The sequence below is a fragment of the Pseudomonas sp. GW821-FHT10C09 genome, assembly GCF_059415465.1.
Genome location: NZ_JBWKNG010000004.1, coordinates 113915 through 171585, shown reverse-complemented (window position 1 = coordinate 171585; position 57671 = coordinate 113915). Strand labels below are relative to the sequence as shown.

Genomic DNA, 57671 nt, shown 5'->3' with positions numbered 1-57671 from the left:
CATCAGTAACCATATCTACACCATGAGGGAGCGCGACGAAATGCTGAAGGAGTGTCATCTGGCGCTGCTCAAAACCCAGGCACACCCCACGCTGGTGCCTGATTTCGTCTACAACGACCTGCATGCCTATATCGTCAAATACGTGAACCGATAAGGCGCACCCATTCGGCGGCAAAGCGATGGCAGTCTCCCGGCCAGCGTGCGGTCAGTAGCTGGCCATCGCGCACGGCAAAGCCTCGTTGTGGCTGGTCCGCCGAATCACGTACGGCGAGCAAGGGGCCCCGCAGGAAATCTGCGGGGCTGGAAAGCGCCGCGGTGACTTCTGCCTCGACCGTCTGCGGGTAGGTTCGGTAGTAACGCCCAAGCCAGGGCGCGGTGATTGCCCAGGCAGGCAGTTCCATGGTGTTGGCCACCAGCGCGGTGACCTTGCGACCCCGTAATACGGAAAACCCGGTATCGGGGTTGACGGTACGGGCCAGCAATAGAACGCCGTGACACACCGCCGCCACCGGTTTGTCTGCGTTAAAAAAGTGCAGGGCGATCCGCTGTGCCTCAGCAGATTCCAGCAAGTTGCGCATGCCTTTGGCATGGCCGCCTGGAATCAACAATCCATCGAACTCGCTCGGGTCGACAGCGTCATAGGACGAGGGTTGGCGAAATGAGGCGTCTTCCGTCATCTGTCTGTAGCTGGCCAGGTCGGGCTTGCGTGTCATCAGCAGCGAGTTGAGCGGACCAAAGCCAATGTCCACCAGACGCGAATCGGCGTAGGCGGGCAAACCCTGTGGTGTGGCAAAACGCACTTCGATGCCGGCACTGCGCATCGCTTGCCAGGGCACGCTGCTCTCGGTCGGGTCGTAGTCGCAGGTCGGCAATAGCATCAGAATCATGGAAGCGCCTTTTATCTGCCGGAAATGGCAGTTGGCGTCGAGCATAGGTGGTCTGTTGCCTGGACTCCACTGAACAAGCGAGTTGCGGCTTTCCAAACCCACGGTTTGCCTCATACTCCATAAAAATGAAAGTCGCGGGTGTGATTGATGAGTGATGTGCCGTCCAAAACCAATTCCATCGAGGAGATGCGCTTTCGCCTGCTGATTGATGCTGTGGTGGACTACGCGATCTACATGATCGATCCCGACGGCATCATCACCAGCTGGAACTCCGGCGCCCGGCGTTTCAAAGGCTACGAGGAAGCGGAGATTCTCGGCCAGCATTTCTCGCGGTTCTATACAGAAGAAGATCGACGTGCCGGTTTGCCCCAGCGCGCACTGGACACGGCTATTAATGAAGGTCGTTTCGAAGGCGAAGGCTGGCGTGTGCGCAAGGACGGCACGCATTTTTGGTCGCACGTGGTGATCGACCCGATTATCGATCCGACCGGCAAGTTGCTGGGGTTCGCCAAAATTACCCGGGATCTCACCGACCGTAAAATGGCCGAGGAAACCCTCAAGCAAAGCGAGCAGCAGTTCCGGTTACTGGTGCAAAGCGTCACGGATTACGCCATCTACATGCTGGCCCCGGACGGGCGTTTGACCAACTGGAATCCGGGCGCCCAGCGCATCAAGGGCTATAGGCCGGAAGAAGTCATCGGTCAGCATTTTTCTATTTTCTACACCCCTGAAGACCGGGCCGCCGGTGAACCCCAACGGGCATTGGAGACCGCCACACGAGAGGGACGCTTCGAGAACAAGGCTTGGCGCGTGCGCAAGGACGGAACACGGTTTTTTGCCCACGTCGTGGTGGACCCGATCTGGGGCGAAACCGGCACGCTATTGGGATTTGCCAAGATTACCCGTGACATCACCGAGGCGACCCTCGCCCAACAAGACCTTGAGCGAACCCGCGAGGCGTTGTTCCAGGCGCAGAAAATGCAGGCCATCGGCCAACTCAGCGGCGGGATAGCCCACGACTTCAACAACCTGTTGACGGTGATCCTCGGCAACCTCGAAATCGTGCGCAAGCGCGTCGCGAATGATCCGAAGGTCATGCGGCTGATCGACAACGCCACTCAAGGGGCCTTGCGCGGTGTGTCGTTGACCCAGCGGATGCTGGCGTTTGCCAGACGCCAGGAGCTCAAATCCGAATCCGTGGAAATTCCCGGATTGATTGAAGGCATCAGCGGTTTGTTGCGCAGTTCTTTAGGGCCGTCGGTACAACTCGAAACCCGTTTTTCGCCGGGACTGGTGCCGGTCATGGCGGACAATAACCAGCTCGAACTGGCTGTTCTAAACCTTGCCACCAACGCCCGCGATGCCATGCCCCATGGCGGCAAAATCGTGATCAGCGCCCAGACGGAAGAGGTTCACGATCATTCGGCGTTGTCCCTGGCGCCGGGCCAATATGTTTGCATGAGCGTCTCCGATACCGGCGAAGGCATGGATGCAATCACCCTGGCGTCAGCGATGGACCCGTTCTTCACCACCAAAGGCGTCGGCAAAGGCACCGGCCTGGGGTTGTCGATGGTTCATGGATTTATCGAACAACTGGGCGGCCGGTTCATCCTCAAGAGCCAGGCGGGCAGTGGCACCCGGGCCGAACTGTGGATACCCGCTGCCACGATGGCTTCGGTCATTCCCAAAGTTGCCGAAGACGAGGCAGTGGCCCCCGAGTACAGGTTGTGCGTCCTGGTCGTGGACGACGACAGCCTGGTGCTGACGAGCACCGGCCTGTTGCTCGAAGACCTCGGCCACCGGGTGATCAGTGCGACATCCGGTGCCCAGGCGTTGGAGCTGTTCGCGAGCACGCCGGGTATCGATCTGGTCATTACCGACATGGCCATGCCTCAAATGAATGGCGCACAACTGGCACACGCGATCCGGATCATGCAGCCGGACCAGCCGATTGTCCTTGCCACGGGGTATGCAGAGCGTCTGGAGGGGTTTGCGGTCGAACTGCCGCGGTTGTCCAAACCGTTCACTCAGCTCAACCTGGTTGAAATCATTGCCCAGGCGATGAAATGACAAAGGTTAACGTGTGGCGAGGGAGCTTGCTCCCTCGCCACAGATACAGCGTCAAGTTTAAGTGAATGTTCAAGCAGCGAGATTGCCGTCACTCAGTTCTTTTTTGTACTGAGCCTTCAGCGTCTCCATTTGCGCGCCCAACTCTTCCAGCGTCGCTTTGCCTAGCAGCTTTTTCGCCTGCGGGAACATCTCGGTTTCTTCCTCTTCGATGTGGTGTTCCAACAGCTCCTTGACCACTTTGACCCGACCGGCAAACTCCGGAGTGGACGGGTCGGTGACTTTCAGATCCGGCAGCACCAGCGAGTCCACGGTGCGGTGCTCTTCCTTGGCTTCGTAATACATCACGTCCTGCTCCTTGCCGCCGGCCTTTTTATACGCCGGGTACAGGACTTCCTCCTCAAGTCGCGTATGAATGCTGATTTCCATTTCCAGCTTGGCCAGCAACTCTGTGCGCTTTTTAACGCCGCGTTCAGTGGATTCGCTCAATTGGCTCAGGATGCCTTTCACACGTTCATGGTCAGCTTTCAACAGATCGATGGCGTTCATGGTCAAGTCTCTCAAGTCGTCACGGGAATGAGCGCGCACGGTCTCAATGGCCGATAGTCGCTTGAGGGGATAGAGCAGGAGTCGTGCCGATTTTTGACTGGGCTATATCACTCGTAATATCAAATAGTTACATGCCTTGATGGCTAACTGCGCTCATGCAGGCTGCATGAGTCCGTCATTTGGCTCATGCAGTTCGCAGTGCCACGCCAGCAACTTTGTGAACGCGACACCACAGCGTTTTACCGTCGATCAGATTCGCCACTCATGCAACTGAACTCGCCTCTGAAGCCGGCTCCCTTAATACAGACAGCCGAGACTTTTCAATCACCCGCGAGGATGTAGCCATGCGAGCAATGACGTACCACGGTGCCCACGACGTCAAGGTAGAAACCGTTCCAGATCCCGTCATCGAAGCCGCTGACGACATCATCTTGCGGGTGACCGCCACAGCCATCTGTGGATCGGATCTGCACCTGTATCGCGGCAAGATTCCGACCGTGGAGCATGGCGATATCTTCGGCCACGAATTCATGGGCATCGTCGAGGAAACCGGCTCCGCCGTCACGGCCGTACAGCGTGGCGATCGGGTAGTTATCCCGTTCGTGATCGCCTGCGGTGACTGCTTCTTCTGCCAGATGGAGTTGTACGCCAGCTGCGAAACCACCAATGCGGGCAGAGGCGCAATCATCAATAAAAAGGCAATCCCTCCAGCGGCGGCGTTGTTTGGCTTCAGTCGTTTGTACGGTGGGATTCCCGGTGGCCAGGCTGAACTGGTCCGGGTACCTAAAGCCAATGTCGGGCCGTTCAAAGTGCCGGGAACACTGGCGGACGAGAAGGTGCTGTTTCTTTCGGACATTCTGCCCACGGCGTGGCAGGCCGTGCTCAATGCCGGTATTGGGCCCGGTTCGAGCCTTGCGATTTATGGCGCAGGCCCCGTGGGGTTATTGAGCGCGGCGTGCGCCAAAATGCTCGGCGCCGAGCAGATTTTCATGGTCGATCACCATGACTATCGATTGGTGTATGCGCAGCGCACTTACGGCGTGATTCCGATCAATTTTGATGACGATGATGACCCGGCCGATACGATCATTCGGCAAACAGCGGGCAGTCGCGGGGTGGATGCGGTGATCGATGCGGTGGGGTTTGAAGCCAAGGGCAGTACCACCGAAACCGTGCTCGCCACCCTGAAACTCGAGGGCAGTAGCGGCAAGGCGTTACGCCAGTGCATTGCCGCGGTACGGCGCGGAGGTGTGGTCAGCGTTCCGGGTGTTTATTCAGGGTTTATCCATGGATTTCTGTTCGGTGACGCCTTCGACAAGGGCCTGACGTTCAAGATGGGCCAGACTCACGTGCAGCGCTACTTGCCGGAATTGCTCGGGCACATTGAGACCGGACGCTTGCAACCGGAGGCGATCATCACCCATCGGATGTCCCTGGAGCAGGCGGCGGAGGGCTACAAGCTGTTCGACAAGAAACAGGAACAGTGCCGCAAGGTGATTCTGACGCCAGGGTCCAGCGATGTCCCGTTGACCGAAAATCTTGAAAGCGAGGCGGTGCCGGTGATGTAGCGGCGGCCAGCAGGCAAAAAGAAACCCGGCAATCGCCGGGCTTCTTTTTTACGCTCAGGCTCTGTGTTCAAGCTGCTGGCGTAGATGATGAGAGTTGCTGACGGACAGTGGAATCGGTGGGAAATCCTCGTTGAGCAAGCGCAGATGCTCGATCGCTTCCTGAAACTTCAGATCAGCTTTGCGGCGCAATGCGCGATAGCGATCAAACAGCTCCACATCCAGATCGCCGCCATCAAGCATTTCAAAAGCACATCGACTCAGGTCCTGAGCCTCTTCGAACATCTGACGGTTACGTTCCAGGGCAAATGCCCGGCAGGCTTTGATTTCATCAGGGGAGGAACATTCGATCATGACCGGCACCTTTTTCTTTTCCAGGGTTCCTTTGAATAGGCGTCGTTGCCACAGTGGAACCGAACCTGTCGGATCCCGCGACACAAACACAGCGGGATTGAATATGTGACTGCCGGGAGAAAAAGGGATTTCAATTTTTTGCAGGCGAAAATTCGATAAATCCATTGATGAGATGCAGAGAAAAAATCAAATAATCTGTTTTTTCAGTCGTTCGTAACGGGCGAGGGTCGGCTGGGTGGTGATCCCGTGAATCAGGATACTCAACGCCACCACCGACAAGGTCAGATCAGTGCACAGCGACGCAACCGACTGACCGAGCCCGTGGTTCAACGCATAAAACAGGTAATAAAGGCTGCCGATACCGCGAATGCCAAACCAACCAATCAAGGCTCGCTGCCGCCAGTCAAGCAAACGGCCCCAAGGCATGGCGGCTACACTCAGCGGCCGGATCAGGCAAAACAGAACGCCGCCGATGGGCAGGGCACGCCAATCCCAATGGGCAATCAGCACCACGCCCAGCAGCGTCACCAGAAACACTTCCATGGCCCGCTCCACGAGGCTACCGAAGGCGAGCATGTCACTCATCATGATGCCCGCCGCAACCTGGCCGTCTTCCAGGTGCTCAGTGTTGCCACGCATCGCATGTTGCGGCTCGACATTCTGATGACCCACTACGGGCTGCACCAGATGCTCGGCGGGCTCTTGCGATTCGCCGGTGGTGCTGACTTCAGCCTGACGCAAGCCGAGACCGGCGGCGAACACCGAGAGAAAACCATAGGCATGAATAGCTTCGGCCCCGACATAGGCCAGGGCAATCAAGGCAAGGGCGAGGTAATCATTCGGGGACAGCGTGCTGTCATCATTCTGGATTCGCAGCGTCAGCGTCACACGCCCGATGCCGCGTCCCATCCAGTAACCCGTGAGCAAACCGGCGGGGACGGCCCAGAGCAGGCTTTTCAGCGCCCAGTGACCCAGCCAGCCGGGATCGCCGTCGTGTTGCAACAACAGCAATCCAAGGATCACGAACGGAAACGCGATGCCATCGTTGAGCCCTGCCTCACCCGACAGGCCGAAGCGCACCCGGTCGTCATCACGTGCGTCGTTGACCTGTACCAGGGCAGCCAGCACCGGGTCGGTCGGTGCCAGAATCGAGCCAATCAGGACCGAGGCGCCCCACGACACGCCGAAGCCGTAGTGCAACAGCAAGCACACGCCGCCAATGGTCAAGACCATGACCGGCCCGGCCAGCCCGAAAGCGATTCGCCAGGTCTTGTCCTTGAGCGGCAGGCGCAGTTTCAGACCGCAGACAAACAACGAAAAAAGCACCGCGACTTCCGTCAGGTGCTCCATCCAGTCAGCGGCGTCATTGGTGTTGAGCTTCAACAAACCCAGTGCGCCCGGGCCGATGGCCGCGCCCAGCACCAGGCAAACCGCCGATGTGGTCACCGGCATCCAGCGCAGGTACGACGACGTCAGCGCCAGTGTCAGCAGCACGGCACCCAGCACCGCCACCCATAGAATGAAGCTCATGTCTTAACCCGCAGGGAAGGAAGTGCGATGCCGGGGCTGATGCAATCAACCAACCGTTGCGCGCAGTATTCAGGCGACAGCAGGTTGAACCACACCAGAATCATTTCCACCAGAATAGTCACTAAAACCAGCAAGCCCACACCCCGCCGATCCATGTAGCAGCCGTCGAAGGCTGCTGCTACAGGTTCACAGGATCGGCTTGCCGCCCGTGATGCCATAGCGTTGGCCGGTGATGTAACTGGCCTCGTCCGACGCCAGCAACACGTAAATCGGCGCGACTTCAACCGGTTGCCCTGGCCGCCCCAATGGGGTCTCTGAACCAAAGTTCTGCACTTCGTCATCGGGCATGGTCGAGACAATCAGCGGCGTCCAGATCGGCCCCGGTGCCACGCTGTTCACCCGGATGTTTTTCGGCCCGAGCATCTGCGCCAGTCCACCGGTGAAATTGGCAATTGCGCCTTTGGTGGTGGCGTAAGCGAGGAGGGTCGGTTTGGGCAGGTCTGAGTTGACCGAACTGGTGTTGATGATCGAACTGCCGGCCTTCATGTGCTTCAACGCCGCCTTGCAGATCCTGAACATGGCGGTGATGTTCACATCGAAAGTCATCACCCATTCTTCGTCCGTGATGTCCTCGATGCTGTCGTGGCTCATCTGGAACGCAGCGTTGTTGACCAGAATATCGATGCGCCCGAAGCGCTCGACGGTCTTGTCGACCAAGGCCTGGCATTCGGTTTTGTGCGCGATGTCGCCGGGCAGCAGCAGGGTTTGCCGACCAGCCTGTTCCACCCAGTTGGCAGTTTCCTGAGCGTCTTCGTGTTCATTCAGGTAGGCAATGGCGACATCCGCGCCTTCACGGGCGCAGGCAATGGCCACCGCGCGACCGATGCCGCTGTCGGCGCCAGTGATCAAGGCGATCTTGCCCTGCAACCGGCCCGAGCCTTTATAGGACTGCTCGCCACAGTCAGGGACGGGGTCCATTTTGCGCTGGGAACCTGGGACGGCTTGGGCTTGTTTGGGGAAGGGTGGTTTTGGATAGTCAGTCATCTTCAATCTCCGGGTTCAAGGCAATCGGGTCAAAGGGTTGACCGTTGGGTTTTGTCTTGAGTTCGGTTGGATTTCAGGTACCGATAATTCCAAATGCCCCACAAATCCCTGTGGGAGCGAGCCTGCTCGCGAAGACGGTATGTCAGCCAACATCAATGTCGACTGGAATGACGCTTTCGCGAGCAGGCTCGCTCCCACAGGGGGATGTGGTGAAGTTGAGAGAGGATCAGGCCTTGCGATTGCGCAAGCTGCGCTCCATCCGCGCAATGCCTTCTTCGAGCAACGCCCGTGGGCAGCCGAAGTTCAGACGTACGAACTGCCCGGCGTCATCACCGAAATCCAGGCCAGGGCTCAAACCGACTTTGGCTTCCTCGAGGAAGAACTGCTGCGGGTTGTCCAGTCCCAGCGTCGAGCAATCGAGCCACGCCAGATAGGTGCTTTGCGGCACGTTCATGGTGACGCCAGGCAGGCGCGTGCGAACGGCGTCGACCAGGTAATCGCGGTTGCTTTGCAGGTACGCGCTCAGCTCCGCCAGCCACGGCCCGGCCTCGCTGTAGGCGACGCGGGTGGCTTCCAGGCCCAGCGGGTTGACGCTGTCGACCATGCCGCAACGGGCGTGGTTGACCTTCTCGCGCAGGGCACGGTCCTGAATGATCATGAACGAGGTTTTCAGGCCGGCGATGTTGTAGGCCTTGCTCGCCGACATCAGTGTGATCGTGCGCCGGGCGATGTCCGCGCTCAGGGTCGCCATCGGTACATGCTTGCGCCCGTCGAAGCACAGCTCGGCGTGGATTTCATCCGAGATGATCCAGGCACCCTGTTCCAGGCAGATGTCGGCAATCGCTTGCAGCTCTTCGCGCGGGAAGGCTTTGCCCAGCGGGTTGTGCGGGTTGCTCAGCAGCAGCGCGCCGCCACCTTGCAGAGACTGGCTGAGGGTGGCGAGCGGTGTGGTGTAAGTGCCGTCAGCCTGCTCATCGAAATTCAGCTCGACCTTGTTCAGGCCCCAATGACCCGGCGCGTGGCGCAGTGGCGGATAGTTGGGCACCTGCACCACGACGTTCTGTGGCGGCTGGACCAGCGCTTTCAGGGCCATGTTGAAACCCGATTCAACCCCCGGCAGAAAGATCAGCTCTTGCGGCTCGACGCGCCAGGCGTATTTGTTCCAGAGGTCGGCGACGATGGCGTCGCGCAGGTCATCCGGGGCCACGCTGTAGCCGACCATCGGGTGTTCCAGGCGTTTTTGCAGGGCCCGGATGATCATCGGCGGCGCGGCAAAATCCATGTCGGCCACCCACATCGGCAGCACGTCGGCCGGGTAGCGGCTCCATTTGGTGCTACCGGTGTTATGGCGGTCGAACACCTGATCAAAATCGAAAGTCATGCGCGGTCTCGTGAAAGCAGGATTGGAATGGCGACCATGATAATCGCCAAGCCCTGTGGGAGCGAGCCTGCTCGCGAAAGCGCCGTGTCAGGCACCTACGATGTCGACTGATACGTCGTCTTCGCGAGCAGGCTCGCTCCCACAGGTTTTGTGGTTTGGCTGATATCCCCGGCGTGCCCGACGGTCGGTTTTCACACCGGGCGCGTCTGGGTTGTCTAGAGTTTCAAGTGTCGGCAGCCCGGCTGCCGCCACCGTGATTGATTGAAAAGTCCGGCAAAGTCCCGGATTTCCACCTGATCAGGAGTGCACGATGGACCTCAGCCGTCGTCAGTTCTTCAAGGTCGCTGGTATCGGCCTTGCGGGCTCGAGCCTGGGCGCGTTGGGCATGGCTCCCACGCTGGCCTTTGCCGAGCAGGTGCGCCACTTCAAGCTTGCCGCCACTCATGAAACCCGCAACACCTGCCCGTATTGCTCGGTCGGTTGCGGCTTGATCATGTACAGCCAGGGCGATACAGCCAAGAATGTCGCGCAAAGCATCATCCACATCGAAGGTGACGCCGACCACCCGGTCAACCGCGGCACCCTTTGCCCCAAAGGCGCGGGCCTGCTGGACTTCATTCACAGCCCCGGCCGCCTGCAATACCCGCAGGTACGCAAGCCCGGCAGCAGCGAGTGGACGCGCATCTCCTGGGATGAAGCGCTGGATCGTGTCGCCGACCTGATGAAGGCCGACCGCGATGCCAACTTCATCGAGAAGAACGCGCAAGGCCAAACGGTGAATCGCTGGCTGACCACCGGTTTCCTCGCCGCCTCGGCAGCGTCCAACGAAGCGGGCTACATCACCCACAAGGTCATTCGCAGTCTCGGCATGCTGGGGTTTGATAACCAGGCGCGTGTCTGACACGGCCCGACGGTGGCAAGTCTTGCCCCGACGTACGGCCGTGGTGCCATGACCAATACCTGGACCGATATCGCTAACGCGAATCTGGTTCTGGTGATGGGCGGCAACGCAGCAGAAGCGCACCCGTGCGGTTTCAAATGGGTGACGGAAGCCAAGGCGCACAACAAGGCGCGGCTGATCGTGGTCGACCCGCGATTCACCCGCACAGCCTCGGTGGCCGACTATTACGCGCCGATTCGCACCGGCACCGACATCGCCTTCATGGGCGGGCTGATCAACTACCTGCTGACCGAGGACAAGATCCAGCACGAATACGTGCGCAACTACACCGACGTGTCGTTCATCGTCAAAGCCGGTTATGGCTTCGAGGACGGGATTTTCAGCGGTTACGACGTGGCCAAGCGCAGCTACACCGATAAATCCGGCTGGGGTTATGAACTCGGTGAAGACGGCTTCGTCAAGGTCGACCCGACCCTGCAAGATCCGCGCTGCGTCTATCAACTGATGAAGCAGCATTACAGCCGCTATAACATCGACCTAGCGAGCCAGATTTGCGGGATGCCGGTCGATGCCATGCAGAAGATCTGGGATGAGATCGCGACCTGCTCGGTGCCGGGCAAGACCATGACCATCCTCTATGCATTGGGCTGGACCCAGCACTCGATCGGCTCGCAGATCATCCGCAGCGCGGCAATGGTGCAACTGCTGCTGGGCAACGTCGGCATGCCCGGCGGGGGCGTGAACGCCTTGCGCGGGCACTCCAACATTCAGGGCCTGACCGACCTTGGGTTGCTGTCCAACTCGCTGCCGGGTTACCTCACCTTGCCGACCGACGCCGAGCAGGACTACGCCGCCTACATCACTAAACGCACGCAAAAACCGTTGCGTCCGGGGCAGTTGTCCTACTGGCAGAACTACAGCAAGTTCCACGTCAGCCTGATGAAAGCCTGGTACGGCGGTAACGCCACGGTCGAGAACAATTGGGCGTACGACTACCTGCCGAAACTGGACATTCCCAACTACGACATCCTCAAAGTGTTCGACTTGATGGGCCAGGGCAAGGTCAATGGCTATATGTGCCAGGGCTTCAACCCCATCGCGGCGTTGCCTGACAAGAATCGGGTGATGGCGGCGCTGGCCAAGTTGAAATGGCTGGTGGTGATGGACCCGCTGTCCACCGAGACCTCGGAATTCTGGCGCAATGTCGGGCCGTACAACGATGTGAAAAGTGCCGACATCCAGACCGAAGTGATCCGCCTGCCCACCACCTGTTTTGCCGAGGAAGACGGCTCGCTGGTCAACAGCAGCCGCTGGCTGCAATGGCACTGGAAGGGTGCGGACGGGCCGGGCGAAGCGCAAACCGACATTCGGATCATGGCCGAACTGTTCCTGCGCCTGCGTCAGCGCTATGAAGCGAAGGGTGGCGCCTATCCCGATCCGATCCTCAAATTGTCGTGGCAGTACAAGATTCCCGACGAGCCCTCGCCGGAGGAACTGGCCAAGGAAATAAACGGCTACGCCACCACCGACTTCACCGACGCCACGGGCGCAGCGATCAAGGGCAATGCGCAACTGGCCGCGTTCAGTCAGCTCAAGGACGACGGCAGCACCGCGTCCGGCTGCTGGATTTTCTGTGGCAGCTGGACCGAAACCGGCAACCAGATGGCCCGGCGCGACAACAGCGATCCGTATGGCATGCACCAGCACCAAGGCTGGGCCTGGGCGTGGCCGGCGAACCGGCGGATTCTCTACAACCGCGCCTCGGCCGATCCGCAAGGCAAGCCGTGGGACCCGAAAAAACGCCTGGTGTGGTGGAACGGCAAGGCCTGGGGCGGCACCGATGTGCCCGACTACAAGGCCGACGTGCCACCGGAAGCGGGGATGAATCCGTTCATCATGAACCCCGAAGGCGTGGCGCGGTTCTTCGCCGTCGACAAGATGAACGAAGGCCCGTTCCCCGAGCACTACGAGCCGTTCGAAACGCCGATCGGTATCAACCCGCTGCACCCGACCAACAAACAAGCCACCAGCAACCCGGCGGCGCGGATCTTCGATTCGGTGTGGGATTCCCTCGGTGTGGCCAAGGACTACCCGTACGCGGCCACCAGTTACCGCTTGACCGAGCATTTCCACTTCTGGAGCAAGCACTGCAAGCTCAACGCGATTGCCCAACCGGAGCAGTTCGTCGAAATCGGCGAAGTGCTGGCCAAGGAAAAAGGCATCGTCGCCGGCGACCGTGTGCGGGTCAGCAGCAAGCGCGGGCACATCGAAGCGGTGGCGGTGGTGACCAAGCGGATACGTCCGTTGCAGGTCAACAATCAAGTGGTGCACCAGATCGGCATCCCGCTGCACTGGGGTTTTACCGGACTTACGCGTCACGGATACCTGACCAACACCCTGGTGCCGTTCCTCGGCGATGGCAACACACAGACCCCGGAATCCAAGTCATTCCTGGTCAACGTGGAGAAAGTCTAAATGGCCAGCCAAGACATCATTGCCCGTTCGGCCACCACGACTGTCCCGCCTTCGGTGCGCAATCAGGAGGAAGTGGCCAAGCTGATCGACACCACCAAGTGCATCGGCTGCAAGGCGTGTCAGGTGGCTTGTTCGGAATGGAACGAGCTGCGCGACGACGTCGGTCACAACCTCGGCACCTACGACAACCCGCAGGACCTCAGCGCAGAAACCTGGACCCTGATGCGCTTCACCGAGCACGAAACCGACGCCGGCAATCTCGAATGGCTGATCCGCAAGGACGGCTGCATGCACTGCGCCGAACCCGGTTGCCTGGCGGCATGCCCCAGCCCCGGCGCGATCATCAAGCACGCCAACGGCATTGTCGATTTCAACCAGGACCATTGCATCGGCTGCGGTTATTGCATCACCGGTTGCCCGTTCAACATTCCACGGATCTCGCAAAAGGATCACAAGGCGTACAAATGCACCTTGTGTTCGGACCGGGTTGAAGTCGGACTGGAACCGGCCTGCGTGAAAACCTGCCCAACGGGCGCCATCGTCTTCGGCACCAAGGAAGACATGAAGGAACACGCGGCCGAACGGATCGTCGATCTGAAAAGCCGTGGCTTCGAAAACGCCGGCCTGTACGACCCGGCCGGTGTTGGCGGCACCCACGTGATGTACGTGCTGCACCACGCCGACACGCCGCAGCTGTACGCCGGGCTGGCGAAAGACCCGGAGATCAGCCCATTGGTGGGCTTGTGGAAAGGCATGAGCAAACCCTTGGGCTTGCTCGCGATGGGCCTGGCGGTGCTGGCCGGGTTCTTCCACTACGTGCGCATCGGCCCGCAGGTGGTGGAAGAGGATGAGTTGCCGCCGCTCAAGGACAACGCGGTGCACGAAGTCGACCCATCGGTGCATACCTTTGATCCGCGCGGGGAGGACAGACCATGATCCGCAAACAGATCCTGCGCTACACCGCTGGCCAGCGCACCAATCACTGGCTGGTGGCGATCCTGTTTTTCATGGCGGCACTGTCCGGGCTGGCGTTGTTTCATCCGGCGCTGTTCTGGCTCAGCAATCTGTTTGGCGGTGGCCCGTGGACGCGAATCCTGCATCCGTTTATGGGCGTGGTGATGTTCGTGCTGTTCCTCGGGCTGGTGTTTCGCTTCTGGCGGGCCAACTTTTTCATCCGCAATGACGGCTTGTGGCTCAAGCGGATCGACAGGGTGATTCAAAACGGGGAGGAGGGCGTGCCGCCCATTGGCAAATACAACCCCGGACAGAAGCTGCTGTTCTGGACCTTGTTGGCCTGCATGCTTGCGCTGTTGTTGACCGGGCTGGTGATCTGGCGCGCGTATTTCAGCGTTTATTTCGGCATCACGGCGATTCGCTGGGCCATGCTGCTGCATGCGTTGGCCGGATTTGTACTGGTGCTCAGTATCATCATCCACATCTACGCCGGTATCTGGATCAAGGGCTCGGTCAGCGCCATGGTGCATGGCTGGGTCAGCCGCGCCTGGGCGAAAAAACACCATGAACTCTGGTACCGCGAAGTGACCCGCGACGAACATCCCGACCCGCCGATCAGCAAAAAAGGATAAGCACTTGGCGACGATTCTTGAACCTGGAGAGATTGAAGCGGCGGCGAGTTCACCGCCGTTTCTGTACCTGCCGCCGCACAACCTGTTCACCTTGCGCGCCTTACGGCTGGAGCATTTGGCCGAGGGCCATCCGCTGGCCGATTACCTGCGCCTGATCGCCGGTTTGTGTCATGTGCAGCAGCGTTTGATCGACGATCCGCCGGTGACCACCTTGCCTGATCCCGAACGAATCAAAGTCTGCCAGGCGCACGGGCTGCCACCGTTGGCCGCCGATACGCTGGTGCGCGAAGGTCATTGGTTGCCGTACCTCGACGCCTTGTTGCAGCACTACCCGCCAGCGCCGCAACCGGCGGTAGCAAAAGCCCTGGCGACGTTGCGCAGTACCGACGCCGGACAACGCAAAGCCTGGGCGGTGGCGTTGGTCAGCGGTCAGTTCACGCTGCTGCCCGCCGCGCTGGTGCCGTTTCTCGGTGCCGCGTTGCAAGCAGCCTGGAGTCACTGGCTGCTGAGCACCCCGGACCTCGCGCTGAAACCCGGCGACAGCCTCAATCAATGCCCGGCCTGCGGTTCGCCGGCGATGGCCGGGGTGATTCGCCACCGTGGCAAGCACAACGGGTTGCGTTATTTGGTCTGTTCCCTGTGTGCCTGCGAATGGCATGTGGTGCGGGTCAAATGCGTGTATTGCGAACAGAGCAAAGGCCTGGAATACGTCAGCCTCGATGACGATCGCTACGCCGCCAATCAGGCGCCGCTACGCGCCGAGACCTGTCCGGGTTGTCGCAGTTACCTCAAACAGCTGTACCTGGAAAACGACGCCGAGGCCGAAGCGCTGTCGGCGGACTTGAGCAGCCTGATGCTCGACATGCGCCTGGAACAGGAGGGCTACCTGCGTCCGGCGCCGAATCTGCTGCTGGCACCCGGCGGCGACTAAACACTCAACGGCTACACTCAGGCGCGACGGTCAATCGTTTCCAGGAGCGCCTGATGCCTTCACCTTCCGCCGGTCAAACCTTGCGGCTGCCTTCCATCGACAGTCTGCTGCGCCATCCCGCCTGCCAGCCGTTGGCCGAACGCTATGGACGGGACGCGCTGCTGGCGAGCTTGCGGCAATTGCTCGATGACTTGCGCGAACCGGTCCTGAACGGGCAACTCGATGCCGTGGAAATCAGCCCGCAGGTTTTGGCAGGGCGAGCGGGTGAGCGTCTGGCCCGGCAGCACCAAAGCCATGTGCGCCGGGTGTTCAACCTCACTGGCACGGTGCTGCACACCAACCTCGGCCGGGCGTTGCTCCCGGAAGTCGCCATCGAAGCCGTACAAATGGCCGCGCGTTATCCGCTCAATCTTGAATTTGACCTGCACAGCGGCATGCGGGGTGACCGTGATGACCTGATCGAAGGCCTGATCCGCGAACTCACCGGCGCCGAAGCGGTGACCGTGGTCAACAACAACGCGGCGGCCGTATTGCTGACGCTCAACAGTCTGGGCGCGCGCAAGGAAGGGATCATTTCCCGGGGCGAGCTGATTGAAATCGGCGGCGCGTTCCGCATTCCCGACATCATGGCGCGGGCCGGGGTGCGGCTGCATGAAGTCGGCACCACCAACCGCACCCATGCCCGTGATTACGAGGCAGCCATCGGCCCGCGCAGTGGCCTGGTGATGCGCGTGCATGCGAGCAATTACGCCATCGAAGGATTCACCGCACGGGTGCCGACCGCCGAGCTCGCGCAATTGGCGCACAACCATGGTTTGCCGCTGCTCGAAGACCTCGGCAGCGGCAGTCTTCTGGACCTGACTCGCTGGGGCCTGCCCGCCGAGCCGACGGTGCGCCAGGCGCTGCTCGATGGCGCGGACATCGTCACCTTCAGTGGCGACAAATTGTTGGGTGGCCCGCAGGCGGGGTTGATTGTCGGGCGCAAGGACTTGATTGCGAAGATCAAGAAAAACCCACTCAAGCGTGCGCTGCGGGTCGACAAACTGACCCTGGCCGCGCTCGAAGCGGTGCTGGGTTTGTACCGCGATCCAGATCGTCTGGCCGAACGTCTGCCGAGCCTGCGTCTGCTGACTCGCCCGCAAGCCGATATCCTCGCCCAGGCCGAACGGTTGCAACCTTCGCTGGCCCACGCCGTAGGTGACGGCTGGAGCGTCAGTGCGCTGCCGGCGCTGGGCATGATCGGCAGCGGCAGCCAACCGGTGGCGCGCTTGCCGAGCGCTGCGTTATGCCTGCGGCCTAACGTCTCCAAACGTCTGCGCGGTCGGCAACTGCTGGGGCTGGAAGCCGCGTTCCGTCAGTTGGCCATTCCGGTGTTGGGCCGTCTCGATGACGACGCGCTGTGGCTGGATCTGCGCCAACTTGACGACGAAACCGCATGGCTGCAACAACTCGATCAGTTGGCCGTCGAGGGGCGGGCAGGGTGATCGTCGGCACCGCAGGGCACATCGATCACGGCAAGACCGCGCTGTTGCAGGCGTTGACCGGGCAGGCCGGTGACCGTCGCCGGGAAGAGCGCGAACGCGGCATGACCATCGACCTCGGCTACCTGTATGCCGCGCTGGAACCGGGCGCCGAATTGACCGGGTTCATCGACGTGCCCGGCCACGAACGTTTCACCCACAACATGCTGGCCGGGGCGCAGGGCATTGATCTGGTGTTGCTGGTGGTCGCGGCGGATGACGGCGTCATGCCGCAGACCCGCGAACACCTGGCGATTGTTGAACTGCTGGGCATTCCCCGGGCGCTGGTGGCGATCACCAAGTGCGACCGGGTCGAGCCGGACAGGGTGCATGCCGTCCATGAACAAATGACCACGTTGCTGGCGCCCGGACCTTTTGCCGATGCGCCGCAACTCGCGCTGTCGAGTGTGACCGGGGAGGGTGTCGAGACACTGCGCCAGGCATTGCTCGACGCACAGCGTGACGTGCATCAACGCAGTACCGACGGTGGTTTTCGACTGGCGATTGATCGCGCCTTCAGCGTCGCCGGTGCCGGTATCGTGGTGACGGGTACGGCGCTGTCCGGGCAAGTAACGGTGGGCGACACGCTGGAGTTGAGCCCATTGGGCAAACCTGTGCGCGTGCGCGGTTTGCACGCGCAAAACCAGGCGGCGGACACGGCGTTTGCCGGCCAACGCGTCGCACTGAACCTGAGTGCCGAACGCTTGGCTCTGGAGCACATCCACCGTGGTCAATGGTTGCTCGCCGAGTGGCTGTATGCCCCGACCCAACGACTGGACATCGATTTGCAGTTGCTTCCCAGCGAAGCCAAATCCTTCGAACATTTTCAGCCGGTGCATGTTCACCTCGGCACTCAGGACGTGACGGGGCGAGTGGCGTTGTTGGAAGGTACGAGCCTGGCACCGGGCGGGCGGATGTTCGCGCAGATCCTGCTGAATGCCCCAGTCCATGCGGTGAAGGACGATCCGTTGATCCTGCGGGATCAGAGCGCACAACGCACCCTTGGCGGCGGTCGGGTGCTTGATCCGTTTGCCCCGACCCGACACCGTCGCAGCCCCGAACGACTGGCGCAGCTTCAGGCGCTCGCCACCCGCCATTCGCTGGAAGAACTCCTGCCGGCCTTGTTGGCCAACAGCGACAGCGGCCTCGATCCACGGCAACTGGAGCGTCAGTTCAACCGTCCGCGCGCGACCTGGGTTTTGCCCGATGACGTGCGTTTGATCGAGACCCGCCAGGGGCCACTGCTGTTTAGTTCGGCCCGTTGGGAAGCCCTGAAGGTCCCGTTGCTGGAGCACCTCGCACGCTTTCACGCACTCGAGCCGGATCAAATGGGCCCGGACCGTGATCGCCTGCGTCGTTTCACCGCCACCACGCTGGAGCGCCCGACCTTCATCCGCCTGCTCGACGATTTACTCGCCAGCGGCGCCATCGCCACCAGCGGGCCCTGGCTGTATTTACCCGGTCATCAAGTACGCTTGAGCGAAGAGGACGAAGCCCAGTGGCAGCGCTTGCAACCGCTATTCGAACAGGCCGGTTTCGATCCGCCATGGGTGCGAAAACTGGGCGGTGACGAGGCAAGCGTGCGCCTGCTGCTGCGCAAAATGGCGCGGCTGGGGTTGCTGCATCAAGTGGTCCGGGACCTGTTCTACACCGACGCGATGATCCGGCGATTGGCGGCTATGCTGTTGCAGTTGGCCGAGCACGACCCGGTGATTCAAGTCGCGGCGTTTCGCGATGCGGTCGGCCTGGGCCGCAAGCGCAGCATTCAGATCCTGGAGTACTTTGACCGCATCGGCCTGACCCGACGCATGGGCGACAAACGCCAGATCCGTCTCGACAGTGCCTTGGCCCAGACAGACAACCACTGAGTTCAAGGAAGGCAATCGCGCCCGGTGGCGCGGCCGGGCTTCAAACCCGGTTGGGGACGGCATCCGTTCCCGGGCAGGTTCGACTCCGGCTGCCTTCCGCCAATTTCCCGATCAGAAAGGCCCGAAGTTCAATGGGTACTGGATCACCACATACACCCGGTCAATGTCATCGCCGGCCTGCGCCGCGTTGGCGCGGTGCGATACATGGGACAGTTGCAGCGACAAGTCCTTGGCCGCCCCCGATTGCACGATGTAGCGCAAATCGATGTCGCGCTCCCAATGCCGTCCGCCGTCGCCTTGTTGCGGTACGAAAGTACCGGTCGCCTCATCGAACGGGTTGTAGGCGCCGCCCTGGGGCGCATGGGTGCCGTCGATCTGTGTGCCTTTGACGTAACGCGTCATGAAGGCCAGGCCGGGGACGCCGAAGGGACCCAGGTCAAGGTCGTAGCGGGCTTGCCAGGATTGTTCGTGGGCGCCGTTGAAGTCGGCGTACTTGATCGAGTTGGCCAGGTAGATAGAGTCGCCACCGACGAAATCGAACGGGGTGTCACCGTTGACTTTCTGATAGGCCAGGGTAAAGCCGTGGGCATCGACGGTGTATTTGCCTGAGAGGCTGAACGCGGTGTTGTCGATGGCGCCAGCCAATGCCTCTCCCGTGTCCCGCGTGTGGTAGAGGTTGGCGTCGACGAACACGCCCGGCTGCTTGAAGTGAAGATTGCCGTAGTACTGGTGCCAGGTATCGGTCAGCGTTGAGGCATAGACTGCGCCGCCGACAGGGCTTTGGGTGAACAGGTCGGCGCCGACAAACGAAATGCCGCCTGCGTCGGTGTTGGCGCCGTAACCGGAAAAATTGCCTTTGCTTGATGAACTGTCCTGATTCTTGAACGCCGTGAAGTGACCGGCCTGCACATTCATGCCATCGATTTCGCGGCTGTTCAGCAGAAAACCGGTGGCGTATTCCGGTTGCAGGCGTTTGTCGGCGGTGTCGAACACCGGTGTTTCAACCATCATTTCACCGTAGGCCACGGTGGTTTTGGAGGCCTTGATTTTCAGCGCACCGCCAGCGCTGGAATAGTCGTCCTCACTGCGGCCATCACTGTCCACCGGCAGCAACCCGGTGCCGGAGCGGCCCTTGCCACTGTCGAGCTTCACACCCAAAAAGGCGTGGCTGTCGAGGCCGAATCCCAGGATGCCGGGGGTAAATCCAGACTCGAAAGCGCCAATGAACCCTTGCGCCCATTCCGCCTTGTAGCTTTTGCCGGACGGCGAAGGGGAGCGGTAATCACTGTTGAGGTAGAAGTTGCGGTTGAGCACATTCAGCGTCGCACCGTCGAGGAAACCTTGCCCGGTTTGCGCCGTGTCATCCGCCTGCGCCGTTGCGGTCGTGCCGGCGACTATCACCGATAACCAGAAAGGCAGGCCGGGTTTGCGCTTGGAAAACGTCATCGATCAATCACCACCGGGCAGCGACTCCGCGAGGACGGAGTCGCTGATTTTAGCTTAGTGAGCTTCCGAGGCACCGAACATGCTCTTGGCATAGATCAGGCCCAGACCGTAGGCACCGCCGTTGGCGATCGAGGTTTTTACGGTTTCGTCATAAGTTTCGCTGCGCGCCCAGTCACGCTGCAATTCGAGCAGGTATTGCAGAGAGGTCATGGGGCGAGCGCCGATCTGGATCATGCGTTGCATGGCCATTTCGTGGGCTTCGGTGGTGACGTCGCCGCAGGCATCGGCGATCACGTACACCTCGAAACCCTGGTCGATGGCCGACAGCGCCGGGCCGACGATGCACACGGACGTCCAGAGGCCGGCCAGGACGATTTTCTGCTTGCCGAATTTGTTGACTTCAACGGCGATGCGCTCGTCTTCCCAGGTGTTCATGCTGGTACGGTCGATCACGTTGTGTTCCGGGAACACCGATTTGATTTCGTCGAAGATCGGCCCGGAAAAGCTCTTCTCGGCCACGGTGGTGAGAATGGTCGAGACCTTGAACCCACGGGCCGCCTTGGCCACGAGCGCGGCGTTGTTGCGCAGGGTCACGGCGTCGATCGACTTGGTCGCAAAGGACATCTGCGATTGGTGGTCAATCATGATCAGCGTGTGGTCGGTCGGGGTCAGCAGGGTTTTGCCGGGGACTGCTTTTGCAATGGCCATGATGAGGTCCTTACGGGGTGAGTGAGGAGACCATGGTTACGTGGATTGAGCAGCGAATATTGAGTCCATGTGCTGTTTTTGCGGTTTTTTTTGCAGCACAGCGATACAGAGCACAATGTGGATGTCGCACTGTGAAATCACCGTCTATGCTGCCCTAACCGCTCCCCAACCGTTCTTTGTAGCTATCAGCAAGGAGGCATCCATGGTGCCCACACCTCTGTCCGAGAAATCGTTGACCCGCAGCATGCTCGATGTCCTGATTCGTGCCGGGTTGATTGTCGTTCTGGTGCTGTTCTGCTTCGAGATTTTCCGACCGTTTCGCGACCTGATGCTGTGGTCGGTCATCCTCGCGATCACCCTCTATCCATTGCAACTGCGACTCATGGGGTCGATGGGGCGTAGCGAAGGACGCGCTGCAACCGTACTGGTGGTGATTGCCATCGCGATTCTGGTGGTGCCGGTCTATCTGTTGGGCACCTCGATTGCAGAGTCGGTGGCCAAGGTCGTCGATCTGGTGAAGGAGGGCAGCTTCCAGATCCCGCCTCCGCCCGATACGGTCGCCGGTTGGCCGCTGGTGGGTAAATCCATCTCGGCGGTATGGCTGCAGGCCTCGACCGATCTGCCCGACCTCATGGTGAAATACCTGCCGCAAATAAAAGGCGTCACGCTGGGCTTGTTGGCCAAAATCGCTGGCGTCGGGGCAGGTTTGCTGATGTTCATCGTCGCCTTGATCATCGCCGGTATTTTCATGGCTCATGGTGAAGCCGGCGGCCGTTGCGCAGTGGATATCGCGTCGCGTGTTAGCGGTCCGGACAAGGGGGCGCAGATTGCCGAGTTGTGCACGGCGACCATTCGCGCCGTTGCGCTCGGGGTGGTCGGTATCGCGTTCATCCAGATGCTGCTGGTGGGTATCGGCTTCGTACTCAAAGGCATCCCCGGCGCCGGTCTGCTGGCCATCGGCGTGTTGCTGCTGGGCATCATGCAGTTACCGGCCACGCTGATTACGCTGCCGGTGATCGTCTATGTCATGGCCACCGAAGGACCCAACACGCGGACCATTATCTTCTCGGTCTTTGTGTTCGTGGCGGGCCTGGTGGACAACGTCCTCAAACCGCTGTTACTGGGACGGGGGGTGGATGTGCCGATGCCGGTCGTGTTGATTGGCGCATTGGGCGGCATGGTCACCAGCGGCATCCTCGGGCTGTTCATCGGGCCGGTCGTGCTGGCGGTGGGTTACCAATTATTCTGGCAGTGGGTTCAGGATCGACCGGAGGGTGTCTGACGTCCTCAGGTCATGAGGAGGCGTGTTGAAACCATTCCAGCCCGGACCAGGTGCTTCAACGTGGAACATGCTGCGCCAGGCGTGTCTGCAACGCCGGGATGCCGTGCCGCCGAGCTTGACGGAACTGGCGGTCGTCCCCGGCATTCCCGAGGCACGTTACTGGCTGGACCGGGACCTCGCGCCGCTGATTCGGGATGTGCACCGGTCCAATCTGCGAGAGGCCGAAGCGCTGGCCAGGGCAGGGGAGCCGAATGACACCCTGCCACTGGCCAACATGCTGGCGATTTCCGGGGGTGGGGACGCCGGCACTTTTGCGGCGGGGATCATCGCGGGATGGACGTTGCACGGTTCGCGTCCCTCTTTCAAAGTCGTCACGGGCATCAGCGCCGGGGCCTTGGTGGCCCCGTTCGCGTACCTGGGGCCTCAGTACGACGACATCATCCTGCGCATTTGCAGCGCCATCGGACCCAAGGACGTTTTCCATTCACGCAGTGTGCTGACCCGGCTTGCCAGCGACGGCATTGCGGACAGCAAGCCATTGGCGCGGCTGGTCGCGCAGTGCATTTCTGCGGACATACTGGCGGCGATTGCCGCGCAATACGCCAACGGGCGGCTGCTGATGATCGGCACTACCGATCTCGATGCGGGCCGGCCCGTGACCTGGAACATGGGCGCCATTGCCGCCAGCGGCGCACCGGGAGCGCTCGACCTGTTCCGGCGGATCCTGATCGCGTCGATGAGCATTCCGGGGGCCGTTTCTCCCGTCATGATCGACGTGGAGGTAAACGGCCAACCGTTCCAGGAAATGCACGTCGATGGCGGCGTCATCACACAGGTATTCCTTTATCCCCCGGGCACCGTCATGGCACTGAACAGTGTGACCGGTGCGCGTTTGCGCCGCGATCGGCATTTCTACGTGATTCGCAACGGCAAAATGGAGCCGCAGTGGTCGGGGACCAAACGCCGCACGTTGAGCATTGGCGGTCGCGCCATCAGCGCGTTGATCCAGATGCAAGGCATCAGCGACCTGGAGCGGATTTACCGAATCGCCCAGCAGGACGGGGCGGATTTCAATCTGGCGTACATCGGGGTGGATTTTCTTCACCTGCGCAATCGTCAGTTCGATGGCGAGTACATGAAGCGGTTGTTTGATTACGCGTTTGAGCTCAGTGCCAAGGGGTATCCGTGGCATAAGTCGCCCGATACCTGAGGATTTCTGTTGGTCTGGAATGGCCCCTTCGCGAGCAGGCTCGCTCCCACAGGTGATCTGTGTCATCCACAAAATAGGCGACTAAAGGAAATCCAATGTGGGAGCGAGCCTGCTCGCGAAGGGGTCAGCCAAGGCACTGAAAGACTTGCTGGTTGCCCATATGAAATTAATCCTGTAGTTTTTCATGAAATTATAAAAACATAATTTCATGAGGGCTTGTATGTTCCAGCAGTCCACGCAGCATGTCGCCAGCTACTACGCCCACAGTTGCGCTGATCGCCTGACCACCCGGCCCGCACTTTCCGGTGAACACGATACCGACATCCTGATCATCGGCGCCGGGTTCAGTGGGCTGCACACGGCGTTGCGCCTGGCGCTGGCCGGCAAACGCGTGACACTGCTGGAAGCCAGTCGCGTGGCGTGGGCCGCCTCGGGGCGCAATGGTGGTCAGGCCATTCTCGGTTGGTCGTGTGACATGCCGCCCCTGGAAGCCGCGCTGGGTTATGAGCGCGCACGGCGGTTGTGGGACGGCATGCGCTGGGCGGCGCAGGAACTGCGTGAATTACCCGCTCGCCACGGCTTCGATTGTGATTATCGCGCCGGCCATTTGTGGACCTCGGTCATGCCACGACGTGTCGGCCTGCTGACCGAGTGGCAGCGCGAGGCCAGTCACAAGTGGGGCCACCACGGTTTGCAGCTCATCAGCCGTGAACAGTTACCGGAATGGATCGCCAGCGAGCGCTATCAGGCAGGGTTGTACGACCCTGAAGGCGCTCATTTGAACCCGCTGAAACTGGCCATCGGCCTGGCCGCCGCCATCGAACGTGCGGGCGGGCGCATTCATGAACAAAGCAAAGCATTGAGTTATCGAGAGGAGGCTGGCCGTTTCGTGGTGAACACTGAGCGCGGGTCGATTCGCGCCGATGTGCTGGTGCTGGCCTGTAACGCCTATCTGGACCGGCTCGACCCGCAACTGGCCAGTTGCGTGTTGCCCGTCGGGACGTATCAAGTGGCGACCGCGCCCCTGACGCCCGAGCAAGCCACTGCGCTGCTGCCGAGCAATGTCTGCGTTACCGACAATCAGTTTGTCCTCGACTATTTCCGTCGCACCCCCGACAACCGCCTGCTGTTCGGCGGTGGCTGCACCTATCTGGGTGGCATGCCCAAGGACATTGCCGGGGCCACACGACCGTACCTGGAACGGGTGTTTCCGCAACTCAAAGGCGTGGAACTGGAGTTCGCCTGGGGCGGACACATCGACCTGACTCTTAAACGAACGCCCGACGTTGGCCGGTCGGGTGATCGCTACTGGCTGCAAGGCTATTCCGGGCATGGCGTGCTGCCGACACTGGCCGCCGCCCGTGCGGTGTCCGACGCCATTCTGGGCAAGGACGATGAATTGTCCTTGTATCAAGGTCTGGACAACGGCAGTTTTCCCGGCGGCAAATACCTCGCGGCACCGCTGGAAGCCATCGGCAAAGCCTGGTATCGACTGCGCGACAGTATCTGATGAGTCATCTAGCGGAATCCCAGGCATGAACAAGCAAGAAGAAATCGCTGCGTTGGCGATCCTGATTCACGATTTGCGCAAGCACAAGAAATACACCTTGAAGGAACTGGCCGACAAAATCGGCCGGTCCGTCGGTTTTCTTTCGCAGGTCGAACGCGGCCTGTCACGGCCCACCGTGGCTGACTTGACGGCGATCAGCGAAACCCTGGGCGTACCGACCACGTACTTCTACAGCCTGCCGAAACCCAAGGAGTTGCCCTGGGTCACGCGGCCTGACGAACGTCGCACGCTGTACTACGCCAACGGCATTACCGACATTCTGGTTTCGCCAAAGATGCGCGCGTCATTCTCGATGCTCGAAAGTCATCTGGAAGCCGGTGCCAGCAGCGGCGACCGGCACATGAGTGACAGCTCGGAGCAGGGCGGCTACGTGCTCGAAGGCGAGCTGACGCTGTGGCTGGGCGACGACGAAGAACCTGTGACTTTGGTGGCTGGCGACAGTTTTCAGTTCGACAGCCATACCCGTTGCCGCTACGGCAACCTCACCGGGCAACTCACGCGAGTGCTCTGGGTTTACACCTGATAACAAGCAAAGGACCCACAATGATGGATGCTACCTGCTCTGACCTGCTGGCCGAGGTGCGTGCCTTTCGCCAACGCTACCCTGAGGTGCGTTATGTCGACCTGATTTCCCTCGATATTCCCGGGCATTTCTACGGCAAGCGCTACCCGGTGGACATGCTGGAAAAGGTCGCGGCCGGCACGGCGCTGAAACTGCCGCAGAATTGCGTGCTGCTGGGCGTGCAAGGCGGATTGTTCAAGATTGGTGATTACTGCTTCAACGATGGTGACCCGGACGCCGTGCGTCGGCTGGTGCCGGGCACGCTCAAGCCCGTGACCTGGGAAGCGCAACCGCTGGGGCAAATGCTGATCACCTCGGACGGCACAGCAAAGCCCATCGTGTTCGAACCGCGCCAGGTGCTCGCGCAGGTCCTCGACAGGCTCGCCGGCAAAGGCATCCATCCGGTGGTGGCATTCGAACTGGAGTTCTACCTGTTCGATAAAAAGCTGCGCGACGGGCTGCCGCAGTTTCCCCGAGATGACCTGACCGACGACGCCGACGACCAGCCCAACATGCACATCGAACGATTGTCACGCTTTGCGCCGGTACTCGACGACATGGTCGAAGCCTCGCGCGCTCAAGGCATCGACAGCACGGTGATCACGGCCGAACTCGGGCCGGGTCAGTTCGAAATCAATTTCGGTCACCTCGACGACGGCTTGCGCGCTGCAGATTGGGCGGCGCTGTTCTGTCGCAGCAGCCGTGGCGTGGCGCTCAAGCATGGTTATCGAGCGAGTTTCATGGCCAAGCCTTACTTGCAGCATCCGGGCAGCGGCATGCATGTGCATGTCAGCCTTTACGATGCGGCCGGCAACAACATTCTGGCAGCCAACCAGCAGCAATCATTGCGTCACGCTGTGGCCGGCTGCCTGGAACTGTTGCCTCATTGCATGCCGGTTTTCGCCCCGAACCAGAACGCCTATCGACGTTTGGGTGGTACGACCAACATCGCCACCCAAGCGAGCTGGGGGTTTGAAGACCGCGATGCGTGTCTGCGCATTCCGGAATCGGACTCGAAGAACTTGCGCATCGAACATCGCCTGGCCGGTGCCGATGCCAATCCGTATCTGGTGTTGGCGGCGATTCTGGTCGGATTGGAACATGGGCTGGAGTCCGGCAAGGAACCGATTCTGCCGCTGAACGAAGACCGCAACAGTGGCGTCGACTTTCCTAAGGAAATGCTCGAAGCCGTGCGCGCGATGCAGCATCAACCGCAACTGCGTGAAGGCTTGGGCGCGGAGTTTGTGGACGTGTATTGCGAGAACAAACGTCAGGACCACCTGGCGTTCATGCAGGAAATCAGCGCGCGGGAATATCGCTGGTATCTGTAAACCGGGGATCGCGGGCAATCACAGCGATTGCCCGTGAATCTAACGGGCAGAGCGTCGGCTACCCAAACGATTGAACGCGAGCAGACATCCGCTAACTAACAGCGCCGCACCGATGACCAACAGCGGCGAAGGTCTGACTGGCCTGACGGTTGCCAACGGGTACGTGTTCAGAATGTCATCGGTCATTTCGGTGGGCAGGTATCTGGGGGCGTCGTACGCCATCTCGCTCAGTTTCAGGCGTGCGCCATCGCCGAGGATCAATGTCAGGTCTTCAATGATGCCGGCGACACGCCCGGGATACACCGGTTCGCCCGTCGGATCGAGTTGGTCATACAGAAATTGCTGCCCTTCAAGCCAGCCGACCGCCGTCTGCAACTCAGGCCCGAGGTAATACTTTCCATCGAGAAAGAAGCCGGGGAAATGCGGTGTGCGCTCGAGGCTCTCGACGTTGTAACGCTCGCCTGGCCTCATGCCGGTTAATGGGTCGATCATGGTGACTTCTCCTTCTGCTGGTCCTGCGATAGAGAACGGGCCGAATCCTTAGGTTCCATCGGATTGATCGAAAGGCGCGCTGCGCTGCTCATCGGCCATTCGCAAAACAATTCGAACTCTACAAACCCGAGCATTTCAACTCTGGACAAGACCGCCGCATGGGCGATTTTCCGGGCGTGGAGACTGATCAAATGAGCCAGCAATATTGAACAGCCAGAGGATTTTCATCGGGTGTGCAGGTTGGAATCTGGGGCGCGAGTATGTGTCGACATTCCCGGTTGAGGGCACGCACCTGCAACGCTATGCCTCGAGACTGAACAGTGTCGAGATCAATAGCTCGTTTTATCGTCCGCACCGCCGGGAAACCTACGCTCGTTGGGCTGACTCAGTGCCCGAAGGCTTTCGTTTCTGCGTCAAGGTGCCCAGGCGGATCACCCACGAACGGCGCTTGCAGGATTGTGGGTGGGAGCTCGATGAGTTTATCTCGCAGTGTTCAGGCTTGAATGATCGATTGGGCTGCTTGCTGGTGCAGTTGCCGCCCTCATTGGCGTTTGATCGTTCAGTGGCTGAGAGTTTTTTCATTGAACTCAGGCGTCAGTATGCCGGCCACGTGGTGCTGGAGCCTCGGCATGAATCCTGGCTCGATGCCGAGCCGCTGTTGATCCACCACCGAATTGCCCGGGCGGCAGTTGATCCATCGCGCATCAGCCATGACGCGCTGCCGGGGGGCTGGCCGGGATTGAAGTATTGGCGACTGCACGGGTCGCCCCGAACTTACTTCAGCCCCTACGAATTGCCCACGCTGCAGAGCCTGGCACTCAATCTTCAGACAGCCACTACCGACAGCGAAGCGACGTGGTGCATGTTCGACAACACCGCCAGTGGTGCTGCATTGGGCAACGCGCTGACACTCTCGGCGTTGCTGCGCTGAGCGGGCAGCACCGTTCGTCGGCCACGCTGAACACCTTTCAGCGCGCGCGGCTCTCTACTTTTCATTGGGTGGAGACCGACTATGTCTTGTTTGATCTGTGAAAATCCTTGTGCACGAACACTTTGCGCAGGCGTCGGGCAGGAGTTTCATTGTCCTGAATGCGGCCAGGGACGTGTTTCCCAAGAGTTGCTGAGCCTGATGATGTTGTTGAGTCTGCAGCTGGATATTGGACGCAGCCGCCAATGGCTTCAAGAACGTCGGCAGAAAGACCCGCTGCCGATCATGCGCGTATCCGACATCTTGCTGTGCTGCGCCGCTAATGAAGCAACCGATCGGGCCACTGGCGCCGAGGGCTAGCCGCTCGTCTGTTCGAACGCACGCTGCAACGCGGTCCACTTCCAATCTTTACGGCCCGGAGATTCCGGACCCTGAGCGGCGAGGTGGGTATGTCCGACGATTCGACTTTCCAAAAACAAGACCAGAACCCGGTGCAGGACGCGGTTCCATCCAGGCCGGAGCCAGGCACCGACGACCCGATGGCCAACCCTGCCGATCCGGGTCGATACGATCCGCTGACAAGCCCCGACGACCAGCGTCCCGATGATTGGGAAGACCCGGACAGGGACATGCCGGAGGCGGACGAGCCGACTCCGCTGTCTGACGACAGACGTTGAGTGGCGAAGCGCATAAAAAAACAGGGGCAGACTTTTCAGTGAAGGAGGGTGACCGCCCACGACACCAAATGTCTGCCCCTACGGCCCTGATGATCGAGGAAATAGAGGGCGAAGAGAAGCAGCCGGGCCGGTTGCTGGTACACCGGCCTGACTGTGCCGATTATGGACAATCCGCACGACATAAGACCCCACCCTTAACGGGTAGAAATGGGCGGTCCCTTTTAATTACCGTCCGCCACCGTGCGTTCTATTTCCGCGATTTTATCCCTGAGCTTTTCAGCGTCCTGCTCCTTGGCGCGGGTGGAAGAGGGTGTAATGGCTTCATCAATGCCCTCGGTTTCACTTGAGGTGTCGTGCAGGTCCCTTTCGACCACGTTGACGGGTTTGCCCGACACATCAGTGGGAGGGGCGTTGGATGCTTTGTTCACATCGTCATCGTTGTGCATGTCGTGTACCTCCGTTGACTGCGTTCACTCGGTTTTTTCGTCGCCCTTCGAACCGCTCGACGTAGCGGCGTCTTTTTCCGTTTCCTGCGATTCGGCGCCGGAGTTTGAGCCCGAGGCTTCCTCGCCCTTTTTGTCGGCTTTCTGCTCATTGGATTCCGCGCCTTGGGCCTGGTTGACGCCGGGAATGGCAGTGGGCGGAATGTCTGCCTTCTCGGCGGCCATGGCGAAAAACGAGCCCGTCGACAACAGGCTGGCGATGGCGAGGGTGGTGATTGTTCTGTTCATCATCCGGGTCTTCCTGCGAGGGGGTATAAAACGTTGGAAGATCCGGGTGGGGGAAGGTGCTGAGGCGCTGACGAGTGGCATGGCACGGATCGCCAGCACACCGAAGAACACTGTGGGAGCGAGCCTGCTCGCGAAAGCGGTGTGTCAGTCGACATCATCGTTGATTGATCCACCGCATTCGCGAGCAGGCTCGCTCCCACAGGGGGGGCTGGCGGAACTCTTGGGCATAAAAAAACGCCGCTCATCTCACGATGGGCGGCGTTTTCTATTGCTTTGTAACGTTACGCTTGAACCACCGGAATGTTGGCGTTCGCAGCAGCTTCACGGAACTCGGCGATCTGGTCGAAGGACAGGTAGCGGTAGACATCGGCCGCCATGCTGTCGATCTTGCCCGCGTATTCCATGTACTCCTCGACGGTCGGCAGGCGACCCAGGATGGAAGCCACGGACGCCAGCTCGGCCGAAGCCAGGTAGACGTTCGCGCCGTCACCCAGACGGTTCGGGAAGTTACGGGTCGACGTCGACACAACAGTCGAATTCGGTTCTACGCGAGCCTGGTTACCCATGCACAGCGAGCAGCCCGGCATTTCCATACGAGCGCCGGCCTTGTTGTAGATGCCGTAATAACCTTCTTCAGTCAGCTGATGCGCGTCCATCTTGGTCGGCGGCGACAGCCACAGACGAGTCGGTAGCTGACCATCGACCTGCTCCAGCAATTTGCCGGCGGCGCGGAAGTGACCGATGTTGGTCATGCACGAACCGATGAACACTTCGTCGATCTTCTGGCCTTCAGCGGTCGACAACAGACGGGCGTCATCCGGGTCGTTCGGTGCGCACAGAATCGGTTGAGTGATCTCAGCCAGATCAATCTCGATGATTTCGGCGTACTCGGCGTCTTTGTCAGCCACCAGCAGCTCAGGGTTGGCCAGCCAGGCTTCCATCGCTTGAGCACGACGTTCCAGGGTGCGCGCATCGCCGTAGCCTTCGCCGATCATCCAGCGCAGCAGGGTGATGTTCGAGGTCAGGTATTCGGCAATGGCTTTTTCCGGGAGCTTGATGGTGCAGCCGGCAGCCGAACGCTCAGCGGACGCGTCAGACAGCTCGAACGCTTGCTCGACGGTCAGGTTGTCCAGGCCTTCGATTTCCAGGATGCGGCCGGAGAACGCGTTGACCTTGCCTTTCTTTTCCACGGTCAGCAGACCGGCCTTGATCGCGTAGTAAGGAATCGAATGGACCAGGTCACGCAGGGTGATGCCCGGTTGCATCTGGCCTTTGAAACGCACCAGAACCGATTCCGGCATGTCCAGCGGCATGACGCCGGTGGCCGCGGCAAACGCGATCAGACCGGAACCGGCCGGGAACGAAATACCGATCGGGAAACGGGTGTGCGAGTCACCACCGGTGCCGACGGTGTCCGGCAGCAGCATGCGGTTCAGCCAGCTGTGGATGATGCCGTCACCCGGCTTGAGCGACACGCCGCCGCGGTTGCGCATGAAGTCCGGCAGGGTGTGGTGAGTCGTGACATCGACAGGCTTGGGGTAAGCCGCGGTGTGGCAGAAGGACTGCATCACCAGATCTGTCGAGAAGCCCAGGCACGCCAGGTCTTTCAGTTCATCACGGGTCATCGGACCGGTGGTGTCCTGGGAGCCGACGGTGGTCATTTTCGGCTCGCAGTAGGTGCCCGGACGAACGCCTGTCACGCCGCACGCTTTGCCGACCATTTTCTGCGCCAGGGTGAAACCTTTGGTGCTTTCAGCCGGCGCTTCAGGTTTCTTGAACAGATCCGAAGGCGCCAGCCCCAGCTCGGCACGCGCCTTTTCGGTCAGGCCCCGGCCGATGATCAGCGGGATACGACCGCCAGCACGGACTTCGTCCAACAGCACAGGGGTCTTCATTTCGAAGGTAGTGATGACGTCGTCAGTACCGTGCTTGCAGACTTTGCCAGCATGCGGATACAGGTCGATCACGTCGCCCATGTGCATATTGGACACATCGAATTCGATCGGCAGGGCGCCGGCATCTTCCATGGTGTTGTAGAAGATCGGGGCGATCTTGTTGCCGAAGCAGAAACCGCCAGCGCGCTTGTTCGGCACGAACGGCACGTCGTCGCCGAAGAACCACAGCACCGAGTTGGTGGCGGATTTACGCGACGAACCGGTACCGACCACGTCACCGACGTAGGCAATCGGGAAGCCTTGACCGCGCATTTCCTCGATCTGCTTCATCGGGCCGGTGACGCCTTGTTCGTCCGGCACGATGCCGTCGCGCGCCATTTTCAGCATGGCCAGGGCGTGCAGCGGGATGTCCGGGCGGGACCAGGCGTCCGGGGCAGGGGACAGGTCGTCGGTGTTGGTTTCGCCGGTGACCTTGAACACGCGCAGGCTGATCTTGTCGGCCAGCACAGGGCGGTTTTTGAACCACTCGCCATCAGCCCAGGATTGCAGCACGCCTTGTGCGTGAACGTTACCGTTCTTGGCGCGTTCAGCGACGTCGTGGAAGGCGTCGAACATCAGCAGGGTGTGCTTGAGTTCTTCGGCCGCTACGGGTGCCAGTTCGGCGTCGTCCAGCAGGTTGACCAGGGTCACGATGTTGTAGCCGCCCTGCATGGTGCCGAGCAGTTCTACAGCGCGCTTCTTGTCGATCAGAGGGGATTTGGCTTCGCCTTTGGCGAGGGCGGACAGGAAGCCGGCCTTGACATAGGCGGCTTCGTCCACGCCAGGTGGAACGCGGTTAGTGATCAGGTCAACGAGGAAAGCTTCTTCGCCCGCTGGAGGATTTTTCAGCAGTTCAACCAGGCCTGCCGTTTGTTCGGCATTCAGCGCCAAGGGTGGAAGCCCTTGCTCGGCACGTGCTTGTAATTGTTGTACGTAGGTCTCAAGCACTGGGTTTCTCCTGTCATACCGCGTGTTGGGCGAAAAGCTGCCCGGGTTTTGTTCGAAAAATAAAAGTAGGAGCCGTCGCCCAGCGGTCGAGGGTGACCACCGGTAACCACGGGAGCAACGGCTCCTACAAAAGCTGTTCTGAGAAGCTGGCGACACTGATTGTCGACACTATCTCGTGATCGAGGCGGAATATAATGATTTATGCGGGCCGCATCAACAGTATTGTCGACACATTTGAGGTGTCACTTAAACGCACGCGATGTACGGTCGCCTGTTCAAGCGAGCAGGATCGTGGTCCCAGAGCGGTTGGAGCGACAGAGGGCGACCTGATACCGCCAGAGCCTTCAGCCGACCGGCTCGGCCGTACAGTTCATCTCGCCAGAGCCAGGTTTCTGGAAAAACACCCCGTTTTCGTTTTGCCGAAAGCTGTAGTTCCCGAGGACATCCTTGCCGGTGTATTGGGTGCCTGAATAGCTTTGCACCTGACTGAGGGTGACCGAGGTGTTCGCCCACTTCAGGTACACGACACCCGGTTGCGTCGTAAAGAAAGTCGCGGCAATCGGTGCATTAAACCCGGCACAACGAAACGCCTGGGGGCCTTCGGTCAGCCGGTCTGGATCCTTGGTTCGAACAATGGCCGAGCCTTGGCGCAGTTGGTAGGCACGCTGGGCATAACTGCGGATCGTACAGGCCTTGGCCTCAGGCCCAGAGCCGCACTGGTTGCGGGCGTCGATCCAGAACTGCTGGTCAATGATGACTTTGTCGGGAGGTGGTACGGAGCGTTCATCGGTGAGCGCGAGGCGATAAAGCCGCATGAGCTCAAGATCCATCTGCGCCAGTTGCGGATCGCGGCAGATGAGTTTTTCTACGGGGGCTCTGGCGGTGGCGCAGTCGAAGCTGGTCTTGTAGGTTCGCGGAGGCGATGCGGCATTGGCGCAGGAGAATGTCACCGCGCTGATGCTGGCGAGCAGGCAGGTGAAAAGGGCCGTGAGCGTTTTCATGTTGACGTCACTCAGATCATTTTCCGTAGGGGACTATAACCCCAAGCGGGTTTTGTCGGGCCCCTTTCTGGCACGCTGGGATGGCTGAAAAAAAACGACCGTAATCGCAAGTGAGCGCGTCCGCAGTCTGTAAAAATCGCGACGTCGATCTATCAGATGGCAGGAAGCAAGCCTTTCTGTCTTGCGACATGCGTCGCCATGGTGTCCATCAAGTCCGGCGACAGGCAGTCATAGGGCTCCAGGCCTGTCGTCGACTATCGCCAGTTTTTCGCCGTGAGCCGTGACGCTGACCTTGTCCCGAGGTACCACCGCGATAACGGCGAATGTCGCGCCATGCTGGCGTCTCCTTTTCAGGGTGTCCCCGGATATAGAATAGCTCGCCATTCGAAGCGTAAAACTAAGTTAGAGTATTCATCACTGTCTGTTCATAAGGGCCCTCCACTCGATTCGCGCAATCGCGCAATCGCGCAATCGCGCCAAGCGTTTCCAGCGCACGATCCGGGCAAAAAAAACCGTACATCAATCGATATTTGAAGAATGAATCGTCCGCTGTTTGTTTCCCTGGATGGGCCCAAGGGAGCCGGAAAAACCACACTGTTGGAGGCCGTTACGAAAGTACTGAGGGCCGACAACAAAAAGGTGATCCGGCTTTCCGAGCAAAAAAGCGATCCCTATCGGGGTGAAACAATGACCCTCGTTAATAAGCTCGCCCGAAATCCCAGCCGCGAGTTGGAGTTGGAGGTTTGTGAGCGCCTGGCTGATAGTCGCGCCTGGATTTCCCTGCACGTGCTGGCTAAACAACCACAAGACAGCATCATCTTGATCGATCGCTGGTACCCGTCTGATGCCGCGTTTCGCCGGATAGTCCCGTTTGCAGAGATTCTGCAGTTGAACATTGATCGAAACGTGCAAGTGCCAGACCTGCATGTCGGGGTTGTCACCCACCCTGAAATTTCATGGGCAAGGGCAACGGCACGACGGCGTGGGCTGAGCAGCACGGTGATCCATAAGCTGGAAGAACATGTCGCGTGTACCCAGGCATTCGAGCAGGCGATTGCAGATCACGGCTGGGTTTTATGCCGTAATGAAGGAACGATCGAAGAGGCAACGATGCAGGTGGTATCCGAGATCTATGGGGTTCTTCGATGTCCTGTAGGTGAAGTTCGCTGCGCCAGCTGAGATTGCCGTAGATGTAGTTACATCGCGCATTAATTTTATGCATTCATAGGATAAGCTGATCAATCTGTCTGATCCCAAGTGTGCACCATGGCCATCAACTTCGACCTCAATGACCTGCAAGCTTTTCGCGCCGTGGTCGAGCAGGGCAGCTTTCGCAAAGCCGCCGACGCCGTGCGTATCTCTCAGCCTGCCCTGAGCCGGCGTATCGAAAAACTTGAAGACGCCCTCGGCGTACGATTGTTCGAACGCACCACCCGTAAGGTCAGTCTGACTCAGGCCGGGCGCGGGTTCATGCCCAGCGTCGAGCGCTTGCTGGACGATCTGGATGTGGCGCTGCTGGGAATCAGCGAAGTCGCCTCGACCCGGCTCGGCCATGTCACGGTGGCCTGCGTGCCCTCGGCAGCGTATTACTTCATGCCGCGCGTGATCGCCCATTACCACCGGCAGTTCCCGCGGATCAAAGTCAAAGTGCTCGACTCAAGCGCCCACGACGTCCTCAGCGCCGTGATCAATGGCGAAGCGGATTTCGGTCTGAGCTTCATGGGTACGCTTGAGGCCGAAGTCGAGTTCGAGCCGTTGGTGCAGGAAGGTTATGTAGTGGCTTGTCGGCGCGATCATCCGTTGGCGGGTCGCACCAGCGTGACGTGGGACGAGTTCTATCAGCAGGACTACATATCGCTGGACAAGACCTCGGGCAATCGCTTTTTGCTGGATCAGGCGCTGACCGGAATTGTGCCGCAACGGCAGAGCATCTGTGAAACCCGGCATGTGACGACGATGATCGGCTTGGTGGAAGCGGGGTTGGGGGTAGCGGCGGTGCCGCTGATGGCGATGCCGACGGCTGATCACCCGATCCTGACACAGATACCGCTGACTGATCCGCAAGTGATGCGCAGTGTCGGTTTGATCAAACGCCGGGGTCGCACACTGACCCCGGCGGCGTTGGAACTGGAACGGCTGGTGGTGGAAATGAAAGTCCAGGTCAGCGACTGACCGAGTCCAGCCCGGTGGCCTTCACATCCGGTTGAGCGGCCGAGGCGGCCAGGTACTCCAGCAACGCCTTGGCTTCAGCCGGGTGTTGCGCGCCCACGGGAATGCCGGCGGCGAAACGCGTGACCGATTGCACCGACTCTGGAATCTTTGCCACAAAATTTACGCCGGGCACGGGCAGCAATTCGCTGACCTGCTGGAAGCCCAGTTGGTAGTCGCCGGTGGCAACCACCGAACCCACCGGAATTTTCGGGATCATCTTCGATTTGGGTTTGAGTTGCTCTTCAATGCCCAGGCGCTTGAACAACTGATCCTCGATGTACACGCCGCTGGCGCTGTCGGAATAGGCCACGGATTTAGCGTCCAGCAACGTTTTTTTCAGGCCCTCGACAGAGCTGATATCCGGTTTCGGAGCGCCTTCGCGCACCACCAGGCCGATCCGCGAATCCGCCAGTTCCACCCGAGAAGCGGGATCAACTTTGCCTTGCTTGATCAGGTCATCGAGGGCGTAGCCGACCATGATCACCACGTCAGCCTTTTCACCGCGGGCCAGACGATTGGGGATTGCTTCCGGTGCCTTGCCCATCGATGGACCAAGGGCGGTGTCCAGCGTGTTGCCGGTGGACGCGGCGAATTTCGGCCCGAGAACTTTGTAGGCCGCGGTGAAACCACCGGAGGTCATCACACGGATCTCTTCCGCTTGGGCGACAGGGTTCAGGCCGAGGCTGGCCACCAGGCCGAGGGCGGCGAAATTGAATAGCTTGTTCATGGTCGTGTTCTCACAAAGGGCAGGTTCAAGACATCGCCGGTTGCAGGCGGCCGGTGGAGCGGCGGTAGAGATACAGCGTCGCGCACAAGGCACAGAGTGCGGCGAAACTCATCCAATAACCGGGTGCGGCCTTATCGCCGGTGTACTGAATCAGGAAAGTCGACATCGCCGGGGTGAAGCCGCCAAACACCGCCGTAGCCAGGCTGTAGGCCAGCGAGAAACCGGCGACCCGAACTTCAACCGGCATGATTTCGGTGAGTGCCGCAATCATCGCGCCGTTGTACAAACCGTAAATGAACGACAACCACAGCAAGACCAGCAGCATGTTGACGAAGCTCGGTGCGTTCACCAGATAAGTCAGCGCCGGGTAGGCCGTGGCGAGGGTCAGCAGCGCCATGGCGATCAGCACTGGACGCCGACCGATGCGGTCAGACAACGCGCCGCCAATGGGTAACCAGAAGAAGTTCGAAACACCCACCAGCAAGGTCACCAATAACGCATCGGATGTACTCAGGTGCAGCACGGTTTTGCCGAATGTTGGCGCGTACACGGTGATCAGGTAAAAAGCCGTGGTGGTGAGGGCGACCATCATCATCCCGGCGAACACGATTACCCAGTTCAGCGCGAGGGTGCGGAACACATCGCCCATACTCGGCCGATGTTTGCGCGCTGCGAATTCCTCGGTTTCTTCGAGGTTACGGCGCAGGAAAAAAATGAACGGCACGATCATGCAACCGACGAAAAACGGAATCCGCCAGCCCCAATCGGCAATCATTGCGGGCGCCATCCACTGATTCAGCCCGTAGCCCAAAGCCGCCGCGACGATAATTGCCACTTGCTGGCTGGCCGACTGCCAACTGGTGAAGAAGCCTTTGTTGCCCGCAGTGGCGATCTCCGAAAGGTACACCGAGACGCCGCCCATTTCCGCACCGGCCGAGAAACCTTGCAGCAAGCGACCGATCAGCACGAGGGCTGGTGCAAATAGCCCAATGGTTTCGTAACCGGGCACCAACACAATGAGAATCGTGCCGCTGGCCATAATCGACAGCGTCACGATCAAGCCTTTGCGCCGCCCCACATCGTCGATGTAGGCACCGAGTACCACCGCGCCCAACGGACGCATCAAGAACCCCGCGCCGAACACCGCGAAGGTCATCATCAGGGAGGCAAACTCACTACTGGCCGGGAAGAACACAGCCGCAATTTGGGTGGCGTAAAAGCCGAAAAGGAAAAAGTCGAACTGTTCAAGGAAGTTGCCCGAGGTGACCCGGAAAATCGCACTGGCGCGTGAACGCCCGGAAGGATTTGATGTTTTCATTGGCCTGTACTCCACCGCTTTTATGACGTGCGCTGCCTGGACGCGGCACACGGTTCTTATTGGGGTGAATGCTGGAGCAGGACGATCGATATGATAAGTGCATTGTTGGCATTCATTAATGCATGAAACGGATCAATACGGATCTATCGAGTCGGAGAGGTTCGATTAAACGTCGGGCTTTAGCAATGAATGCACTCGCGAAGTGAGTTCATTAAGACTGAAGGGTTTGGTCAGCAATCGGGTTGTCCTGTCGACTGAGACAAGTCGCGAACCGCCAGCAAATCCGGTAATGAAAAGCACTTTGAGCAGCGGGTATTTTTTCTTGAGTTCTGCTGCCAGACTGATCCCGTTCATCAATCCCGGTAAACCTACATCGGTCAGCAGCAACTCAAGGTGTTCTAGCTTCTCCGCCTGTTTGATGGCAGAAACGCTGTCCACTGCCTCAATGACGCGATAGCCAATGTCTGACAAGAGCTCCGACGCCATTTGCCGGATAGCCGCTTCGTCGTCCACCAGCAAAATAGTTTCGTTCTGCCCCGATGCCACCAGCTGCTGAGCGTCGCCAGGAGCTACTTTCGGGTCATCTGGCAGCGAATCATCTACCGGAAAAAACAGCGTCACGGTGGTGCCAATACCCAGGCTGCTGTGGACTCTGACCTGACCACCGGATTGCTGAGTGAAGCCATATATCATTGAGAGACCCAGCCCGGTACCTTCGCCCAACTTCTTGGTCGTGAAAAACGGGTCGAAGATACGCGACAAAATGTCAGGACTGATCCCTGTACCGGTATCCGTGGCGGAAATGCTCACATATGAGCCGGGCGGCATCATTTTGTCGGATGAAGAGGCTTGATCGATAACGCATCGATCAACCTGAAGGTCGAGCCTGCCTCCATTGGGCATTGCATCCCGTGCATTGATTGCCAGATTTAGCAGCGCGTTTTCCAGTTGGTTAAGGTCACACCTGATACGGTCGGTCGTTCTGAATGAGCACTCGACTATGATGCTCGGCCCCACTGAACGGCGAATCATTTCTTCAAGGTCTGCAATTACTTTTCGAGGATCAAGGAGTTCAGGCTCAAGTGATTGCTGCCTGGAGAACGCAAGCAGTCGTTGCGTTAATGCCGCCGCTCGAGATGCCGAGGTCAAGGCCACTGAATTGTATCGGGTCAAATCGTCGTAGCGACCCGCATCAATCCGCCGTTGCATCAGTTCCAGGCTACCGATGATCCCTGCCAACAGATTGTTGAAGTCGTGGGCAATTCCGCCGGTAAGCTGCCCGACCGCTTCCATTTTTTGGCTTTGTCTCAACTTGGATTCCGTTACGGCGCGCTCTCGCTGCTCCTCTTCCAGTTGTTGGGTACGCTGTCCAATGCGTTCTTCAAGTAAGTCGTTCCAGTCACGCAACGCACTCTCCAGTTGCACCCGGTCTTCTATGTCCTCAATGGTGCCGTACCATTGTTCGGATTTTCCGGCGCTGTCGAGACTGCACAGCGCACGGACTCTAAACCAACGGTAATCGCCCGTGTGTTTTCGAAATCGGACTTGCAGATCGAAAGGCTGCAGGGTGCCCAGAGATTGATCCCAGAGTGCAGCGATTGATACCTGATCTGCCTTATACGCGGCATAGGCCCATTGACGTTCCAATGTCTGCTCGAGCGACAGACCGGTGTATTCGTGCCAGCGCGGATCGATAGAAATCAGGTTACCGCCCTTGTCGGCAGTCCAAGGCCAAAGTGGATTGAGCTCAGCTGCAATGCGGTAATGCCTTTCGCTCTCACGCAGGCGCTTTTCTGTCGAGCGCATAGCGTCCAGGGTTTTGAAGCGCTTCAACGCCGCACCAAGCAGATTGCTATACCCACGGAGGAAGTCGATATCGCTCTGCGTAAACTGACGAGGACTTCGACTGTCCACCTCAAATATTCCGAAAGGACGTTCTCCGTTGGCGCCGTGGACGAGAACGTTGACGAAAGCTTTTACCCCATTGTTCTTTTGAAAATCGTGATACCGAAACCGTGATTCCGTTGAAATATCCGTCGAGATGACGGGCGCGTTGGTGTTGAGCGAGAAGATTTCGGGACTGCCTTCGCATGCTTTCACCCGCACCTTGCCGACCACATCGGGTGCCCAGCCCACACCATTTCTCACGAAGAACGTGATGCCGTCTTCTTCGAGCAGCATGAATTTGGCGAGATTGGTTTCAAGCGCCTCACCGACTAATCGACATGCCTCGTCGAGGATTTGTTCCAGGTCATCCGACGCCAACGCGAGCTCGCCAAACCTGGCGAGCACCTTGCGCTGGCGCAGTAACGTATCCTCTATTTTCATAGGCTCACCCAAGGTGGTTTCAATATCCGAGGCTTGGGTTTCAGCTAGGTTCAATCGGTTTGAATGAGCGCAATAGAGCGGTGTTATAGAGGACGGTTGGCACGATCATCCGCCACTGACCTTCCAGTGTTTCACATCGTCGGCAAACACCATTTGCTTCATCTCGTGCGCAATGCCGTAGGCCAGGGACTCGTGCGCAGCGATGACTTTTTCCTCTGCTGACAAGCAATGGAAAATGTCGAGCTTGGTCTGTGCGTCAGTGGTTTCCAGCGTGAAAATCTGGACGTAACGCGCGAGGTCATTGTCGAGGCTCGATAGATATTCGCGCAGGCGTTGGTGATCGACGGATTTCTGACTGAAATACCAGTTCATCGGGTGGATAAGAAATCGCGAGTGGGGTGACGTGATCCGGCGGGCTGCGGCCAGAAACATGATGATGCCCATCGACTCGATGTTCCCGGCATTAATTGCACATAGCGGAACAGGCAGTGACTTTAGAAAGGTATAGAGCGTGAAGCCGAAATTTGTACTACCGCCAGAAGTGGACAGGTTCAGCAGCAAGGACGTGGCGCCTTGATCAATGGCTTCAAGACAGCAATCTCTGAAACGCTCAGTCGTTGCCTGGTCGATCTGGCAGTGAAAGTGCACGATATGTTCGGTCATGACTGACTTCCGAAATCCGTCGTTTGTAAAGCTGCTTATGAGCTAGTTAGCTTAGTTCATATTGGCCATTTCTTAGCGAAAAAAACGACTTTAAAAGCCCTCTTTGATTACCCGTTCCGCTAGTCGAAAGTCTCTATTTTTCAGGGAACTAACGTCGAAAAACCATTGGTCGCCAAACTCGATTTTCGTCCAAACTTTCAATTTTCTGCGTCCTCCGAATTAAACGAGCAAATGCTCGTATTAACGAGTAGAGGTGAATAGAAATGGCCAATACCGGAAACAACAATCCCGGCAATTTTTCTAATGACCGAGATAAGGCTTCTGAAGCAGGCAAGAAAGGCGGTCAGGCTTCAGGAGGTCAACAATCACGCGATGCTGATCGTATGTCCGGAGGAGGGCAAGGTACCAATCGCGGAGGCGAATTCGCCGACGACAAGGAAAGCATGAATAAGCCCGGGCAAAAGGGCGGCCAGGCATCGGGTGGGCGGCAATCAAACGAAGCTGATCAGTCCACTGGCGGTGGCCAGAGCGGTCGCGGCGGCGACTTTGCCGATGACCAGGACAAAACCTCTGAAGCGGGACGCAAAGAAGGTGAAAACAGCGGTGGCGGAGGGCGTCAATCCTGATGCTGGGTGATTATCAAGCCCCGAATTTTCGGGGCTTGATTGAATCGGCTCTTCTGGCTGCGCGAGCTCAGTTCGCAACAACCCCCAGCTTTCATATCGTGCTGGCCACACTGATCAAGCGCCAGGCAAAAAAAGGCTGGCCATCGTGATTATCGTATTGCTGGCGGTTTTAGTCGTCTGGACGGTGAAGCTGGATGTTCGGTACGTGCGAAGGCTTTGCGACACGCTGATCTGGTTACCGGGGCGCCGCGTTGTTTATTGGCCTGTCAGTCGGCTTCATAATGGGCTGGCGAAGCCGTCGGGAGTATTAGATGTTCGCTGGTTGGTTTTGCCGTGTTGATACCGGTGACGCTCATCTACAACTCCTATGGCTTCTAAGTTTTCAGCGGCAAGGTTCATCCGGTTCAGGATTGATCTGAGAGGGCCATTGGAGAAGATCCACGCAGATACATGATTTAACAAGTGGGCGATGTCAGGTGCTCATAAGTAGCTCACGGGCCCGAGATTGCTGACTTAAAGGTCTCGAAATTAGCGCGGTTGTTCATGGATTGATGTTCATAGGCACCGTTGCCTGCCCGTTTTAGTCTCACTGCCAGACCTCTGGCGGTCACACATGCAGTGAGGACGAGGCATGCGGGTCTTCAAAAAACGCGCGTTGGGGGCTGGATTGGAAATCGATGGCGGGTGGCAAGGTGGGGCAGGGAAGAGTCGTTCTCTTTGCAGCCGAAGGCTGCTGCTTCCGCTTTGATACCAAACCACAGGGTTTCGTTTGACTCATCAGTCTGTCTGAAAGTTTTTCCGTGTCGTACAACAGGCCAGTGGGCACCGCGTAACAGTCAAAACGTCAAGCGGGCCGGCATTATTCATGTGGGGAAGGTTGCGCGATTTATGGCCAACCTAGCCTACCTGGTACGGCACTTCGAAGTGCTCGCGCCCGAACCGCATGCCTTGAGGCGACTAAGAGCCAGGCGATGACGACCTTTGCAATATGGCTTTGATGCTCAGCCCGAGCTCAAGCCCAAATTTGTACCAAGGGCAAAGTTGTGTTGCCCTCCATCCTTCCAGTAGGCTTGGCTGATAGTGGCAGCCCGCCAGTAACACGTTGAAGGACGCAACGCATGCCTGAATCCTACAAGCCAATGCCGGCAGTGCTAGATCGGCAAATCGAAAACGAAGCTCAGGATGCATTTGGTCACAGGCATTTTTCCCAGGCACTCCAGAGCCTCATTGAGGCCGATCACCATAAGCCTCCGTTCAGCATTGGATTACTCGGCGGATGGGGGACCGGGAAAAGCTCTATCAAAGAGCTTTACACCCAAGGCCTCGCAGACGGTGCATCCGACGGTTCCGGTAAACCCTCGCGCAGGTCTCGCATCAAGAGCATCACTTTTAATGCCTGGCGTTTCGGCGGGAAAGATCAGGACATCAAGCGCGCGCTTCTGCGCCATGTTTTTATCGAGCTTGGGGGAGACGAACAGGCGCTTCATGACAAGCTCTTCCGCAACATCACACAGGTTGAGCATCAGTGGAAAGGATTTCGAGAGTATGCCTGTCAGTTGTGGCGCGCGTGGTCGATGCCGTTGCCTGCCTTCCTGGTGGCCATACTGTTGCTTTTTGGTTTGCTGTGGGTTGGGCTAACCGTCCTCCCATGGAGCGACCCCTATGTTCGATCGACCTTCATCTTGGCAATAAGCGGTGCCTACAGCTATCTACTCAAGAATCTGAAGCCCTCAAAGGTCGATAGCTTCCGGTCGATCACCAAGGTTTCTCTTCCCAGCGCCAGCGCAGAACAATACGAAGAGATGCTCCTCGAACAGTTGAAAGCGTTCAAGGAGCCTTCGGGGATATTTCGAAAAGTAAACCCTTGCGAGCGCCTGGTGATCTTCGTCGATGATCTGGATCGGCTCTCAGCAGAAGAAATGGTGCTCGGCCTCGACGCCGTCCGGGCGTTCATGGAAATCCCCTCTGAAAAGCTTCCACACGGGTTGGGACTAGTGTTTGTGATCTCGTGTGACGAAGCAAAAGTTGCCGATGCGCTGGCGCGTGGTCGCGGCAAAAACCCTGAGCAGCCAGGTACCGTTTTCACACACATGGACGCTCGTCGGTACCTGGATCGCATCTTCCAATTTCGACTTGAAATCCCGCCAGTACCTCGAGGCGACATGAGGCAATTCGCGCTGAAAAATCTCCTGTCATTTACTGAGATTGTCAGCGACCTGAAGACTTCGGGCACCAGCCCGGAGCAAGTGATTGATCGGATGATCCATGTGAATGTCGCGGATCCCCGGAACGCTCTGCAAATTGTCAACGCTTTTGCACAGTCCTGGTGGTTGGCGAAACGTCGTGAATACGAGGGCAGTGCAGGGGAGCGACCAGGCGGTCTGCACGAGGGATCGGTGACTGCTCACCCCATATCCTTGGGTGCACTCAGTGCAGCGCGGGTGAGCTTTCCGGACTTCTATCGCGATCTTCAGGATGACCCGTTGCTGCTCGGTCGACTGACCCAGTTACTGGTGAATGAAGGCTCACTCCTAGATCAACCAGTTGAGGCCCAAGCGTTATTGGGTAAGCGTTATGTAACCTTGGACAAGGACACAAAGACAACGACCATCCGCGATGACTGCAGAGAGCTTCGTCAATTCCTGTCCAGCCTTGTTGGTATTCGTTGGCCAGACTCTCTTCAGAGTCTGCTTCTGCTGTCTGAAGATCCAATAAGTCGAAAGTTTGGTGCCGGGACCAGCGTTATCTACAACCTGCTGATGTCTGGCGATACTCGCAGTGTGGTTGAGCAACTGTCCACGCGCGCTGATAATGTCGTCCTAGGCGATGACCACGCGCACCTGCTCCATGAGCTGGTCAGCGATCTGCACCTGGAGACGACTGCCCGCCGTCATAATGCAATGCGTGTAATCGCCAACCTCCTTGACCGCCTACCACCACGGACAGTGCGCCTGATGCTGGGAAAACTGTGCAACGAGCTGACGGCGTCACTCGATCTCCGGTCAATGATTGGTCTGGACAAAATTGGCAATGTCGTAAAAAGCGCCAATGCTCAAGAACAACGCCAAATCGCCGCAGAGTTGGTTGACGATCTACTGTCGACCAGCCAGACCATCGAATTTCGCCTTGAAACCATGCAGACTCCGAGTCTTGACGAAGCACGGGGGATGGTTAGTAAGGCCTGTAACATCGTGCTCAGTGTCCGCGCAGCTCACGGGCTCCCCGCTCCTCAGGAACGTAAGCTGATCGATTGGCTCAAGGTCAGAGATGTCAATCTCAGCGGAGGCTCCTACCAATTCGAGTTCCAAGAGCTGGAGCGGTGGATTGATGATCATGAAGCCATGCTGCTGACGATGTTAGGCACGGACTATGTGACACTTGTTGCCGACGAATTGGATGCAAACCGTGGCGAAGTGATGAAGTTGCCAGCAGTTGCGGCTCGAGTGGATCGGCTGTTTGCCGAGTTGGTTTCCCAGGGGGAGGAGAGCAGATCCATTTTGTGGCCACTCGTACTGAGATATTTGACTCTGCCGCGAATTGAGCTGCAGGCTTGCGCACTGACTGTACTGGAGACATCACATCAAAGGGCTGACGCACAAACGCTTTCGGGATGCGTGATCGCGGTGGCGAAAAACCTTGTGGCTCATCCAAAACCTGAAATCGATTACCGTCGAGGGTTCCAATGGACAATGGCTGTGGCTTCAGCTCGCTTTGGTGAGCTGACGACGGACGCACAATCTAATCTTGTTTTACTGTGCAACAACCTATCCACGGGAGAATCGTACCAAACTGATGCAGTAGCGCTTTTCGAGTTAATGCTTCAGCGTGCCCCTGAGCTTACTGCCCAGGTCAGCACCAACTGGGTCGAGCGTCTGGCTGACGAACTGCCGATAGAATGCTGTCGCTCCCTGATGAAGGCCTTCGACAAATTGCCGGACGCGGTTCAAGTTCAGATCACTACGTATTTCGACTCCGGGTTTACCGCTCCGATGCCTGAAGGTTTTGGCGAGATTTACACGATGGCCTCCGAGGAAATTCCGAGTCAATGCTGGGCGACTGGGAATCTGCAAGCACATCTTGATCGCGCGCTGAGTCGGCTGCCCTCATTCGTATCACGATCAACCGATGATCTCGACAGCGTTATGGTCGGCCTTTCAAAAATCTACCTCAATGGGTCGCCGGCGACGATCGCAGCTTGTTTGCGAGATACGTTTTCTTCCGCTGGCAGCTACCCCGCTCAGAATAATCAGCTCCATCAGCATTTCGCACGGACGTGGCCATCGGTCGAGCAGGTACATCCAGGCTACGTGCCCGACACGATCTTTACGGAAGCGATCAGCACCGGTCGGCGCGACCTCAAGGAAGCGAAGCGCGGTTTGCTGGCTTCCCTTGACTCCATGATCACAGCCAAACGGGCACCCGCCGAGCGTGAAGCTGAACTCCTCGAATTCGCCTGCCAGGTATGGCAAACCCACCCAGCCGAAGCGGAGCATTTCTTCACCTGTGCTGCCAGGCGTCTTTCGCCAAGTCAGATCGTCCTGCTACCAACGCCCATCAGTTGGGATTCGGAGCAAGAGGTGGCCTTGTTGGCAGCTGCGTGGACAAAAGCGGTATCGGTGCTGAATCTACCGCAAAGCGTCGCATCGACATTAGAGGTGCTGGCGCTAGGGCATACCGGCACCGTGGATGCGCCCGATCAGGTGTTGTCGCTGTGGTCGAAGTGCTTGGACAAGACGGCTTATCAAGTACTGGCGCAGACCATCCTTACCGTCGAAGCTACCGACGATCGGCGACGCCGACTCTGGCGCCAGATCACATCACTTGATCCAATGCCGGCGCCACAAGAGCTTATTGATCTTGGCATCCGGATCTTGGCACTGGGCTCAGCACCGGAAACTGCCAGCGCGGTTAACGACAACCTGGAGTCTTTCTGCGTCCGCCTGACCAACCAAGAGAGCAAACTCGCTACTGCCCATACCTTCTTGAGAACACTGCCGCGTTGCTCCTCGATCAAGATCAAGACAAACCTGGCTCGTTTGACCTATAGCCTCGGTACCCATGCAGCGTTGGCATCGGTCGACGCATCCACACTCAGCGAAGGGGACATGCAGATAATCTCGGACGCGTTTGGGAAGGGGCGTGAATTGACCAAGCTGAAAAGTCGATTCGAAAAGGCTTCAGAAGAATGACGAGCAGCAATGTAATCACCACAGGGGCATCTCCAATGCAAATGACAGCTGGCAAGCTCGCCGACTACCTGGCTGCCACAGCCGTTACTCTCACGTAGAAGATGTACGTGTGATAGGCATCCACCTTACAAAACGTCGGGGAGAGCAGGTGGTTGAACCCAAGCCCAAGAAGACAGCTCGGCCTAAAAAGCCCGCGACTGGCAATAGCGCGAAGGTACGGCAGCCGCGGAAAATTCAATGATAGGTCATCCGCACCGAGAGGTGATTCCGTGTCAGTCGACCACCGCTTTCTTCACGACGTGCGGCAAGGCTGGCACTTTACTCATCCTGGCCATGTCAACGATGAATGATGACTCGGCCGGGATACGCCTCAATGACTCCTGTGGGCGAGAGCTTTCTAATGAGTTCCAAGAACCGAACGCGCTCCAGCCCCTCATTGCGGAACGGGTAAAAATTAAATGATGTAGTCATATTCAAACGCGTACTTGTCTCGGTTAGCGATGAAGCAGGTCGCGGTCATCGCGCTGTGCACGCGACTTGAAAGTGCGAAAGCCGTGGTTCAAAAGCTGGGCGTGTGCAGGCCGACCTTGTAGAACTGGAAAAATCAGTTACTCGGCCCAGAGGCATCCGCACCCATGAAACGCCGACAAGAAACTCCGTCGTCACCGGAACGAGAAGATTTGGAGCGGCAACTTGAATCTCTTCGGCTCGACGTGCGTCGTCTGGGATACGCCACCAACCAAAATGCAAGACTGGCGCCCAGCTTCATATGGGAGACCTGGATGCGTCGGAACAGGCCGCCGATCAGCAGGCCTTCTTCGCTCCAGTCGATTTGAAAGGCCTCGCCGAGTGCAAAGGTCAGCGGTACGAAGGCCCGTAAAAACTTGCCTTGCTCGCCGCGCCACGCGCGTATGAAGGCGGTGAGCTGGCTGTAGCCGCCGTCGTACCCCTCGGCCTTGATCTGTTCGAAGAGTGCTTTGGCACTTCTGTGGTTGTGCATTGCCTGAAACGAATTGGCCTTGAGCGCCTGCTCCAGCGTCTCTTGAAATGGACTGAGTTTGTTGAAGGTTGCGCACCGTTGGTACGCCGGCTGAGCGGCTTCGGGTGCTCCCACCCATAATAGTGTTTCTCGACAGCCCGGTACGCTTGGCTATCTAATGCAGCGACAGCTTGTCGCGAAAGTACATCCGCCGAATTTTCCCCAACATTTCCATGCTGATCACCCTGTGTTCTCCTGCTCGGAAAGCGAGCAGAAGCAGTTGAACACCTGGGTCAGTTTTCGGTCAGCGGCAACACGCCAGCAGCATCAACAACGCTGCCTGTAGCCTACGGTGTGTCGGGCGCTAGCATCCATGACTCCAACGCTCCGACCACATAGTCCTCAACGCCAACACCTCCTGCATGCAGCTCAAGAACCTCGCGGGCCAAGGCCTTGTTATTCGTTACCGTTTCGGGGGAGTAGCCTCCAAAATACGAGGCTTGGCTAATGTGCGATGGACGCACGTTCACAATCGTCTGACGGAAGGTCGCTGGCGCCGTCTCCTCATTAAAATGAACGTTGATCTCAATGAGATAGAGCGACAATCCGTCCGGGTCTGCCCAAAATTTCGAGTGCAGCTTAAACCTGATTCTATCCGTTTCTTGAGGCTTTAATTCGTGGTGAATCTTTTTCCTGGCTACGCTTCCAGCCTTCTCGGAGAGAGAGATGTCATAGGTAGCTGAAACATCCACAATCCGGTGATTCCGGTCTGTCACGAGGTTCCAATGCTTAACCGTGTGGAATGAAATTTCCTTAACGAAAGCGACTTCAGAGCCCGAATTTCTCAGCTTCAATTCGACTTCGGTAGCGAGATCATCCCGGTCTTTTTGATTGTCCTCGTCCTCATCAATCACCTCGTAGAAGTCGACAACCTTGAGGCTGTGAGCGGGCGGTGAAGGCTCAAATGAGTTCAGCACCTGCTTGATCTGGTCGTGCTCAAGCGAGAAGAGCTTGTTTTCCAATTGGCTTGCCAGAAAAACTTCTGAGCGATCTAAGTCGTGTAGATGTTTCAGTTTATCAACGGCTTCGTAGATGTGAGGGGAGACGCCCTTGAACTTATCATTAACGACGAAGTAAAACTCTCGAACAGGTGATAGATGATTCCAAAACCCCTTCAACTTTTCAAAATCTTCAGACAGCTTACTAAGTGCGCTTTTCGTATTTTTTGCCAATGACTCAGGCGCGTAGGACTGATAGTACCGACCCTTCTTGGCCACCCAGCCGTCATTGCCTCGATCTCCAATATTGCCGTACGCCTTCACCGGTTGAAAATCCGGATCGCTATAGGACATTATTTTGACGAACAAATCTTCGTATCTCTGACCATCTGATTCGTGAACCAGTAGTTTGAACGCAGTACGCATCTCACATCCTGTGCTGTGTTAATTATGTTGACGCTTTACAAGTGCTCCGAGCGACCAATATTGCTCAGCCTGTAGATCCAATCGTATCATATTAAAAAGGAGCTTTTTCATGCCTCCCCCAAGCCTAACCTTTTTAGTATTCCTCTTGCGTAACGGTGATCTACTCACCGTCGAGCAGCACGTGGAGTTGCTCGGTAGCGAGACACTGCTGGAATTCTAGGCATTTGGTTTGCTCTACCACATGGCCGATGCACTGGATAAGGCTCTTATCGTCCGGGTAGGTACACCGGGTCTGATTCCCCCGCTCTCCGCCAAAATGTGCTGTATCGATGATTGGTTTCGATCAAATAGTTGGGCAACTTACTGGAGAGAATCGCCTTTCTGCCAGTGATCCTACATCAATTTTTTCTGGTTTTCGGTGTAATAGATCCGAGGTCTCTGCTTCATCTGCAACACTTCTTCTGCTCACACAGAATTTAGTCATGTTGCGTCGACCGGTTAAATCCACAGCCGAAAGCGGACGCTTAAATTTCTCGTACTCGATCCCTGACTCAGGTCAGCTGTCCTAGCGGTTTTTCTACCATTCACACCTTTAGCCCTGTCCGTTTGCGCGAGCTAGCCAAGGGAGTAGTTTATTTTGGCCTAGTTAATTACTCATCGAAATTCTAAGATAGAAGCGGTACAAAAAACGGACGGAACGCGGTGATGGGCAAAAAGATCGACATGAGCAAACTCGCGGGTATCGAATATCATGGCACGCCCGGAGTTACCCAGCGGTGCGTAGACGCACTAAAAAGCGTTCTAGCCGCGGGTGAACGTGTACAATCGGCTTGGATTTTGTCGTGGTCCGATGGAGGAATAGGCGAGCACAGTATCCTGCTGACCGTCTCACCTTATCTGCAAATATTGATCAGGCCTGGATTCAGATCAGGATATTCAGGAACCGGACCGACAGGGCTTTCTACTGCCATTGGGTTGCTTCAGCTGTTTAAGGTGGATATTGAGGAATACGATATCGATGAGGAATTTCATCGTCGTTGCGAAGCTGGTTGCCTCCATTCATCTGATCTGAAAAATCTGACTCAATCTAGGCCCGTCCGACCCTCCCGATATTACGAATACGTTGAGCGGCCGTCCTATCGCGCCAAGGCTGATGTCATACACCTGCTTGAAGAGTTTCCACCTGTACTGAATTTGGGGCTGCTCGACGAACGACTGATCGATTTGTCGATTGGATTTCTCGACAATCCGGACTTCGCTATCACGACTGCTTTTCGAAGATTGGAAGATATCGTTCGAACCCGGATCGGAGTCTACGATAAGAGCAGCAACCAGCTTTTCACGCACGCATTCGAAGGGAATAGATCGTTGCTGCATTGGGATGACCCGGACGCAGGGGAGCAAGCGGGCAAATCCAATTTGTTCAAGTCCGTAACGATGGCCTACCGCAATCCACGCGCTCACCGAGAAGTTGTAATGAGTAGTCGTGACGCGGTTCGCGAGTTCATGCTCGTCAATCAGTTGTACCTCCTCGAAGCAGCTGCGGTACCGAGGTTGATCTAATTCATCTTCATGATCAGAAGAGCGCCCCGTCGCTCGACGAGAGTGATCGTCCAACCGCCTGTTAAGCCTTTGACACCGCAGGGTTCCTCACTGCTGGTGCCCCAATTGTGTAGTCGCCAGCGCAGGATTGACCCAGTTACCGAAATTTCATTGATCCAGGCTCTTACCTTGTGACTCACTACCAGTCCTGCTTTTTTGCCGATTGGTGTTGGGTCAGCGTGGCATCGGCCACTAGATCAATTCGGCGTCAGCGCCAACAGGTTGCGGCCTGATCGGCGCTATTGATCCCTTTTTGGACTGGTGAAGAAGACTTAGCCGTCGCGCTTGTGCCCTCAACTTCTTTGATCAAAGTGGCCGCGATTTGGGTCTTGGATGCTTTTGCTACTGCCTTAATATTTTCAGCTTTTGCAATTCCATCTAGCGCGCTCTTGAATTACCCGGACAGGATTTCGTCAAGGAACACCGTATGGTGCGCTTCACCGATGAACTGGCAATTACCAGACGCACCGTTGTGCCTAGCCGCGTTGCGTGGAGGCGGTCGGGTCGGCAAAATGACTCCACCTTGCCGACCTGGTACACCAGATGCCCACCTTTTTTGATAGCGACGACCTCGCGGATCTCTACAAGCTGCTTACCGAGGAAAAGCGGCCTCTGCCCGCGAAGGCCAACCTTACCCGCTTCGAAAGCCAACTTTTGAGTGACAGGGTTTCGACGCTTGTAGATCTGGGTGACTACCTTCTTACGACGGAGACTAGGCGGTACGGAGCGATCGAGAGGGTTTTAGGAACCCTTATCGATGAGCTGTCAATTCCCAAACAGTGGATTTTCCGCAAGCCCGCCCGGCCGGGAGACGAGGTGAGCGGCAATCAAGGGATGACGGCAGTGGACGTGACGGGTCTTCTCATCGCAATGGAGGCACTTGGGATGTCTGTAGACCCAAGTCGACTGACTAACGCGCTGACCCCTGAGCTTTCTGACCGCAATTACCTCACAAGCAGCGAGTTTGACATCCTTTACTACTCGCGCAGCGTCGGTAAGCAGCGCAAGGTTCTGAACGCTGACTGGAAGGGCGTCGAAGGTGCTCCTAAGCTTACTGAGCACAAGGATGCCGGGGGATACCGGTTTTCGATGACCTGGCGGGGGGACACGGCCATTTCGCTGGAGGTGCGTGGACCAAAATACCGGGCGCCCAGACTGCAAGAAAGCGTGACATGCGAATTCTGCGATATGACTTACGTGACAAACAACCAAGCTGATTCCCGCCGGCATCGCGTCGTGCATGAGCGGAAGCGGAGGGTGATGGAGCCTTCTGCAAACAAGCGTTTCGCGAAAAGGCTTGCAGCGGTCACCTCCGGTGAACTCATTAACTCAGAGAGTCCTTTATGGATGCACGGAGAGGCCTACGAACGCGCCAGGGCGTTTCGACGTGAGTTTGGGTATGACTTTGTTCAATGGCCTGGCTCCCAGTCCACGCGCGCTCCTGCGGACTGGGAAGGGTACCTATTTGCGGCTGGACCTGATGGCACGATCGCTGGGGCTTGCGGCTTCATGCAGGAGGAGTCCGGTTCTCGCAACGGTCAGTGGGGGTTGCATTGGATCTGGATCGCGCCCGGGTTCCGTCGGAGCGGCCTACTCAGGGCGCGTTGGCAAGACCTGCTCGACCGCTACGGTGATTTCCATATTGAGCATCCGATCTCGGACGCGATGCAGGCCTTTATCCGCCGACATGGGAGCGAGAAGCAAAGATCCCAAGTGCTACCGCCGCTGTAGAAACCTTAGGCGCAAAGGTTCAGTCATCGGGGCTTTGGCGTCCTCGCGATCACAGCGGGTATCTCTGCCTGGTGCCCAACCATTGCCAGTCAATTTGACGGCGGGCTGAGTTCAGCCCGCGCGCCGGCAGTACAATTCGCGACCCCATACCCGCTCTACCCGAAATCTCGCCTGAAATGGTTCATCTGCTGTTAAGCCGAAATTCTTTTGCCCGTCTACGATAACTGAGGCGGATCACAGCGGGGGAAGGGTAATGGGACCGTTTCTAAAACACTGCGTACAGCGCTTCACCCAAGTTTACAAGAACCCGGTAGTGGGTTACTGGTGCGCCGCTTTGATGATCGCTCCTGCAGCGGCCGTAGTTGCCCTGTATCCAATGAACTGGATACTGGGTGCAGATCGATTTTACATGACGACTATTAATGTTGAAGTGCTGCGTCCTTACTTCAGCATTCCCTTGGTAGCTGGGGCGATGATTGCTTATTTCAATAAAAATTGGGTCATGGCTGTGATGCTCGTACCAGGGTTGCTCTTCATAGTGAGCACCCCCAACGAGATTGGCGGTGTTTCAAACAGCCAAAAAAGTGATCTCTCTTTCTACCCTACATCTCACGACTTGGAAGTGATCAAAAGACGCATTGTGAGGCTGGACGAAGGGCTGGCTAACGGCGGTTGGATAGTTTCGCCAGCACCTCCAAATGTGCTCCTTAGTGATGTACAAACTCGGTGGGAGAATACAATGCTTCGCCCCGTTGAGATTTGGCTGGATGCCAGAAAAGCGGAGGACAGTATCCTCCTCATAAACGATATAATAAAGTTTGAGTTAGGGAATATCGAGCGAGCGGCCAATTGCGTTGTTATAAACAGGCCGCGCGAATGTCAAGGTTATGCCAAGTCAATACCTGTAATAAAAAAGAGAGTTGCTTGGTTGGAGTCCCGATTTAGAGAACTAAGCAATGAGTTGGGCGCGGGTCGGATGTATTCGCTTGTACTGGCTGCTGCTTCTGTAGATGAAACAGATTTCGACCTGTTAAGGCATCGTATGATCGCAAACAAAACGTACGGCGATTCCATGCTCTACATAATGTCAGCCTCAGTTGTATTTTCGCTATTGATCTGGGTTGCAGGGTTTCTCAATTCGACGTTTTATTTGTTTGTAGTTGCGACGGCTGTTGTCAGTTATTTTTCAACTAAGTCATCGGAAGTTGGCACTCAACAGATAGGTGTTGTAGTTGCTCTTTACCCGGTATTTATTGCAGTTGTTTCAGGATTTGTTCTTAGGTTTGCGCTTCGGGCTATCACAGATAACCAGGCGATATTTAAAATGTTCCCGAAGCAAAAGATCATAAGCGCTGCATATCTTTCAACAATTAAATGGTTGCCGTTTCCACTTGTGGTTGCTGGAGTTCTCTATGTAAGCGACTCGATGTACTCGGCTCTCTCCGATAAAATTTATGAAAAAGGTCAGGTCGCAAATAGCTACTTTGAAATTTATAAAAGCGATCCATGGCGCGATACGTTGCATGAAGATGTCAAAGCGGGTGTTTTACGCAAATTAAAATCAATCGAGGCGAAAATTCTTGCTCATTCTAGCGAAGCCAAAGGTGGCGTACAAGAAACGGTGCTGGCTACCCAAGCCAAAATAAAGGAAATGTTCGCAACTGTCCTGCCTGAACACATATACGAACTTTATCCGGATCTTGAACCTCCTGAAATTGGCAGTTGTTTTTGGTTTGTTGGGGTCAGTGCACCTTGTATTGCTAAAAGTATAGCGTATAAGCGTGTTGATGCAGCGTATCGGGGGCCGCGCAACAGATTGAAAAGCGCCTTGGAAGAGAGATTAAGCTCTATGGGGAACAAAGTCGTTGTAGGAATATCAACCGCAGCTGATGAAATTAAGCTGATTGTAGTAGAAGAATTTAAAATTGCGGAAAAGTCTGCTATCAATGCAGTAAACTGGACCTTCCTGGCAATGAGTGTAATGTCTGTACTACAGATGGCGTTCATGCTGCTTGTTTGCATACGGGGGTATCTACTCATATTTGGGCGCATTCTTTATAGTACTCAAGGGGTGCCCATAGCGGTCCAAGACAAAAACCCCTACCTCACTCTAGCCCATGGAATTCCGCAATCTCCTAGCAGCACCCTAACTATTCACCCGCATCAATATCCTGTTGACGGGAAGTATTTACCTCTGATTGCGAAAAGATCCTATGGTGCCGACAATGCACTGCAATCCACGCTGGTTATTAAGTCGTTCACAACAAAATGGTTGATAAGACGCTGCTGGAAGTGCCTTTTACTTTGCGACGTCACTCATATGGTGGGACAAGACCCTGTGTGCTACACGTCAGGTGCCGGCCGATCTTTTGTAGTGTGGACCATTCCTCCACATAGCAAAGTGTTCTTCGACTTTAAGCAGTTCGTTGGGATGTCTAATTCCTTGAAGCTAAAGAGGGAGATTTCTTTAAGAGTTGGCGGCTTAACATTTGGCACCACAATGCATGCTTATGTTGAAAGCGGTAATCAGGAAGGAGTACTAATCCAGGAGAGTTCTGGCTCAATAGAATTAAGGGATAAACAGTCAAACCCTCCAGTGGGCGCAGCTTTCAGATTTATGTCTTGGCGGGATGATACGGCGTTCAAAATAGCGTCACCCACGGGATGGCTAAGCCTCTACATCGATACACCATCGCTTGATCCTGAGCCTGGCTCATGGGTGGCGTATGATACGGATGGTGGCAGAAAATATGGGCTCGGAGTACTTACCGAGTTGGTATTGCTGTTGCGCCCGTAGCGGCGATCGAAGGGTGCGCCAGGCGGGCAGGCGGCCGTCTCACCAGTTGACCAAGGTTGACCCCACTGCTCAAACATGAAATGAGCGCTCAATGTTGGTGCTGACGCCGAATTGATCCAGTGGCCGAGATGACGCTGACCCAGTCTTATTCCTCGCGAACCATTGCCTATGCTGGATTTCTGGCTACTTGGGGTAGGGCAGTCTTGCGTCGGCACGTGGGTCAATTCGGCGTCAGCGTCTACACACCATGGAGCTGAGGGAAAAATACGATAATTATAGATGAGAGGATACGAAGTCGTTTGCGAAGTGTCTACGACCGATGTCGTCGCAAGGAGGTGTCACGCCAGGGGCCGCTTTTGGCCCAGAGTGTGTAAAAACGAAGGTATGGTTTTGAAGTCTGCGTTGCTACGTAGAATCTGCTAGTGCTTGGTTAATCAGCAGACCTGAAGTTTACGTAGGAACGTGATTTTCGTCCTGGTTCAGGCCGTTAAATTTGCTGTAAAACGTTTTTACACAACCTCGGCCGATGGCTGTCTGTCGTGAAGGACTGAAAACGACCTAAGCGGCGAAACCGTCCGGCCAACCGGGCGGGCTGATGCCTCAGACGCGCGACGGGCAGACCAAATGGCATAAATCAAGAGCACAGCGAGATCACGACCCTGCTGATGTTACCTTGCTCTACCTCTAGTCCAGGGTCACATGAGCTGGTGTAAACCGCGCCCTCTTTAACATTAAATCGGTAGTGACGGACCGCGCCCTTTGACTTCGGAACGTATGCTATTTCTGTGAGCTGCTCCATTAGCCATCTCTCTTTGCCATTCATGGCAGGCGGTGTGGCGAGGAGAATTGACTCGATTGCCGTACCAGCTGACTTGAACAAACTCAGATCTTCCAACGTTTGGACGTCGGAAACCATGAGCATGTGTCGCGATGTGGAATCGCCACTGCATTTGAGGACTGTGACATAAAACCAAGGTAACGGGATGATCTGCTCCACGCACGACCACAGATGGAGATCCGGCTCCAACTGGGAAGAAAAGATCATTGCGTCTCGCCGATAGGTTCTAAACATAAAAATCCCCAAAATGAACACTATAGATTGTAGCCCTATAGAGTGCACAAAAGGCCTTATCTTTCCATTTGCGAGTAAAGCAAATGGAAGTAAAACAAGCGTTCGGGTTAGCGCTTCGCGCCTTGCGTATCAGCCGAGGATTAACACAGGAGGATTTTGCTCTAGTCAGCAGCCGTACCTTCTTGAGCTCGCTGGAGAGAGGTATTAAAGGTGCGACCATAGAGAAGGTCGACGAGCTGGCGGGCACGATTGGGGTGCATCCGGTATCCGTCATCATCGCCTGCTACCTCAAGAAAGACCCAGACATTAAGCTGGAAGATCTCCTTGAGCGGGTCCGCAGCGATCTCAGGTAGTACGACTCTCATGTGGGGCTTTGACTTACTGAGGCCGGTGCGCCGTGCCGAGGTCTTCGACGTGATCGAGTTGCAGGTCTCCTGGTCCGCGTTACTGGGAAGCGGCTATACAGCAAGCGCTATAAAGCAGCCAGTCCGGAATTGGAAGATTTTGCCTCACCTCCAGTGGTGCCCATAGCTGTCTGACGCATTCAAATACTCGGTCAAACCTGGATGGCCTGGTTAGTCAAGCCCGTGCAGAGCAAACATGAGTAATCATTTGCTCATCGTTTTCGTACCGGCTCCATTACGTCTTCAACATCCAACCCTTTCAATAGGCACCGATGCAAAATCACGGACAGCGCTTCGTAGAGCCTATCGCGCTGTGTAATCAAGGCGGCATTTTCCGCCTGTAGATGAGCAATGCGCTCTTCGAAGCTTCTCCGCCGGCGGGCACCGTCTGGATCTCTTCCGCTTTCCTTCAGTTGTGCGATACGGGCGGACTCGATCCGCCGACCACGATCTCCCACTAAGGTCGCGCGGCTCGTCAGGCCCAATCTACGCTGCACTTCGGGGCGTGAAATAGGCGCGAGCTCCAATCCTAAGCTAACCATTTGGGCGAGGAGGGCGTCGATCGCCTCGTCCAACGTGCCGCCCCTCAAGATCTGTCGTTGCGCCATGTTCGCCTCTAATCGTCTGAAACCGAACTGTGTCGTTTGTCCGTGTCCGCAATCGTCATTGGATGCCCATCTGGAAACACGCGTTGCACACCTGCATTGGTGTCGCGCGCGAGGACAGATTTTAGATTGTTGAGTTTGTCCTCCTGGTCCGCCAGCCATACATCGCTGCCTGCCTCTCCGGCGCCGGCGTCGCGCATGATAGTAATTGCGGTCGTAAGATTCTCGGCTTGTTTCTCAAGGTTGGTCCGTTCCGATGGAGTGCCCATCAGATGGAGATGCGAGCAGCCATTCCAGCACTGAAGATGCTTAGGGCAGGGCGCTTGGGAGAAATCGTGAATGCAATCTCCAAAGGGTGTCACATGCAGCGCCGTAGCGTGCACGGTGAGGAATGCTTCTGCAGTTGTCGTGCCTTTATCTGACAGCAAAGCATGGTAGCTGTCGGTCAAAGCGCCCTGAATTCGCTTTTCTCTTATGCCCGTATGTAGAAAGTCGATACGCTCGTGATGGCTATTGA

At 57.4% G+C, this 57671-nt stretch carries 46 protein-coding genes, 1 tRNA gene and 4 pseudogenes (2 of these 51 running past the window's edge); 27 read left to right on the top strand and 24 right to left on the bottom strand.

Annotated elements, in window-relative coordinates:
• On the top strand, positions 1 to 154 hold the 3' end of the coding sequence (locus tag AC07N8_RS05300) for a zeta toxin family protein (RefSeq protein WP_483842000.1). The gene continues 746 nt to the left of window position 1, outside the view; the window shows 154 of its 900 coding nt (coding positions 747–900); the start codon falls outside the window, past its left edge; the stop codon is at positions 152 to 154.
• Here the strand turns inward: AC07N8_RS05300 and AC07N8_RS05295 are convergent.
• Positions 135 to 887, bottom strand: coding sequence for a DJ-1/PfpI family protein (locus AC07N8_RS05295; protein ID WP_493141674.1), 753 nt, complete (start codon positions 885 to 887; stop codon positions 135 to 137). The two genes, AC07N8_RS05300 and AC07N8_RS05295, sit on opposite strands and share 20 nt — an antisense overlap.
• 147 nt (positions 888 to 1034) lie before the next feature.
• On the opposite strand from AC07N8_RS05295, the gene AC07N8_RS05290 reads away from it, so the two are divergent.
• Entirely contained in the window at positions 1035 to 2957 is a 1923-nt protein-coding gene (locus tag AC07N8_RS05290) for a hybrid sensor histidine kinase/response regulator (protein WP_493141675.1), read from the top strand.
• 69 nt (positions 2958 to 3026) lie between these two features.
• Here the strand turns inward: AC07N8_RS05290 and AC07N8_RS05285 are convergent, their stop codons facing one another.
• The gene (locus AC07N8_RS05285; RefSeq protein WP_477804704.1) at positions 3027 to 3503 is read right to left on the bottom strand and encodes a PA2171 family ribosome-binding persister protein; all 477 of its coding nucleotides are present in this window, start codon (positions 3501 to 3503) and stop codon (positions 3027 to 3029) included.
• A 344-nt stretch (positions 3504 to 3847) separates the two neighbouring features.
• On the opposite strand from AC07N8_RS05285, the gene AC07N8_RS05280 reads away from it, so the two are divergent.
• A complete protein-coding gene (locus AC07N8_RS05280) occupies positions 3848 to 5071 on the top strand; it encodes a zinc-dependent alcohol dehydrogenase (RefSeq protein ID WP_493141676.1) in 1224 nt (407 codons plus the stop codon).
• A 54-nt stretch (positions 5072 to 5125) separates the two neighbouring features.
• Here the strand turns inward: AC07N8_RS05280 and AC07N8_RS05275 are convergent, their stop codons facing one another.
• The 5 genes from AC07N8_RS05275 to AC07N8_RS05255 all read right to left on the bottom strand — a co-directional run bounded on the left by AC07N8_RS05275 (position 5126) and on the right by AC07N8_RS05255 (position 9377).
• On the bottom strand, positions 5126 to 5587 hold the full coding sequence (locus AC07N8_RS05275; RefSeq protein WP_483841996.1) for a hypothetical protein: 462 nt from the start codon (positions 5585 to 5587) through the stop codon (positions 5126 to 5128).
• Positions 5588 to 5608: 21 nt separating this feature from the next.
• The gene (locus AC07N8_RS05270) at positions 5609 to 6952 is read right to left on the bottom strand and encodes a cation:proton antiporter (protein WP_483841995.1); all 1344 of its coding nucleotides are present in this window, start codon (positions 6950 to 6952) and stop codon (positions 5609 to 5611) included.
• Positions 6949 to 7092: a hypothetical protein gene (locus AC07N8_RS05265; RefSeq protein WP_493142008.1), complete on the bottom strand. Its 144-nt coding sequence runs from the start codon at positions 7090 to 7092 to the stop codon at positions 6949 to 6951. Before AC07N8_RS05265 ends, AC07N8_RS05270 begins: the two co-directional genes overlap by 4 nt.
• A 46-nt stretch (positions 7093 to 7138) precedes the next feature.
• A complete protein-coding gene (locus AC07N8_RS05260; RefSeq protein WP_493141678.1) occupies positions 7139 to 7996 on the bottom strand; it encodes an SDR family oxidoreductase in 858 nt (285 codons plus the stop codon).
• Positions 7997 to 8222: 226 nt separating this feature from the next.
• The gene (locus tag AC07N8_RS05255; protein ID WP_493141680.1) at positions 8223 to 9377 is read right to left on the bottom strand and encodes a MalY/PatB family protein; all 1155 of its coding nucleotides are present in this window, start codon (positions 9375 to 9377) and stop codon (positions 8223 to 8225) included.
• Positions 9378 to 9687: 310 nt separating this feature from the next.
• Between AC07N8_RS05255 and fdnG the strand changes: the two genes are divergently transcribed.
• The 7 genes from fdnG to AC07N8_RS05220 all read left to right on the top strand — a co-directional run bounded on the left by fdnG (position 9688) and on the right by AC07N8_RS05220 (position 18760).
• The gene (gene fdnG, locus AC07N8_RS05250; RefSeq protein WP_493141681.1) at positions 9688 to 12753 is read left to right on the top strand and encodes a formate dehydrogenase-N subunit alpha; all 3066 of its coding nucleotides are present in this window, start codon (positions 9688 to 9690) and stop codon (positions 12751 to 12753) included.
• Complete coding sequence (gene fdxH, locus AC07N8_RS05245) at positions 12754 to 13689, top strand: formate dehydrogenase subunit beta (protein ID WP_493141683.1); 936 nt, start codon at positions 12754 to 12756, stop codon at positions 13687 to 13689.
• Entirely contained in the window at positions 13686 to 14339 is a 654-nt protein-coding gene (locus tag AC07N8_RS05240) for a formate dehydrogenase subunit gamma (protein WP_493141685.1), read from the top strand. Before fdxH ends, AC07N8_RS05240 begins: the two co-directional genes overlap by 4 nt.
• A gap of 4 nt (positions 14340 to 14343) precedes the next feature.
• A complete protein-coding gene (gene fdhE / locus AC07N8_RS05235) occupies positions 14344 to 15270 on the top strand; it encodes a formate dehydrogenase accessory protein FdhE (protein ID WP_483841989.1) in 927 nt (308 codons plus the stop codon).
• Positions 15271 to 15323: 53 nt separating this feature from the next.
• Positions 15324 to 16754 (top strand): L-seryl-tRNA(Sec) selenium transferase, encoded by a 1431-nt coding sequence (selA, locus tag AC07N8_RS05230; RefSeq protein ID WP_493141687.1) that lies wholly within the window; start codon positions 15324 to 15326, stop codon positions 16752 to 16754.
• Positions 16751 to 18658: a selenocysteine-specific translation elongation factor gene (selB, locus tag AC07N8_RS05225; protein ID WP_493141991.1), complete on the top strand. Its 1908-nt coding sequence runs from the start codon at positions 16751 to 16753 to the stop codon at positions 18656 to 18658. The genes selA and selB overlap by 4 nt, the downstream gene beginning before the upstream one ends.
• A 6-nt stretch (positions 18659 to 18664) precedes the next feature.
• Positions 18665 to 18760 (top strand) — tRNA-Sec (locus AC07N8_RS05220).
• 9 nt (positions 18761 to 18769) lie between these two features.
• On the opposite strand, the gene AC07N8_RS05215 is transcribed toward AC07N8_RS05220, so the two are convergent.
• Together AC07N8_RS05215 and AC07N8_RS05210 are read right to left on the bottom strand one after the other, a co-directional pair.
• Positions 18770 to 20104 carry an OprD family porin gene (locus AC07N8_RS05215; protein ID WP_493141689.1) on the bottom strand — a complete coding sequence of 445 codons (1335 nt, stop codon included), beginning with the start codon at positions 20102 to 20104 and terminating at the stop codon, positions 18770 to 18772.
• Between the two features lie 54 nt (positions 20105 to 20158).
• Complete coding sequence (locus tag AC07N8_RS05210) at positions 20159 to 20812, bottom strand: hydrolase (protein WP_483841986.1); 654 nt, start codon at positions 20810 to 20812, stop codon at positions 20159 to 20161.
• A 202-nt stretch (positions 20813 to 21014) separates the two neighbouring features.
• Between AC07N8_RS05210 and AC07N8_RS05205 the strand changes: the two genes are divergently transcribed.
• The 5 genes from AC07N8_RS05205 (at position 21015) to AC07N8_RS05185 (ending at position 26767) form a co-directional block, all read left to right on the top strand.
• Positions 21015 to 22094: an AI-2E family transporter gene (locus AC07N8_RS05205; RefSeq protein WP_493141692.1), complete on the top strand. Its 1080-nt coding sequence runs from the start codon at positions 21015 to 21017 to the stop codon at positions 22092 to 22094.
• A gap of 25 nt (positions 22095 to 22119) precedes the next feature.
• Positions 22120 to 23304 (top strand): patatin-like phospholipase family protein, encoded by a 1185-nt coding sequence (locus AC07N8_RS05200; RefSeq protein WP_493141695.1) that lies wholly within the window; start codon positions 22120 to 22122, stop codon positions 23302 to 23304.
• Positions 23305 to 23524: 220 nt separating this feature from the next.
• Complete coding sequence (locus AC07N8_RS05195; protein WP_483841983.1) at positions 23525 to 24814, top strand: NAD(P)/FAD-dependent oxidoreductase; 1290 nt, start codon at positions 23525 to 23527, stop codon at positions 24812 to 24814.
• Between the two features lie 25 nt (positions 24815 to 24839).
• On the top strand, positions 24840 to 25397 hold the full coding sequence (locus tag AC07N8_RS05190) for a helix-turn-helix domain-containing protein (protein ID WP_027923171.1): 558 nt from the start codon (positions 24840 to 24842) through the stop codon (positions 25395 to 25397).
• 23 nt (positions 25398 to 25420) lie between these two features.
• On the top strand, positions 25421 to 26767 hold the full coding sequence (locus tag AC07N8_RS05185; RefSeq protein WP_493141993.1) for a glutamine synthetase family protein: 1347 nt from the start codon (positions 25421 to 25423) through the stop codon (positions 26765 to 26767).
• A 39-nt stretch (positions 26768 to 26806) separates the two neighbouring features.
• Here the strand turns inward: AC07N8_RS05185 and AC07N8_RS05180 are convergent, their stop codons facing one another.
• On the bottom strand, positions 26807 to 27259 hold the full coding sequence (locus AC07N8_RS05180) for a short chain dehydrogenase (RefSeq protein ID WP_483841982.1): 453 nt from the start codon (positions 27257 to 27259) through the stop codon (positions 26807 to 26809).
• A gap of 220 nt (positions 27260 to 27479) precedes the next feature.
• Between AC07N8_RS05180 and AC07N8_RS05175 the strand changes: the two genes are divergently transcribed.
• From AC07N8_RS05175 to AC07N8_RS05165, 3 genes are all read left to right on the top strand, one after another.
• Positions 27480 to 28190 (top strand): DUF72 domain-containing protein, encoded by a 711-nt coding sequence (locus AC07N8_RS05175; protein ID WP_493141995.1) that lies wholly within the window; start codon positions 27480 to 27482, stop codon positions 28188 to 28190.
• A gap of 81 nt (positions 28191 to 28271) precedes the next feature.
• The gene (locus AC07N8_RS05170) at positions 28272 to 28547 is read left to right on the top strand and encodes a hypothetical protein (protein ID WP_493141698.1); all 276 of its coding nucleotides are present in this window, start codon (positions 28272 to 28274) and stop codon (positions 28545 to 28547) included.
• An 89-nt stretch (positions 28548 to 28636) separates the two neighbouring features.
• On the top strand, positions 28637 to 28864 hold the full coding sequence (locus AC07N8_RS05165) for a hypothetical protein (protein WP_493141700.1): 228 nt from the start codon (positions 28637 to 28639) through the stop codon (positions 28862 to 28864).
• A 221-nt stretch (positions 28865 to 29085) separates the two neighbouring features.
• On the opposite strand, the gene AC07N8_RS05160 is transcribed toward AC07N8_RS05165, so the two are convergent.
• The 5 genes and pseudogenes from AC07N8_RS05160 to AC07N8_RS05140 form a co-directional block, all read right to left on the bottom strand.
• The gene (locus tag AC07N8_RS05160) at positions 29086 to 29310 is read right to left on the bottom strand and encodes a hypothetical protein (RefSeq protein ID WP_483841978.1); all 225 of its coding nucleotides are present in this window, start codon (positions 29308 to 29310) and stop codon (positions 29086 to 29088) included.
• Positions 29311 to 29334: 24 nt separating this feature from the next.
• Positions 29335 to 29595, bottom strand: a complete 261-nt coding sequence (locus AC07N8_RS05155; protein WP_483842176.1) for a hypothetical protein — start codon at positions 29593 to 29595, stop codon at positions 29335 to 29337.
• A gap of 281 nt (positions 29596 to 29876) precedes the next feature.
• Entirely contained in the window at positions 29877 to 32477 is a 2601-nt protein-coding gene (acnB, locus tag AC07N8_RS05150; protein WP_483841977.1) for a bifunctional aconitate hydratase 2/2-methylisocitrate dehydratase, read from the bottom strand.
• Between the two features lie 344 nt (positions 32478 to 32821).
• On the bottom strand, positions 32822 to 33478 hold the full coding sequence (locus AC07N8_RS05145; protein WP_483841976.1) for an MliC family protein: 657 nt from the start codon (positions 33476 to 33478) through the stop codon (positions 32822 to 32824).
• A 152-nt stretch (positions 33479 to 33630) separates the two neighbouring features.
• Positions 33631 to 33820, bottom strand: a pseudogene (locus tag AC07N8_RS05140) (hypothetical protein); the annotation flags it as partial.
• 195 nt (positions 33821 to 34015) lie between these two features.
• Here AC07N8_RS05140 and AC07N8_RS05135 point away from each other — a divergent pair.
• Positions 34016 to 34657: a dTMP kinase gene (locus tag AC07N8_RS05135; RefSeq protein ID WP_493141702.1), complete on the top strand. Its 642-nt coding sequence runs from the start codon at positions 34016 to 34018 to the stop codon at positions 34655 to 34657.
• 87 nt (positions 34658 to 34744) lie between these two features.
• A complete protein-coding gene (locus tag AC07N8_RS05130) occupies positions 34745 to 35650 on the top strand; it encodes a LysR family transcriptional regulator (protein ID WP_483841974.1) in 906 nt (301 codons plus the stop codon).
• Here the strand turns inward: AC07N8_RS05130 and AC07N8_RS05125 are convergent.
• The 4 genes from AC07N8_RS05125 to AC07N8_RS05110 form a co-directional block, all read right to left on the bottom strand.
• On the bottom strand, positions 35640 to 36416 hold the full coding sequence (locus AC07N8_RS05125; RefSeq protein ID WP_493141704.1) for a substrate-binding domain-containing protein: 777 nt from the start codon (positions 36414 to 36416) through the stop codon (positions 35640 to 35642). The two genes, AC07N8_RS05130 and AC07N8_RS05125, sit on opposite strands and share 11 nt — an antisense overlap.
• Before the next feature lie 25 nt (positions 36417 to 36441).
• On the bottom strand, positions 36442 to 37734 hold the full coding sequence (locus tag AC07N8_RS05120; protein ID WP_493141706.1) for an MFS transporter: 1293 nt from the start codon (positions 37732 to 37734) through the stop codon (positions 36442 to 36444).
• Positions 37735 to 37899: 165 nt separating this feature from the next.
• Positions 37900 to 40062 (bottom strand): ATP-binding protein, encoded by a 2163-nt coding sequence (locus AC07N8_RS05115; RefSeq protein ID WP_493141708.1) that lies wholly within the window; start codon positions 40060 to 40062, stop codon positions 37900 to 37902.
• Positions 40063 to 40167: 105 nt separating this feature from the next.
• Positions 40168 to 40725 carry an ATP-dependent Clp protease proteolytic subunit gene (locus AC07N8_RS05110; protein ID WP_483841970.1) on the bottom strand — a complete coding sequence of 186 codons (558 nt, stop codon included), beginning with the start codon at positions 40723 to 40725 and terminating at the stop codon, positions 40168 to 40170.
• Between the two features lie 263 nt (positions 40726 to 40988).
• Between AC07N8_RS05110 and AC07N8_RS05105 the strand changes: the two genes are divergently transcribed.
• From AC07N8_RS05105 to AC07N8_RS05095, 3 genes and pseudogenes are all read left to right on the top strand, one after another.
• Complete coding sequence (locus tag AC07N8_RS05105) at positions 40989 to 41351, top strand: KGG domain-containing protein (protein ID WP_483841969.1); 363 nt, start codon at positions 40989 to 40991, stop codon at positions 41349 to 41351.
• Positions 41352 to 42469: 1118 nt separating this feature from the next.
• Entirely contained in the window at positions 42470 to 46540 is a 4071-nt protein-coding gene (locus tag AC07N8_RS05100; protein ID WP_493141710.1) for a KAP family P-loop NTPase fold protein, read from the top strand.
• Positions 46541 to 47037: 497 nt separating this feature from the next.
• Positions 47038 to 47265: pseudogene (locus AC07N8_RS05095) on the top strand (transposase); the annotation flags it as partial.
• On the opposite strand, the pseudogene AC07N8_RS05090 reads toward AC07N8_RS05095, so the two are convergent.
• From AC07N8_RS05090 to AC07N8_RS05080, 3 genes and pseudogenes are all read right to left on the bottom strand, one after another.
• Positions 47205 to 47694: pseudogene (locus AC07N8_RS05090) on the bottom strand (IS21 family transposase); the annotation flags it as partial. The pseudogenes AC07N8_RS05095 and AC07N8_RS05090 sit on opposite strands and share 61 nt — an antisense overlap.
• Before the next feature lie 172 nt (positions 47695 to 47866).
• Positions 47867 to 48943, bottom strand: coding sequence for a hypothetical protein (locus AC07N8_RS05085; protein WP_493141712.1), 1077 nt, complete (start codon positions 48941 to 48943; stop codon positions 47867 to 47869).
• A 249-nt stretch (positions 48944 to 49192) separates the two neighbouring features.
• A pseudogene (locus AC07N8_RS05080) lies at positions 49193 to 49390 on the bottom strand (IS30 family transposase); the annotation flags it as partial.
• Between the two features lie 258 nt (positions 49391 to 49648).
• On the opposite strand from AC07N8_RS05080, the gene AC07N8_RS05075 reads away from it, so the two are divergent.
• The 4 genes from AC07N8_RS05075 to AC07N8_RS05060 all read left to right on the top strand — a co-directional run bounded on the left by AC07N8_RS05075 (position 49649) and on the right by AC07N8_RS05060 (position 56498).
• Positions 49649 to 50506 (top strand): TIGR02391 family protein, encoded by an 858-nt coding sequence (locus AC07N8_RS05075; RefSeq protein ID WP_116893649.1) that lies wholly within the window; start codon positions 49649 to 49651, stop codon positions 50504 to 50506.
• Positions 50507 to 51088: 582 nt separating this feature from the next.
• The gene (locus AC07N8_RS05070) at positions 51089 to 52276 is read left to right on the top strand and encodes a GNAT family N-acetyltransferase (RefSeq protein WP_493141715.1); all 1188 of its coding nucleotides are present in this window, start codon (positions 51089 to 51091) and stop codon (positions 52274 to 52276) included.
• Between the two features lie 253 nt (positions 52277 to 52529).
• Entirely contained in the window at positions 52530 to 55073 is a 2544-nt protein-coding gene (locus AC07N8_RS05065) for a hypothetical protein (RefSeq protein WP_493141717.1), read from the top strand.
• A gap of 1155 nt (positions 55074 to 56228) precedes the next feature.
• The gene (locus tag AC07N8_RS05060) at positions 56229 to 56498 is read left to right on the top strand and encodes a helix-turn-helix domain-containing protein (protein ID WP_493141719.1); all 270 of its coding nucleotides are present in this window, start codon (positions 56229 to 56231) and stop codon (positions 56496 to 56498) included.
• Positions 56499 to 56761: 263 nt separating this feature from the next.
• On the opposite strand, the gene AC07N8_RS05055 is transcribed toward AC07N8_RS05060, so the two are convergent.
• Positions 56762 to 57157 carry a hypothetical protein gene (locus AC07N8_RS05055; RefSeq protein ID WP_493141721.1) on the bottom strand — a complete coding sequence of 132 codons (396 nt, stop codon included), beginning with the start codon at positions 57155 to 57157 and terminating at the stop codon, positions 56762 to 56764.
• Between the two features lie 8 nt (positions 57158 to 57165).
• Positions 57166 to 57671 carry the 3' end of a hypothetical protein gene (locus AC07N8_RS05050; RefSeq protein ID WP_493141722.1) on the bottom strand. 1603 nt of this gene lie beyond the right edge of the window, so 506 of the gene's 2109 nt are visible here — the last part of the coding sequence; the start codon falls outside the window, past its right edge; its stop codon occupies positions 57166 to 57168.

Excerpts from the sequence above, each read along its gene's own strand:
- AC07N8_RS05295 (WP_493141674.1), bottom strand. The coding sequence starts at position 887 with ATGATTCTGATGCTATTGCCGACCTGCGACTACGACCCGACCGAGAGC.
- AC07N8_RS05290 (WP_493141675.1), top strand. The coding sequence starts at position 1,035 with ATGAGTGATGTGCCGTCCAAAACCAATTCCATCGAGGAGATGCGCTTT.
- AC07N8_RS05285 (WP_477804704.1), bottom strand. The coding sequence starts at position 3,503 with ATGAACGCCATCGATCTGTTGAAAGCTGACCATGAACGTGTGAAAGGC.
- AC07N8_RS05280 (WP_493141676.1), top strand. The coding sequence starts at position 3,848 with ATGCGAGCAATGACGTACCACGGTGCCCACGACGTCAAGGTAGAAACC.
- AC07N8_RS05275 (WP_483841996.1), bottom strand. The coding sequence starts at position 5,587 with ATGGATTTATCGAATTTTCGCCTGCAAAAAATTGAAATCCCTTTTTCT.
- AC07N8_RS05270 (WP_483841995.1), bottom strand. The coding sequence starts at position 6,952 with ATGAGCTTCATTCTATGGGTGGCGGTGCTGGGTGCCGTGCTGCTGACA.
- AC07N8_RS05260 (WP_493141678.1), bottom strand. The coding sequence starts at position 7,996 with ATGACTGACTATCCAAAACCACCCTTCCCCAAACAAGCCCAAGCCGTC.
- AC07N8_RS05255 (WP_493141680.1), bottom strand. The coding sequence starts at position 9,377 with ATGACTTTCGATTTTGATCAGGTGTTCGACCGCCATAACACCGGTAGC.
- fdxH (WP_493141683.1), top strand. The coding sequence starts at position 12,754 with ATGGCCAGCCAAGACATCATTGCCCGTTCGGCCACCACGACTGTCCCG.
- AC07N8_RS05240 (WP_493141685.1), top strand. The coding sequence starts at position 13,686 with ATGATCCGCAAACAGATCCTGCGCTACACCGCTGGCCAGCGCACCAAT.
- selA (WP_493141687.1), top strand. The coding sequence starts at position 15,324 with ATGCCTTCACCTTCCGCCGGTCAAACCTTGCGGCTGCCTTCCATCGAC.
- AC07N8_RS05215 (WP_493141689.1), bottom strand. The coding sequence starts at position 20,104 with ATGACGTTTTCCAAGCGCAAACCCGGCCTGCCTTTCTGGTTATCGGTG.
- AC07N8_RS05210 (WP_483841986.1), bottom strand. The coding sequence starts at position 20,812 with ATGGCCATTGCAAAAGCAGTCCCCGGCAAAACCCTGCTGACCCCGACC.
- AC07N8_RS05205 (WP_493141692.1), top strand. The coding sequence starts at position 21,015 with ATGGTGCCCACACCTCTGTCCGAGAAATCGTTGACCCGCAGCATGCTC.
- AC07N8_RS05195 (WP_483841983.1), top strand. The coding sequence starts at position 23,525 with ATGTTCCAGCAGTCCACGCAGCATGTCGCCAGCTACTACGCCCACAGT.
- AC07N8_RS05190 (WP_027923171.1), top strand. The coding sequence starts at position 24,840 with ATGAACAAGCAAGAAGAAATCGCTGCGTTGGCGATCCTGATTCACGAT.
- AC07N8_RS05185 (WP_493141993.1), top strand. The coding sequence starts at position 25,421 with ATGGATGCTACCTGCTCTGACCTGCTGGCCGAGGTGCGTGCCTTTCGC.
- AC07N8_RS05180 (WP_483841982.1), bottom strand. The coding sequence starts at position 27,259 with ATGATCGACCCATTAACCGGCATGAGGCCAGGCGAGCGTTACAACGTC.
- AC07N8_RS05170 (WP_493141698.1), top strand. The coding sequence starts at position 28,272 with ATGTCTTGTTTGATCTGTGAAAATCCTTGTGCACGAACACTTTGCGCA.
- AC07N8_RS05165 (WP_493141700.1), top strand. The coding sequence starts at position 28,637 with ATGTCCGACGATTCGACTTTCCAAAAACAAGACCAGAACCCGGTGCAG.
- AC07N8_RS05160 (WP_483841978.1), bottom strand. The coding sequence starts at position 29,310 with ATGCACAACGATGACGATGTGAACAAAGCATCCAACGCCCCTCCCACT.
- AC07N8_RS05155 (WP_483842176.1), bottom strand. The coding sequence starts at position 29,595 with ATGAACAGAACAATCACCACCCTCGCCATCGCCAGCCTGTTGTCGACG.
- AC07N8_RS05145 (WP_483841976.1), bottom strand. The coding sequence starts at position 33,478 with ATGAAAACGCTCACGGCCCTTTTCACCTGCCTGCTCGCCAGCATCAGC.
- AC07N8_RS05135 (WP_493141702.1), top strand. The coding sequence starts at position 34,016 with ATGAATCGTCCGCTGTTTGTTTCCCTGGATGGGCCCAAGGGAGCCGGA.
- AC07N8_RS05130 (WP_483841974.1), top strand. The coding sequence starts at position 34,745 with ATGGCCATCAACTTCGACCTCAATGACCTGCAAGCTTTTCGCGCCGTG.
- AC07N8_RS05125 (WP_493141704.1), bottom strand. The coding sequence starts at position 36,416 with ATGAACAAGCTATTCAATTTCGCCGCCCTCGGCCTGGTGGCCAGCCTC.
- AC07N8_RS05120 (WP_493141706.1), bottom strand. The coding sequence starts at position 37,734 with ATGAAAACATCAAATCCTTCCGGGCGTTCACGCGCCAGTGCGATTTTC.
- AC07N8_RS05115 (WP_493141708.1), bottom strand. The coding sequence starts at position 40,062 with ATGAAAATAGAGGATACGTTACTGCGCCAGCGCAAGGTGCTCGCCAGG.
- AC07N8_RS05110 (WP_483841970.1), bottom strand. The coding sequence starts at position 40,725 with ATGACCGAACATATCGTGCACTTTCACTGCCAGATCGACCAGGCAACG.
- AC07N8_RS05105 (WP_483841969.1), top strand. The coding sequence starts at position 40,989 with ATGGCCAATACCGGAAACAACAATCCCGGCAATTTTTCTAATGACCGA.
- AC07N8_RS05100 (WP_493141710.1), top strand. The coding sequence starts at position 42,470 with ATGCCTGAATCCTACAAGCCAATGCCGGCAGTGCTAGATCGGCAAATC.
- AC07N8_RS05085 (WP_493141712.1), bottom strand. The coding sequence starts at position 48,943 with ATGCGTACTGCGTTCAAACTACTGGTTCACGAATCAGATGGTCAGAGA.
- AC07N8_RS05075 (WP_116893649.1), top strand. The coding sequence starts at position 49,649 with ATGGGCAAAAAGATCGACATGAGCAAACTCGCGGGTATCGAATATCAT.
- AC07N8_RS05070 (WP_493141715.1), top strand. The coding sequence starts at position 51,089 with ATGCCCACCTTTTTTGATAGCGACGACCTCGCGGATCTCTACAAGCTG.
- AC07N8_RS05065 (WP_493141717.1), top strand. The coding sequence starts at position 52,530 with ATGGGACCGTTTCTAAAACACTGCGTACAGCGCTTCACCCAAGTTTAC.
- AC07N8_RS05060 (WP_493141719.1), top strand. The coding sequence starts at position 56,229 with ATGGAAGTAAAACAAGCGTTCGGGTTAGCGCTTCGCGCCTTGCGTATC.
- AC07N8_RS05055 (WP_493141721.1), bottom strand. The coding sequence starts at position 57,157 with ATGGCGCAACGACAGATCTTGAGGGGCGGCACGTTGGACGAGGCGATC.